Origin of the sequence: Microcoleus sp. N9_B4 (genome assembly GCF_036701635.1) — a bacterium.
Taxonomy (GTDB): Bacteria; Cyanobacteriota; Cyanobacteriia; order Cyanobacteriales; family Microcoleaceae; genus Microcoleus.
In genome coordinates this window covers 1-57671 of record NZ_JAUBRC010000004.1, presented here as the reverse complement: position 1 = coordinate 57671, position 57671 = coordinate 1, and the positions used below count along the sequence as shown (strand labels likewise).

At 46.7% G+C, this 57671-nt stretch carries 55 protein-coding genes; 28 read left to right on the top strand and 27 right to left on the bottom strand.

Annotation, left to right across the window (positions count from 1 at the left end; translation table 11 throughout):
* The first annotated feature begins 6 nt into the window (after positions 1 to 6).
* On the top strand, positions 7 to 525 hold the full coding sequence (locus QUA43_RS03715; RefSeq protein ID WP_333371135.1) for a transcriptional regulator: 519 nt from the start codon (positions 7 to 9) through the stop codon (positions 523 to 525).
* A gap of 119 nt (positions 526 to 644) precedes the next feature.
* Here QUA43_RS03715 and QUA43_RS03710 read toward each other — a convergent pair whose 3' ends face one another.
* Positions 645 to 2573, bottom strand: a complete 1929-nt coding sequence (locus tag QUA43_RS03710; protein ID WP_333371133.1) for a penicillin-binding protein 2 — start codon at positions 2571 to 2573, stop codon at positions 645 to 647.
* Positions 2574 to 2874: 301 nt separating this feature from the next.
* On the bottom strand, positions 2875 to 3450 hold the full coding sequence (locus tag QUA43_RS03705; RefSeq protein ID WP_333371131.1) for a hypothetical protein: 576 nt from the start codon (positions 3448 to 3450) through the stop codon (positions 2875 to 2877).
* Between the two features lie 337 nt (positions 3451 to 3787).
* Here QUA43_RS03705 and QUA43_RS03700 point away from each other — a divergent pair, with 337 nt between their 5' ends.
* The 4 genes from QUA43_RS03700 to glgB all read left to right on the top strand — a co-directional run bounded on the left by QUA43_RS03700 (position 3788) and on the right by glgB (position 7488).
* A complete protein-coding gene (locus QUA43_RS03700) occupies positions 3788 to 3988 on the top strand; it encodes a serine protease (RefSeq protein ID WP_333371129.1) in 201 nt (66 codons plus the stop codon).
* Positions 3989 to 4201: 213 nt separating this feature from the next.
* Positions 4202 to 4507: a hypothetical protein gene (locus QUA43_RS03695; protein ID WP_333371127.1), complete on the top strand. Its 306-nt coding sequence runs from the start codon at positions 4202 to 4204 to the stop codon at positions 4505 to 4507.
* 151 nt (positions 4508 to 4658) lie between these two features.
* On the top strand, positions 4659 to 4835 hold the full coding sequence (locus tag QUA43_RS03690) for a hypothetical protein (protein WP_333371126.1): 177 nt from the start codon (positions 4659 to 4661) through the stop codon (positions 4833 to 4835).
* A gap of 358 nt (positions 4836 to 5193) precedes the next feature.
* Positions 5194 to 7488 (top strand): 1,4-alpha-glucan branching enzyme, encoded by a 2295-nt coding sequence (gene glgB, locus QUA43_RS03685; protein ID WP_333371124.1) that lies wholly within the window; start codon positions 5194 to 5196, stop codon positions 7486 to 7488.
* A gap of 364 nt (positions 7489 to 7852) precedes the next feature.
* Here glgB and QUA43_RS03680 read toward each other — a convergent pair whose 3' ends face one another.
* From QUA43_RS03680 to QUA43_RS03670, 3 genes are all read right to left on the bottom strand, one after another.
* Positions 7853 to 8770 carry a glycosyltransferase family 2 protein gene (locus tag QUA43_RS03680; RefSeq protein ID WP_333371122.1) on the bottom strand — a complete coding sequence of 306 codons (918 nt, stop codon included), beginning with the start codon at positions 8768 to 8770 and terminating at the stop codon, positions 7853 to 7855.
* Positions 8771 to 8855: 85 nt separating this feature from the next.
* Positions 8856 to 9686 (bottom strand): hormogonium polysaccharide biosynthesis protein HpsJ, encoded by an 831-nt coding sequence (hpsJ-B, locus tag QUA43_RS03675; RefSeq protein ID WP_333371120.1) that lies wholly within the window; start codon positions 9684 to 9686, stop codon positions 8856 to 8858.
* A gap of 172 nt (positions 9687 to 9858) precedes the next feature.
* Positions 9859 to 9999, bottom strand: a complete 141-nt coding sequence (locus QUA43_RS03670; RefSeq protein WP_333371118.1) for a hypothetical protein — start codon at positions 9997 to 9999, stop codon at positions 9859 to 9861.
* 574 nt (positions 10000 to 10573) lie between these two features.
* On the opposite strand from QUA43_RS03670, the gene rfaE2 reads away from it, so the two are divergent.
* From rfaE2 to QUA43_RS03635, 7 genes are all read left to right on the top strand, one after another.
* Positions 10574 to 11077: a D-glycero-beta-D-manno-heptose 1-phosphate adenylyltransferase gene (gene rfaE2, locus QUA43_RS03665; RefSeq protein ID WP_333371116.1), complete on the top strand. Its 504-nt coding sequence runs from the start codon at positions 10574 to 10576 to the stop codon at positions 11075 to 11077.
* Positions 11078 to 11219: 142 nt separating this feature from the next.
* On the top strand, positions 11220 to 12089 hold the full coding sequence (locus QUA43_RS03660; protein WP_333371114.1) for an STAS domain-containing protein: 870 nt from the start codon (positions 11220 to 11222) through the stop codon (positions 12087 to 12089).
* Between the two features lie 56 nt (positions 12090 to 12145).
* Positions 12146 to 12523: an STAS domain-containing protein gene (locus QUA43_RS03655; protein ID WP_333239914.1), complete on the top strand. Its 378-nt coding sequence runs from the start codon at positions 12146 to 12148 to the stop codon at positions 12521 to 12523.
* 264 nt (positions 12524 to 12787) lie between these two features.
* Positions 12788 to 13186, top strand: a complete 399-nt coding sequence (locus QUA43_RS03650) for an anti-sigma regulatory factor (protein ID WP_333371112.1) — start codon at positions 12788 to 12790, stop codon at positions 13184 to 13186.
* A gap of 210 nt (positions 13187 to 13396) precedes the next feature.
* Positions 13397 to 14416, top strand: a complete 1020-nt coding sequence (locus QUA43_RS03645; RefSeq protein ID WP_333371110.1) for an ATP-binding SpoIIE family protein phosphatase — start codon at positions 13397 to 13399, stop codon at positions 14414 to 14416.
* On the top strand, positions 14413 to 15969 hold the full coding sequence (locus QUA43_RS03640; RefSeq protein WP_333371108.1) for an ATP-binding protein: 1557 nt from the start codon (positions 14413 to 14415) through the stop codon (positions 15967 to 15969). Before QUA43_RS03645 ends, QUA43_RS03640 begins: the two co-directional genes overlap by 4 nt.
* Positions 15970 to 16688: 719 nt before the next feature.
* Positions 16689 to 18161, top strand: a complete 1473-nt coding sequence (locus tag QUA43_RS03635) for an MBOAT family protein (RefSeq protein ID WP_333371107.1) — start codon at positions 16689 to 16691, stop codon at positions 18159 to 18161.
* 418 nt (positions 18162 to 18579) lie between these two features.
* On the opposite strand, the gene QUA43_RS03630 is transcribed toward QUA43_RS03635, so the two are convergent.
* Entirely contained in the window at positions 18580 to 19404 is an 825-nt protein-coding gene (locus QUA43_RS03630) for a sulfurtransferase (RefSeq protein ID WP_333371105.1), read from the bottom strand.
* Between the two features lie 25 nt (positions 19405 to 19429).
* Entirely contained in the window at positions 19430 to 20431 is a 1002-nt protein-coding gene (locus tag QUA43_RS03625; RefSeq protein WP_333371103.1) for a hypothetical protein, read from the bottom strand.
* 479 nt (positions 20432 to 20910) lie between these two features.
* Between QUA43_RS03625 and glmU the strand changes: the two genes are divergently transcribed.
* A complete protein-coding gene (gene glmU, locus QUA43_RS03620; protein ID WP_333371101.1) occupies positions 20911 to 22299 on the top strand; it encodes a bifunctional UDP-N-acetylglucosamine diphosphorylase/glucosamine-1-phosphate N-acetyltransferase GlmU in 1389 nt (462 codons plus the stop codon).
* Between the two features lie 322 nt (positions 22300 to 22621).
* Here the strand turns inward: glmU and QUA43_RS03615 are convergent, their stop codons facing one another.
* From QUA43_RS03615 to QUA43_RS03605, 3 genes are all read right to left on the bottom strand, one after another.
* Positions 22622 to 23365, bottom strand: coding sequence for a hypothetical protein (locus tag QUA43_RS03615; protein ID WP_333371099.1), 744 nt, complete (start codon positions 23363 to 23365; stop codon positions 22622 to 22624).
* 479 nt (positions 23366 to 23844) lie between these two features.
* Positions 23845 to 24333, bottom strand: a complete 489-nt coding sequence (locus tag QUA43_RS03610) for a hypothetical protein (RefSeq protein WP_333371097.1) — start codon at positions 24331 to 24333, stop codon at positions 23845 to 23847.
* Positions 24334 to 24406: 73 nt separating this feature from the next.
* The gene (locus tag QUA43_RS03605; RefSeq protein ID WP_333371096.1) at positions 24407 to 25027 is read right to left on the bottom strand and encodes a hypothetical protein; all 621 of its coding nucleotides are present in this window, start codon (positions 25025 to 25027) and stop codon (positions 24407 to 24409) included.
* Positions 25028 to 25224: 197 nt separating this feature from the next.
* Between QUA43_RS03605 and QUA43_RS03600 the strand changes: the two genes are divergently transcribed.
* Positions 25225 to 25446: a hypothetical protein gene (locus QUA43_RS03600; RefSeq protein WP_333371094.1), complete on the top strand. Its 222-nt coding sequence runs from the start codon at positions 25225 to 25227 to the stop codon at positions 25444 to 25446.
* 8 nt (positions 25447 to 25454) lie between these two features.
* Complete coding sequence (locus QUA43_RS03595; protein ID WP_333371092.1) at positions 25455 to 26471, top strand: WD40 repeat domain-containing protein; 1017 nt, start codon at positions 25455 to 25457, stop codon at positions 26469 to 26471.
* Positions 26472 to 26682: 211 nt separating this feature from the next.
* Here QUA43_RS03595 and QUA43_RS03590 read toward each other — a convergent pair whose 3' ends face one another.
* The gene (locus QUA43_RS03590) at positions 26683 to 27618 is read right to left on the bottom strand and encodes an isoaspartyl peptidase/L-asparaginase (RefSeq protein WP_333371090.1); all 936 of its coding nucleotides are present in this window, start codon (positions 27616 to 27618) and stop codon (positions 26683 to 26685) included.
* Between the two features lie 72 nt (positions 27619 to 27690).
* Positions 27691 to 27846 (bottom strand): DUF2256 domain-containing protein, encoded by a 156-nt coding sequence (locus QUA43_RS03585; protein WP_006631540.1) that lies wholly within the window; start codon positions 27844 to 27846, stop codon positions 27691 to 27693.
* 157 nt (positions 27847 to 28003) lie between these two features.
* Between QUA43_RS03585 and QUA43_RS03580 the strand changes: the two genes are divergently transcribed.
* The 4 genes from QUA43_RS03580 (at position 28004) to QUA43_RS03565 (ending at position 31842) form a co-directional block, all read left to right on the top strand.
* Positions 28004 to 29014 carry an RNA methyltransferase gene (locus QUA43_RS03580; RefSeq protein WP_333371088.1) on the top strand — a complete coding sequence of 337 codons (1011 nt, stop codon included), beginning with the start codon at positions 28004 to 28006 and terminating at the stop codon, positions 29012 to 29014.
* A gap of 262 nt (positions 29015 to 29276) precedes the next feature.
* A complete protein-coding gene (locus QUA43_RS03575) occupies positions 29277 to 30905 on the top strand; it encodes a serine hydrolase (protein WP_333371087.1) in 1629 nt (542 codons plus the stop codon).
* 65 nt (positions 30906 to 30970) lie between these two features.
* Positions 30971 to 31372 carry a hypothetical protein gene (locus QUA43_RS03570; protein ID WP_333371085.1) on the top strand — a complete coding sequence of 134 codons (402 nt, stop codon included), beginning with the start codon at positions 30971 to 30973 and terminating at the stop codon, positions 31370 to 31372.
* Positions 31369 to 31842 (top strand): hypothetical protein, encoded by a 474-nt coding sequence (locus tag QUA43_RS03565; RefSeq protein ID WP_333371083.1) that lies wholly within the window; start codon positions 31369 to 31371, stop codon positions 31840 to 31842. Before QUA43_RS03570 ends, QUA43_RS03565 begins: the two co-directional genes overlap by 4 nt.
* A 61-nt stretch (positions 31843 to 31903) precedes the next feature.
* Here QUA43_RS03565 and QUA43_RS03560 read toward each other — a convergent pair whose 3' ends face one another.
* The 6 genes from QUA43_RS03560 to QUA43_RS03535 form a co-directional block, all read right to left on the bottom strand.
* Positions 31904 to 33328, bottom strand: a complete 1425-nt coding sequence (locus QUA43_RS03560) for a M48 family metalloprotease (protein WP_333371082.1) — start codon at positions 33326 to 33328, stop codon at positions 31904 to 31906.
* Positions 33329 to 33336: 8 nt separating this feature from the next.
* Positions 33337 to 33840: a hypothetical protein gene (locus tag QUA43_RS03555; RefSeq protein ID WP_333371080.1), complete on the bottom strand. Its 504-nt coding sequence runs from the start codon at positions 33838 to 33840 to the stop codon at positions 33337 to 33339.
* Positions 33841 to 34314: 474 nt separating this feature from the next.
* Positions 34315 to 35355 (bottom strand): GTPase ObgE, encoded by a 1041-nt coding sequence (obgE, locus tag QUA43_RS03550; protein WP_333211907.1) that lies wholly within the window; start codon positions 35353 to 35355, stop codon positions 34315 to 34317.
* 582 nt (positions 35356 to 35937) lie between these two features.
* Entirely contained in the window at positions 35938 to 36834 is an 897-nt protein-coding gene (locus QUA43_RS03545; protein ID WP_333371078.1) for a Mo-dependent nitrogenase C-terminal domain-containing protein, read from the bottom strand.
* Positions 36835 to 37251: 417 nt separating this feature from the next.
* On the bottom strand, positions 37252 to 38325 hold the full coding sequence (locus QUA43_RS03540) for a class I SAM-dependent methyltransferase (protein ID WP_333371076.1): 1074 nt from the start codon (positions 38323 to 38325) through the stop codon (positions 37252 to 37254).
* Positions 38326 to 38920: 595 nt separating this feature from the next.
* Positions 38921 to 39232, bottom strand: coding sequence for a 30S ribosomal protein PSRP-3 (locus QUA43_RS03535; RefSeq protein WP_333037125.1), 312 nt, complete (start codon positions 39230 to 39232; stop codon positions 38921 to 38923).
* Between the two features lie 176 nt (positions 39233 to 39408).
* Between QUA43_RS03535 and QUA43_RS03530 the strand changes: the two genes are divergently transcribed.
* Together QUA43_RS03530 and QUA43_RS03525 are read left to right on the top strand one after the other, a co-directional pair.
* Positions 39409 to 40209, top strand: a complete 801-nt coding sequence (locus QUA43_RS03530; protein WP_333371074.1) for a TIGR01548 family HAD-type hydrolase — start codon at positions 39409 to 39411, stop codon at positions 40207 to 40209.
* 325 nt (positions 40210 to 40534) lie between these two features.
* Entirely contained in the window at positions 40535 to 40771 is a 237-nt protein-coding gene (locus QUA43_RS03525; protein ID WP_333371072.1) for a hypothetical protein, read from the top strand.
* A gap of 205 nt (positions 40772 to 40976) precedes the next feature.
* Here QUA43_RS03525 and QUA43_RS03520 read toward each other — a convergent pair whose 3' ends face one another.
* Positions 40977 to 41795 carry a tetratricopeptide repeat protein gene (locus QUA43_RS03520; RefSeq protein ID WP_333371070.1) on the bottom strand — a complete coding sequence of 273 codons (819 nt, stop codon included), beginning with the start codon at positions 41793 to 41795 and terminating at the stop codon, positions 40977 to 40979.
* Between the two features lie 227 nt (positions 41796 to 42022).
* Here QUA43_RS03520 and QUA43_RS03515 point away from each other — a divergent pair, with 227 nt between their 5' ends.
* Positions 42023 to 42811: a cobalt-precorrin-6A reductase gene (locus tag QUA43_RS03515; protein ID WP_333371068.1), complete on the top strand. Its 789-nt coding sequence runs from the start codon at positions 42023 to 42025 to the stop codon at positions 42809 to 42811.
* A gap of 304 nt (positions 42812 to 43115) precedes the next feature.
* On the opposite strand, the gene QUA43_RS03510 is transcribed toward QUA43_RS03515, so the two are convergent.
* From QUA43_RS03510 to hpsA, 4 genes are all read right to left on the bottom strand, one after another.
* Positions 43116 to 43763 (bottom strand): prepilin-type N-terminal cleavage/methylation domain-containing protein, encoded by a 648-nt coding sequence (locus tag QUA43_RS03510; RefSeq protein ID WP_333371066.1) that lies wholly within the window; start codon positions 43761 to 43763, stop codon positions 43116 to 43118.
* Between the two features lie 58 nt (positions 43764 to 43821).
* Positions 43822 to 44850, bottom strand: a complete 1029-nt coding sequence (gene hpsC, locus QUA43_RS03505; protein WP_333371064.1) for a hormogonium polysaccharide secretion pseudopilin HpsC — start codon at positions 44848 to 44850, stop codon at positions 43822 to 43824.
* Between the two features lie 79 nt (positions 44851 to 44929).
* Entirely contained in the window at positions 44930 to 45580 is a 651-nt protein-coding gene (hpsB, locus tag QUA43_RS03500) for a hormogonium polysaccharide secretion pseudopilin HpsB (protein ID WP_333371062.1), read from the bottom strand.
* A 40-nt stretch (positions 45581 to 45620) separates the two neighbouring features.
* Positions 45621 to 50621 (bottom strand): hormogonium polysaccharide biosynthesis protein HpsA, encoded by a 5001-nt coding sequence (gene hpsA / locus QUA43_RS03495; protein WP_333371060.1) that lies wholly within the window; start codon positions 50619 to 50621, stop codon positions 45621 to 45623.
* A gap of 255 nt (positions 50622 to 50876) precedes the next feature.
* Here hpsA and QUA43_RS03490 point away from each other — a divergent pair, with 255 nt between their 5' ends.
* The 3 genes from QUA43_RS03490 (at position 50877) to aroF (ending at position 53708) form a co-directional block, all read left to right on the top strand.
* Positions 50877 to 51113 carry a hypothetical protein gene (locus tag QUA43_RS03490; RefSeq protein WP_333371058.1) on the top strand — a complete coding sequence of 79 codons (237 nt, stop codon included), beginning with the start codon at positions 50877 to 50879 and terminating at the stop codon, positions 51111 to 51113.
* A 108-nt stretch (positions 51114 to 51221) separates the two neighbouring features.
* Complete coding sequence (locus QUA43_RS03485; protein WP_333371057.1) at positions 51222 to 51986, top strand: sulfotransferase domain-containing protein; 765 nt, start codon at positions 51222 to 51224, stop codon at positions 51984 to 51986.
* Between the two features lie 861 nt (positions 51987 to 52847).
* Positions 52848 to 53708 (top strand): 3-deoxy-7-phosphoheptulonate synthase, encoded by an 861-nt coding sequence (aroF, locus tag QUA43_RS03480; protein ID WP_333371055.1) that lies wholly within the window; start codon positions 52848 to 52850, stop codon positions 53706 to 53708.
* Positions 53709 to 53757: 49 nt separating this feature from the next.
* On the opposite strand, the gene QUA43_RS03475 is transcribed toward aroF, so the two are convergent.
* Complete coding sequence (locus QUA43_RS03475; RefSeq protein WP_333371053.1) at positions 53758 to 53910, bottom strand: hypothetical protein; 153 nt, start codon at positions 53908 to 53910, stop codon at positions 53758 to 53760.
* A 157-nt stretch (positions 53911 to 54067) separates the two neighbouring features.
* Here QUA43_RS03475 and QUA43_RS03470 point away from each other — a divergent pair, with 157 nt between their 5' ends.
* Positions 54068 to 54265 (top strand): heavy-metal-associated domain-containing protein, encoded by a 198-nt coding sequence (locus QUA43_RS03470; protein ID WP_333371051.1) that lies wholly within the window; start codon positions 54068 to 54070, stop codon positions 54263 to 54265.
* A 177-nt stretch (positions 54266 to 54442) separates the two neighbouring features.
* Here the strand turns inward: QUA43_RS03470 and QUA43_RS03465 are convergent, their stop codons facing one another.
* Positions 54443 to 54850 carry a metalloregulator ArsR/SmtB family transcription factor gene (locus QUA43_RS03465; protein ID WP_333371382.1) on the bottom strand — a complete coding sequence of 136 codons (408 nt, stop codon included), beginning with the start codon at positions 54848 to 54850 and terminating at the stop codon, positions 54443 to 54445.
* A gap of 148 nt (positions 54851 to 54998) precedes the next feature.
* On the opposite strand from QUA43_RS03465, the gene QUA43_RS03460 reads away from it, so the two are divergent.
* Together QUA43_RS03460 and QUA43_RS03455 are read left to right on the top strand one after the other, a co-directional pair.
* Positions 54999 to 55166 (top strand): metallothionein, encoded by a 168-nt coding sequence (locus QUA43_RS03460; RefSeq protein ID WP_333371050.1) that lies wholly within the window; start codon positions 54999 to 55001, stop codon positions 55164 to 55166.
* A gap of 288 nt (positions 55167 to 55454) precedes the next feature.
* Positions 55455 to 55715: a DUF7219 family protein gene (locus QUA43_RS03455; RefSeq protein WP_333371048.1), complete on the top strand. Its 261-nt coding sequence runs from the start codon at positions 55455 to 55457 to the stop codon at positions 55713 to 55715.
* Positions 55716 to 55728: 13 nt separating this feature from the next.
* On the opposite strand, the gene QUA43_RS03450 is transcribed toward QUA43_RS03455, so the two are convergent.
* Both QUA43_RS03450 and QUA43_RS03445 read right to left on the bottom strand, forming a co-directional pair.
* A complete protein-coding gene (locus QUA43_RS03450; RefSeq protein ID WP_333371380.1) occupies positions 55729 to 56517 on the bottom strand; it encodes a transposase in 789 nt (262 codons plus the stop codon).
* 126 nt (positions 56518 to 56643) lie between these two features.
* Positions 56644 to 57671, bottom strand: a 1028-nt coding sequence (locus tag QUA43_RS03445; protein WP_333371046.1) for a group II intron maturase-specific domain-containing protein, incomplete at its 5' end; no start/stop codon positions are given.

Sequence of the window (57671 nt, the reverse complement as noted above, 5' to 3'; positions counted from 1 at the left end):
TTTTGTGTGATCGTCGCCCCCTCTTGGCTAATGTTCATCAACAACCACCGTTTAAAGGTATCGCTCGATCGAGCTTATTGGGCAATGGAACTTGCACACAGCAACGCCAAACGATCCAAAATTTCATGGCAAGCCAGCTTCAAACAAGTAGGAGAAAATGTACAAATAGCCGTTCACCCAGCCGACATTCCCCCAGCCCAAATACCAGACAGTCAATGGAAAAACCTAGAACCGCAAATTCAAATAGATCCAGATGAAACAACAGTGCTCCAAGTAAATGAAAGCAACGATCAAAAAACAAACGGCACAATCCGGCGCGTCATGTTCAACCACAGAGGTTGCCCGGTATCTCGAAGCGACCACGACTGCACGCTAACGAGTATAAGGGCCAAAGGAACCCTAACACTATATCATCCCAACTTAAGAAACAGCCAACGCTGCATCATCATCTCCACTCTTTTAGGACATAAACGCACCTCCGAAAGACAATCAAAACCCAACGAAAACAAAAGATATTGTTACTGACAGGGCGATGAATTATTTTGGCGTAGGGAAAGAAACGGCATTGCCGTGTCATCAATAGCCCTGTTGTCGATCGTTATATTCGAGGTCAATTCCTGACGCCACATCTCAGATATAATCAACTACTTCTTACTCGGCGCAATCTTCTCAATAGAAATCAGCGCCTCCATCACCGACTCCACAATCGGCGCCGCCACCGTACCCCCCGAAGAACCCTGATTAGGCTCATCAATCACCGCCAGCACCACATACCGAGGAGCCTCCACAGGCATGATCCCCACAAAGCTAGTAATAATCGCCTTGTCAGAATAACCCCCACCAGCATTAGCTTTTTGAGCCGTACCCGTTTTTCCAGCAATCCGATACCCAGGAATTTGTGCAGCTTTCCCCGTACCACCATCAACCACAGTTTCCATCATTTCTAACACCTGCTTAGTAGTTTCCGGCGAAAAAACCTGCTTCGGAACCGCCCTCGGAAGCTTCCAATAAGCTTCACCGTCCCTATCAAAAAGTCCCCGCACAACGTGAGGAGTTACTAACTTGCCACCATTAGCCAAAGCGCCGTTAAGCTGCACCAACTGCATCGGAGTAATCGAAAAACCTTGCCCAAAGGCCGTAGTAGCAACTTCCACGGGAGAGTTAATAAATTGCTCTCGATTTTTAAGTTGACTGCTTACTTCAAAAGGCAAATCAGTTCCTGCAGTTTGTCCGAGTCCGAGTTTTTCTAAAGCTTGATAGTAAAGAGAAGGTTTCATGGTTCTCATGATGTGCACCATCCCCACATTACTAGAATGTTTCAAAATCTCAGTAACAGTCGAAGGGCCGCGCGCGCCTACGACTTTGTAATCGGAATTTTGGATGGTCCAGGGATTCATGTAAATCCGACCTTCATCGTTAAACACAGTATTAGGTTTCACCGCACCCGCTTCCAGAGCGATCGCCACATTAATCGCTTTAAAAGTCGAACCAGGCTCATAAACATCAGTTACGGCCCAATTTTTATAGCGCGACAAATCAAAATTAAAATATTGATTCGGGTCATAAGAAGGTTCCGCCACAACTGACAGCAATTCCCCGTTACGGGCATCCATCACAATCACTGTGCCCCGCTTCGCATCGTGTTGCTTCATTTTTTCCTTAAGGGCAATTCGGGCAGCCCGCTGCAAGCGACTGTCGATCGTCAATTGCAATTTCAAGTCATCAAGCTGCACAAATCCCGCCGTCAGCCGATCGGGAACCCAATTCCCATTGCTTGACCTGCTAAACTGAATCGACGGCATCGATCGTTCCAACAAATTCTGCTGGCTGTATTCCACCCCGGCTTGTCCCTTCCGTTCCCCGTCCACATAACCGAGGATATCCGCCGCCAACTCCTGCTGCGGGTAAAAACGCTGCTGCTGCCGCAGCAACTCCAAGCCATCGACCAGACTCTCTTTAATTTGCATCTGAGCGACGCGATCGGCAACCTCTTGAGGCAGAGACTCTGCAATTGTAATACCGCTTTCAGCAAGATTAAACCTGCGTATCAGTTCAGTTTCCGACGTAGTGCCCGGACTAAGTTCGATCGCCAGCATCGGAGCCAACTTAGCAGCAATTTCCGCCTTCGAGTGGTTAAACAACTTCGGGTGAGCGTAGAGCGTGTACACCTGTCTGTCGATCGCCAAAACATTACCTGCGCGGTCAATTATCGGGCGTCTCGGTACAAAGGGCTTCGTTTTGAGAGTTTGCTGCTGCTCGGCCTGTTTACGCAGCGCCGGAGCTCGCGTCACCTGCAAATAAAACAAATTCACAGCCAGCCCCAGCCCCCCCAGCATCAACACCGCCCACACGGCCCATAAACGGAACTTGCTGCGCTTTAAACGCTCCACCGGTCGCCCCCAAGATGCAGCCGTCTGTTGTGACGAGCGGCCGAAACTGCCGGAAGATCTAGGTTTGGCTGATTTTTCCCACCCAGTACGCGCGGCGAAGCTATCCCGTAGGGAATCGCCCGACGGTTTTGGGCGTTTGAAATTCGGCGATCTGTAGCGGTCAAAACGGGGGTCGTAGCTCATGGCATTAAAAATTCAATAGCAAGTTAGAGCGTTTTAGAATTTATAATTTAGAATTTATAATTTAGATTTTATAATATAAATTTCAAGACTTGGGAATGAGCAATCCCTATCAGGGTTTGGATCAGACCTACAGTTGCATTCTGTTTTTTGAAGTGGTCTTAATTATTTTTAATCTGTAACTTCCGGTTGGGAGCCGAAAATCGATCGCGACTTGCAAAAAAGTCAAAAAGGAAATTAGATCCTCCAATTCTCAGGCCCTCGGACACTCAGGCCCTCGGGCGCTCTTCGCTTTGACACAGGTTTAATAGCCCAGGGGTGTTTCCACACCGGCTCGATTCTGGAGAGCGGGCTCAGAATTTGGTGCCGCAACGGGCGATCGAGTTTCAGGGGCCGGCTGCAAGAAAATCGTGTCCCCAGGATTCTGCGGAGCCAAACCGGTTTCGGGATTTTGGGCTTCTTTAGCAAGTTGGTGTTTCAAGACTTCGCTAGAAGCACTCAATTGCTGTTCCCGGAGGCGCAGAGTTTCCAATTTTTGATACTCCTGACTCCAGCGCTGCTCGCCGTAAACTGTCAAGCCGTAGAGACTCAGAGCACCGCCCAAAAGCATAACTGCTACCACTGAGGAGGCGCGCTGTGTCCGCAGGAGCGATCGCAACCACACTGGCTGCTGCTGGCGAGCCGGCAAGACTTTCAGCACTGATGCGGACGATCGAGCAATCGCCTGTTCGTCGGCTGGCGAGTAGTTGGGCAATACCGGCCCTGTCTTCGCCCGCCTAGCTCGGGCAATAGAAGTAACTTTGCTTTTGGCTGTGCCAGCAGCGGGCTTGCGGGTCGATCGGGAGCGCGGAGAATCCGGGGATCTGATAGCAGCGGTCATAAAGTTCACCAATACGTAAAGTGGGGTAGCTTCAGCTTGATTGAGGTTAAGAGTTTTTTGTCTCCCAGATCGCCAGTGGTGGCCATCTGCGTTCGATCGGCTATCCTTACCAAGGATACCTCACAAGCCAACCAACCCATCCTACCACTGGTCTCTTTGACTTCAGGATTTGCCAAAAAAAAGAAATCTTTGCTGGTTAGCGATAATCTATGTGAAATTTATTAATAAATGCAGTATTGTAATCAACGAGCGAATCGTTGAGCTATTCGTGCCAGCATTGTTTCTCAAGTACACTATTCCCTTCCTTGCGATGGGTTTTCAATGTTAAGGAGTTTTTATGAACAAGGGATTAATTCGTTTGACTTTGGTAGTGGGCTTGGCAGCAGCCCTCGGCGCCTGCGGCGGTGATGCCACCAGCCCCAGCTCCCCTAGCCCCACTCCCGGTGGCACTACTACTACTACTCCTCCTGTTTCTTCTCCATCTCCAAAGGCCACTCCAACTACTAGCCCTGCCCCTGCTCCTAAAAAGACTCCCTAACTAGGGCTATCCCGGAGTTGGTTCCCAACGAGCCTAGCCTCGGGGTGAAAAATGGTTCGCTCCTCGCATTTTTTCATCTCATCGGTCTAGGTCTCAAGTTGGGTGTTAGTGATTGTCTGATACTTTTACTACTAAAGTTCAGTACGTCCCCTTACAGCAGCAAAGTCCGCTGATTCGCTGCGTTACAAAAACATTCCTTTTCAAGTATAAAATTTGACTCCCGGCCTGCACGTTTTGAAACTCAATCCTGTGACAGGATGTTTGAGGACATTGCCAGTGCTGCTGCCTCAACTGAATATCAACCGGAGGATCTCGCAGACTCGACGAAAATTTGGCACTCGATCGAGTCTCGTTTTCCTTCCCCGCCGCTGTTGCCTGCAGACGAGAGGAAAGCAAGCTGAGGCTTGGATACTCGAAAACTGGCGGGATGAAAGCATCGGCATTGCTACTCGATTTGTTGACTACGAGTTTCGCGCCGGTGCGGGCAAGCACCTCGACCGGTCTGTTTTGAGCCTTTAGTGATTCAATTGGCGCAGCGCCAGTTCGGTATTAACCCTGCCTCGGCAAAACTAACTCCTGTTAAGCATGAGTGCTGCTTTAAACCTATTGCACCGTCGCTGGTAAGATGGTGCTAGTTTTTTCGTAGGCGATTCCTTGAGGATGGCAGATATTGCTAGCTACTGTTGCCCTGCTGAGTGCTTTAGCTTTGATTCCTAAATACCGAGTTGAGCATCCTTCGCTGTTTGAGCGTATTGCCAAAATTCACCGACTTTGTGGGGAAACCCAGCCTCCGGGATGTGAAATTCTACCGATCGGGGGATCGTCCCTGCATGAAAATTCCAGGTAAACTATTAACTGCTGCCCAACACTTACAGGGTTGACCCTCCTGCCGCGGCAAATCGACAATAGTTTGAAAATTTTTCATATCACCTATTAAAAAATAAGTCAAGGATATTTTGGGAAAATATAAATTTTTCAATTTGTTTTAATATTTCTATACTTAGATGTTAGCAGCAAAACCCCAGCTCGGCCGCCGGCAAGGCAACAGCCTGCTGTGTGTGCAAGGGCGCGCGCTGGAGCTGCAGCAGGCAAGATCATGCTAATCAGTGGTAGGATCAGCGATCAAAAATGTATCGAAATGTAAAGTGCAGCACCGCTCTAGGTTTTGAAAGCCATTTAGTTAAAAGATTGAGGTAAGTAGTTTTATGCCCGCGACCGTCCCCTTTGAACAGATTGACCGCATTGTTTGGAATCAGCACCACGATCCATTTGAAGTGCTAGGCCCTCACGCGATCGAAGAAAATGGCAAAAAAGTCTGGGTCGTCCGAGCTTATCTGCCGAATGCGGATGCGGTATCCGTAGTTTTGCCGGAGGCCAGGGCCGAATACCCGATGAAATCAGAGCATCACCCTCACTTTTTTGAATGTACGATCGACACCCCAGAACTAGCAAACTATCAATTGCGGGTCAAAGAAGGGGAACACGAGCGCTTCATCTACGATCCCTACGCCTTTCGATCGCCAAAACTCACAGAATTCGACCAGCACCTATTCTCAGAAGGCAACCACCACCGGATTTATGAAAAATTGGGGGCGCACCTCACCGAAGTAGACGGCATCACAGGAGTATATTTTGCCGTTTGGGCTCCGAATGCTCGCAATGTCTCTGTCTTAGGGGATTTCAACTATTGGGACGGCCGCAAACATCAAATGCGGAAATCGCAAAACGGCATCTGGGAATTATTTATTCCGGGACTATCCGTGGGAACTTCCTACAAATACGAAGTGAAAAACCAAGACGGACATCCCTACGAAAAGTCCGATCCTTACGGTTTCCAGCAAGAAGTGCGGCCGAAAACAGCATCAATTGTCACCGACTTAGATACCTACACTTGGCACGATAGCGCTTGGATCGAAAAGCGGCGACACACAGACCAACTGACGCAGCCGGTTTCGGTTTACGAATGCCACATCGGTTCTTGGCTGCACGCCGCTACTGACGAACCCGCCGTGCTACCAAATGGGGAAATAGAACCACCAGTGCAGGTTTCGGAACTGAATCCCGGGGCGCGCTTTCTGACTTACCGGGAATTAGCCGATCGGCTGATACCCTACGTCAAAGATTTGGGATTCACCCACATCGAAATGCTGCCCATCGCCGAACATCCTTTCGACGGTTCTTGGGGCTATCAAGTCACCGGCTATTTCGCCCCAACTTCCCGCTACGGCAAACCTGAAGATTTCATGTATTTTGTTGACCAGTGCCACGCCAACGGCATTGGCGTACTGGTGGACTGGGTACCGGGACATTTCCCCAAAGACGGCCACGGCTTGGCTTTCTTTGATGGAACTCACTTGTACGAACACGCCGACTCCCGCAAGGGCGAACACAAAGAGTGGGGAACCCTAGTATTTAACTACGGCCGCAACGAAGTGCGGAATTTCCTAGTATCAAACGCTCTGTTCTGGTTTGACAAGTACCACATCGACGGGATTCGCGTAGATGCCGTAGCCTCGATGCTTTATTTGGATTACTGTCGCGAACCGGGAGAATGGCTGACCAACCAGTACGGGGGCCGGGAAAATATCGAGGCGGCGGATTTTCTGCGTCAGGCGAATCACGTCATTTTTAGCTATTTCCCAGGGGCTCTGTCGATCGCCGAAGAATCTACCTCTTGGCCGATGGTATCATGGCCGACCTATGTAGGGGGTTTGGGCTTCAACCTGAAGTGGAACATGGGTTGGATGCACGATATGCTCGACTATTACCACATGGACCCGTGGTTCCGCCAATTCCACCAGAACAACATAACTTTCAGTATGTGGTACAACCACAGCGAGAATTTCATGCTGGCTTTGTCCCACGATGAAGTAGTCCACGGCAAAGCCCACATCATCGGGAAAATGCCAGGAGACGAATGGCAAAAGTTTGCAAACGTGCGGTGTTTGTTTACTTTTATGTTTGCTCATCCCGGAAAGAAAACGATCTTTATGGGGATGGAGTTCGGCCAGTGGCAAGAGTGGAACGTTTGGGGGGATTTGGAGTGGCGTTTGCTGCAATTCGAGCCGCACCAAAAGTTGAAGCTGTTTTTTAAAGATTTGAACAATTTGTACCGCAGCGAAACGGCACTTTACAGTCAAGATTTTGCTGAGGATGGGTTTGAGTGGATTGATTGCAGCGACAATCGACACAGCGTCGTGGCATTTGTGCGCCGAGAGAAGGATGGCGACGAGTTTGTGGTGACGGTGTGCAATTTTACGCCCCAGCCGCACTCTCACTATCGCGTAGGAGTGCCGGAACCAGGTTTCTATACGGAGTTGTTTAACAGCGACGCGCGGGAGTACGGCGGCAGCAATATGGGGAATTTGGGCGGTAAGTGGACTGAGGAGTGGTGGTTCCACAACAGTGCTTATTCGATCGACTTGTGTTTGCCACCTTTGGGGGTGTTGATTTTAAAGCTCGATCGGGCAAAAACAACAGCAAAATCTCAAGAGTTTTAAGTTGTGAAAGGTGATAGTTTTGAGTGAAGAATCAAAACTTTATTAAACGTAGAACTTTGAGGGTATTCAGAAACCCGGTTTCTCCAAAAAACCGGGTTTTTTTCTGTTTTGTTGTGGCGAATATCCAGAACGGAACTTATACCATTTTAGATTTTAGAAGGGAATAATTGGGAATGACTGATGAAGATCCTCGTTTAGAGCTTGCCTCAAGTTGAATTATTTTTTTAAATTGGTATTAAGCTGTCCGGCAGCTTGCGTTATATTTTTCCGGCGGGACACCCCACAAGAATTTCATCACACTTGACTGTAAAATTTAGATGCGCCTGGGCTTAATTACCGATTACCAATTACCGCTTACCTATTTTTAATTCCGAGTATCGGAAGCGCCAAGATTATAAGAAACTTTAGACGGCTCAACTGTTACTACTTCCGAAAGAGACGGTTCCTCCACTCCGTCTAAAGTTGGCAGGGGCATATGCTTCATTTCCCAAACTTTCAGCAAAATTAGATATTCATAAAAAGCTTGTAGCGTGCACCAAGCCAATCCCGCTTGACCGTCAAGAAATCCGCCGAGTAAAATATACATATAGAAAAAGCGCACCACAGGCCGCAAAGGCAAGCGCAAAGAAAAATCTTTCAAAGCGCGACGCCTTTCCACCTCCGATGCGCCAAACAATAAATCCCACCAATTTACTTGACCTGCTTCTAATTGACGGAGAGTTTCAGCCGCCTCGTCAGTCGAGTAGCGGTTGTGCTTTTCAATCCAGCGGGAAAGACCTTTGCTGCAAGTATAATGAGGGTAGGTTTCCTTCAAAAAGTGAGTAGGCCCGTTGCAGACTTCCCGTTCAGTGTGACCGTAGTCAGTAAACCATACTTGGTCTTTGCGAAAGAGGCGCATTTGATAGCGGGGATATTGAGTGCTGCGGCGAATCCAGCGCTCCATAAATATTACTTTTTCAGCTACGTAATAGCCGATATACTCTTGACTTTCGATCGCCTTTAAGCATTCAGCAAACAGTGCAGGCGTCATCCGCTCGTCAGCTTCGAGGATATAAACCCATTCGTACTTGCACGGGACTTCTTGGAGCATCCAAGTCCGCTGGCGTCCATGAGTTTCAAAGCGGTGCTGCACTGTTTGCACGGCATAGTTCTGAACAATCTCAAGGGTTCGATCGGTGCTGAAAGAATCAACTACAATGATATCGTCACAAAGCAGTGCCGATTCAATGCAAGCGGCGATATCAATCTCTTCGTTGTAAGTCAGAATATAAATTGAGAACATTCCCAGCTTTCAGTAAGGGCAAACTATGGGTAAACAAACTATGTCTCAGGGATGTCTCGACCAGCGCGAACCCTGCCAGGGCCGATCAATTTTTGCGGCGGCCGAACCGCAGAATTCCCATACTTCTCAATCCCGTCCAACCAACAGTAATGTAGCCGATCGCTAACAGCAAACTGCTGATGCCCGTCTGCAAACTCGAATTTCTCGATCGAGTTCTTAACTCTTTCTCTTTTTGTTGCTTGCGGGTGCGAATCTCGTTGCGAGCTTGAGTGGGAAGTGATTGAGCTTGCTGTTCCAGGAACTTGTCGAGGGCTTTCGGGTCATTTTTCGACTCCTGAAGCACAGCTTTCAATTCCTTGGGAACGTCTGGACTCTTGAGTGCTTGTTGCAACTTCCCGTCGTCTTGCAGCAGCGCCCCTATCTGGCTGCGACGCTGGCTTTTGAGCTGTTCTACCTGAGCTTTAAATTGATCGCTTTTAAGTTGTGCCTCAAGTTGACCTTCCGCTTGTCCCGCTTCTTGATCGACTTGAGCCAGAGCATCCTTGAGTTCCAAACGAGTATTGTTGAGGTGAACGGGAACCAGAGATAGGTAAACTAAACCTAACAAGCTGGAAATCAACAGCGCCCAGAATCGCAAGTCCAGCCAAACCTTGCGTCGCTCAATAGAGACTCCACTGCTGCTGTCAACCCAAAAGCCAGTCATCAGGAGGGCGATACCGATCAAAGGAATAATGCCCCTGTCAACTATCTGAGTTGCTGCGGCCAACTGCCAGCCTCGATTGAGAAGGTCTGAAGTTTCTCCCGGCAGCGACAGAACAATGCAGTCAAGCAAAGCAGAGAGAATCAAGATAATCCCCACTACTTTTAGAGTTCGAGCAGCTACTGAAGAAAATTGACGGCTATTACTTGCTTTCATAATTCATGTTAGATAATTCTACACCGTTAGATTCAAAGGGGTAGTTGAGTGGATCTTGTGGAACGAGTTAAGCTATTTTCCACCAAAATAGCTGCTTCGGGTACCGACCTCGACTTTCCTTTGGGTGTTCACAGGCTGCGGTTGCGACCCAAAAGGTCGAGTTTATAGACAGCTATGCAGAGTTGGGCACAGGAGGCTGCGCGCTTCTGGTGTGGCTGTAAAGCTTGGTCAAGATAGCGCCCAGAAACTGCTGCAACCAACTGCTGCCGACAGCCTGAGTCTGACGAATGCAGGGTACAGATGAGTTCTGCACGCTTGGGTTCGGTGCTTTTAACTAGCTTTCGCTCGCGGCGGTGTCAGAAATAATAGACACAGGAGGATCGCGTTGTGTTGGGTTTCACCCCCTAGGGTTCCCACTACCCGATCGCCTGCCCGAGGCGGTGGAACTCTCATCCCCTGTCTTATAGTAATTGATATAAGAGAGGGCGGGAATAAATAATTGTTTCCCAACCTTTTTGACCTCCAATTACCAACAGCACGATGTGGCAGTCACAAATACACGAGTAGATGTTTTTTCCTTTTTCCTTCTGTTTAGCAGCTCGCGAAGCCGAAGGCCATTTGTGCTTCTTCCTTTTTGCTTAAGAGTGACCAGTTACTATAGCAATCCTTGCAGGAGTCGTATTTTTTTTACCGCACCCCAACCCTCCCCGAAGCCGCTCGCTCGGGAGTAAGAAATTCACAAATGATTTAGGATTGCTATAATTACCAATTACTAATGGCCAACTATTAATTATTGGCAGGTTGAGTGATAGATTGTTCAATGGCAAAGGTGTTCCGCTCTCACATTTTTTGGTAGGATAATTGATCGCTGTTCAAATTTGTTGGTAATGACTGCAAGGATTTCTGGTGTTTATACGTTGAGAGAACTCGAAGGAGCGATCGCATCCGATCCGGACAACTGGCGTCCGATCGTGTTTACTAACGGCTGCTTCGATATTCTGCACTGCGGCCACGTCCGCTATTTGCAGGCGGCAAAAAAATTGGGGCGATCCCTCGTGGTGGGCTTGAATAGCGACGCCAGCGTGGAAGCTATCAAACCGCAGCAGCCGGGATTGCCGCCCCGCCCGATCGTACCGGAAAATCAGCGAGCCGAAGTGTTAGCAGCCCTCAAACCAGTAGACGCCGTAGTAATTTTTTCCGAGATTACAGCAACTAAACTGATAAATATCCTGAAGCCTGATATATACGTTAAAGGAGGCGACTATCAAGTCGAAACTCTGCCGGAAGCACCGGCCGTTATCGCCGGAGGTGGCAAGATTTCCTTGATCGAAATAGAAGTTCCGAGTTCTACCAGTGCGATCGTCAAACGCATTTTGCAATTAGGTACTTAACCCTCGATCACAAACAGCAAACAGTGAGCTAAACTCAGAAGTTGCCCCATCAAAAAACACGCTTGGTCCGCGCGTGCGAAGCTATCCCGTAGGGAATCGCTCGTACAACTTCATTCCAATTGCTAAGCAGGAGATAATTTTAATGGAACTCACAAGCAATAACACGATCGCGGAAATCCTACAAAGACACAAAGCAGAGTTACTAGCAGACTGGCTCAAAGAACTGCAAAATACCGGGCTGCGGCGGGACGACTTGATGAGAGCCAAAGAATTGCGCTCCGAGTGTCAAGAGTTCCTGCAATTGCTCCACATTGCAGTCGGACAGGGTAACTTTAGCGACATCCAGACACCAGAATGGGAAAATATGCGGGTGCTGCTAGCAGAAGTTTCGCGATCGCGCGTTCAGAGAGGCTTTACTCCTTCAGAGATAGCCAGTTTCATTTTATGCTTCAAAAAGCCATTGTTCGATCGGCTTTGTCATGAACTGACACAAAACCGCGACGCACTTGTCGAACAACTTTGGCTTTCCACAAGTTTATTAGACCAGCTAGGCCTTTGGGTGACAGAAATTTTTCTCAAAGCTCGCGAAGAAGTCATCGAACGCCAGCAGCAAGAAATGCTCGAATTGTCAACACCCGTAGTCAAACTTTGGCAAGGCATTCTCGCTTTACCCATGATCGGGACTCTCGACAGTGCCCGCACTCAAATAGTCATGGAAACTCTGTTGCAGGAAATCATGGAAACCGGCTCCGAATTTGCGATTTTAGACATTACAGGCGTGCCGACAGTTGACACTTTAGTTGCTCAACATTTATTAAAAACTGTCGCTGCCGCCCGTTTAATGGGTACTGAGTGCATCATCAGCGGCATTCGCCCGCAAATAGCTCAAACCATAGTTCACTTGGGAGTTGACTTGCAGGATATTCTCACAAAAGCGACTTTAGCAGATGCTTTTAAAGTCGCTTTGCAGCGCCAAGGTTTAACTATTAGAAATATTCAAGAGGAAAAATAAAAAATATTGCCCTTTCGCCTAAAAACTTAAGTAAAAATTAAAATAGAGGTGGATTTGTGGAACGAATACCGATTCTTCAAATGGGAGAATTTCTGCTAGTAACAATTCAAGTAGATATGCACGACCGCTTAGCAATGACGCTGCAAGACGACCTGACAAACCGCATCGTCAAAACAGGCGTAAAAGGTGTTTTAATAGAAATCTCTTCTCTAGAAATAGTAGATTCTTTTATCGGTCGTATTATCAATAATATCGCTAGTATGTCGCGAATTTTAGATGCGGAGACAGTTGTGGTCGGGATGCAGCCAGCGGTTGCGATCACGCTCGTTGAGTTGGGGCTTTCCCTAACAGGAGTTCGCACAGCTTTAAGCGTTGAAAAGGGCATGATTTTGTTGCGAAAATCCTTGGGTTTTTCTCCTGGGGAGAATGCGTAAGCAGTCGATTAACTGTCCCATGACTGAGGCACAGGCAGTAAAGAAACCTAGTTTGTTTGTAGATACCTTGTTGACAAACTGAAGATTTCTGAGGACAGGGCTTACGCACTCAAGAGGGTTAAATCAAGGGTTTGAGATTGCTTCACTATGTTCTCTTTTGAGAGAAAATCGTAGTAAGTGCGTAAGTCCTATTAGGAGAAACTAAGTTGATAAGTATAAGTCCTATGTTTTGTGGAGAAGTTCTATTTTGGTACAGTAGCCGCCATGTCAAAACGTGAGACACTAGAAATCCGATCGTCATCCGATATAGTCCACGTCCGACAGCAAGTGCGAACTTGGGCTGTAGCAATTGGATTCGGTTTATTAGACCAAACGAAAATCGTTACCGCAGCCAGCGAACTCGCCCGCAATACTGTAGACTACGGCAAAGGGGGAACTGTAACTCTCGAAACGCTCCAATTAGGAACCCGCAAAGGGCTGCGGCTGATATTTGAAGACAAGGGCCCGGGAATTCCAGACATCGAATTGGCAATGACTGACGGTTATACTTCTAATCAGGGTTTGGGTTTGGGACTCAGTGGTTCTAAGCGGTTGATGCACGAATTTGAGATTGTTTCCAAAGTGGGTAAGGGGACTAAAATTTCGATCGTCCGCTGGCGGTGAGCAAGTAATAAGATTTGAGAGTAGAGATTTTAGATTACAGCATTGGGAATGAGTGAGGACGATCGGGGTTTGGAGCTTGCGTATAGTTGTATTATTTTTTTAATTGGTATAAATAGCAACCCGCACAGCCAAGAAGTGATTCTGGGAATCCCACACCATACCCGGAGAGGGTTGGCCTATGGAGGATTTCATGATTAGATCTGATAAAAAATGATAGATGCCCTAGCCCTGCCCGTAACAGAAGAAAGTCAAGTGGGAGAAGCGCGCCGAATCGCAGTCGCCCTCGCGACGGAAGTCGGATTTAACGAGACCGATCGCGGTAAAGTGGCAATTGTTACCACGGAAGCCGCAAAAAACCTGGTCAAGCACGCCCGCGAAGGAGAACTTTTGCTGCGAACATTCAAAACAGCGGCCGGATATAGCATTGAAATAGTAGCGCTAGACCGGGGCCAAGGAATGGCAAATGTCGCGCTGTGTATGCGGGACGGTTTTTCTACAGCGGGAAGCCCTGGAACTGGACTGGGGGCAATTAAACGCCTCTCTACTTTTTTTGATATTCATTCTGTACCAAAACTGGGGACAGCCTTATTAGCGCGGCTGGAACCGACCGAAAATAGCCGAGAAGCATCCCAAAACAGCAATTACTTGGAATTTGGGATCATCAACTTGCCAAAAGTAGGAGAGCAAATTTGCGGGGATTCGTGGGCGACGGAAAATCACCTTGACAAAAACCTGATCTTAGTTGCAGACGGGCTCGGCTACGGGGATTTGGCCCAGGAAGCTTCTGGCGAAGCAGTGCGGGTATTTGAGGAAAACGCCAAACTCGGCCCGAAAGCAATTTTAGAGAAGGCGCACGCTGCTTTAAAAAATACCAGAGGAGCGGCTGCGGCGATCGCCCAAATTGATCATACTCAACAAACAATTTGTTTTGCCGGAATTGGCAACATCAGCGGTGTAGTTGTCACAGATAACCAAAGCCGCAGCATGGTTTCCTACAACGGCACAGTTGGACATATGATGCGAAAAGTAGCAGAATTTGTCTATCCTTGGTCGCAGCAGTCCCTACTCATCATGCACTCCGACGGTTTGGCGGCGCAGTGGAATTTAAACCGCTACCCGGGCTTAGCCTCCAGACATCCTGCTTTAATCGCAGCCGTGCTCTACCGGGACTTCAAACGCACTCGCGATGACATGACAGTTATAGTAGCCAAGATGAGAGAAGCAGCGTGAGTTACCCAATCCTGACGACGGAAGTCCGCTTTGAACAAGACATCGTACAAGTACGCCAAAGAGCTCGCCAAATTGCTAAAGGGCTGGGATTCGATTCCCAAGTACAAACCCGCATCGCCACAGCAGTTTCCGAAATTGCCCGCAATGCTTTCAAATATGCAGGCGGCGGCAAAGTAGAATTCATTGTAGAGGGAGAATCGCCCCAAATTTTTCGGACTCGGATTTCTGACACCGGGCCGGGAATTGCTGATTTATCGGCTGTGTTAAGCCCCAATTTTCGATCGCAAACCGGCGCGGGACTCGGTTTAGCAGCAGCGAAACGGTTGATGGACGAAGTGAAAATCGACTCTGGGCCCGATCGCGGAACGGCTGTACAATTAATTAAACAGTTTTCCAAAAATATGCCGACGCTGAGTGCGATCGAACTAAATCAATTAGTTGACAAACTAGCGCGCCAAATTCCCGAAGATCCCTATGCCGAAATTCAGCAGCAAAATCAAGAATTACTACGCACTTTAGACGAACTCCGCCAGCGTCAAGAAGAGCTCGTACAATTAAATCAACAACTAGAAGATACCAATCGCGGAGTCCTGGCACTTTACGCTGAATTGAACGACAAAGCCGAATCTCTCCGCCGCGCCAGCGAACTCAAAACCAGCTTTCTCTCCAATATGAGCCACGAGTTTCGCACTCCGCTAACGGCAATTCTGAGCCTTTCCGAAATATTGTTACATCGCCTCGACGGAGAACTTTCCGCCGAACAGGAAAAGCAAGTAAATTACATTCATAAATCTGCCGAGTCTCTCGCAGAACTTGTCAACGACTCGTTAGATTTAGCCAAAGTGGAGGCCGGAAAACTAACTGTTCGCGTGGCTGATTTTGAAGTCGAAGATTTGTTCAGCGCCCTGCGAGGAATGATGCGCCCCCTGCTTCCCCAAAACTCTGCCGTTTCTATAATTTTTGAAGATCCTCTCGAACTTCCAATCCTCACCACCGACGAGGGCAAAGTTTCTCAGATTTTGCGAAATCTGATTTCTAATGCCCTCAAATTTACCGAAGCAGGTGAAGTTCGAGTTGCTGCGGAAATGGGAGAGGAGGGAACAGTTACTTTTTCAGTAGCAGATACGGGCATCGGCATTCCCCCAGCCGATCAAAGGCAGATTTTTGAAGAATTTGTCCAACTCGAAAACCCCTTGCAGAAGCGCGTCAAAGGCACGGGATTGGGATTGTCTCTGTGCAAAAAACTGGCGGAATTTCTAGGAGGAAGCATTGAAATCACAAGTTCACCCGGAGTGGGTTCGACTTTTTTTGTCACACTGCCGATTCTGTATCCTGGAGAGGAAGAAAACCCTTTGGAAATATCTGCTGCTAAGGCAGATGAAATATCGCTGGCGATCGCAAATTCTCGTAGCTTGAGGGGTTCCGGGCCATCGCCAGCGCCGGATTCAGCAGCCAAAGTTTTGATTGGGGAGGATGAAGATAGTTTTTCGGTATTTGCTGAAAAACTTGCCACCAATTCATTGTACTGCGATATAGGTCGCCAACGGTGGTGAAGGTTGGGTGCGGCTGCTCTTTGAGCAAGCGCCAGCAATTTTTATCGACATTATGATACCGGATCTGACCGAATTTGAGGTTTGGGAAGGGTTCAAATGCGATCGAACTACTTGCCAAATACCTGCTATCGTGATGAATTCAAAACATTTTGGGTTACATCACTTTTTTGCTGTGCGGGATGCTAGGACTTCAGGATCAAAAATATTATTCCGATGGGAAGGGAAACGATATCAGGAATTGTAGCTTTTGAGAACTGAAGTCCGATGCTGCAAACCTAATTATATTTTTTCCCAGAATTTTATATGCTTCGTAAGAGAGTTAATTTAGAGCAGGCAAGATTTATTTAATTTGCAACAGAATTTAACCTTTGTGCTGTAAAATGTAGCAGTTCTCAGTTGCCGACTATATAGTAGGGACTTACCGAGGGTCTATTTGCGTGTCGGCGATCGGCTAAAATCCATGATAAATCCCGTTCTTAGCAAAGTCTCGCTTAATAGACCTCTTGCAAAAATAATTAGGACGGGCAAGATGCCCATCCCACAAGAGTTATTTTTTCTTGTGGGATGGGCATCTTGCCCGTCCCATCAATTGAGGAAAAGGATTTTTGCAAGAGGTCTAATAAAAATAATGCAACAGTAGGGCGGTAATCCAAACCCATACAAAATAAGCCATTCCCAATTCTAAAATCTAAAATCTAACATCTAAAATCGACAATGGTATGACTTTCATCTCCCTTCAATATGGCCTGTTTCTATTAGTTTTGTTCGCGGCTTACTGGTCAGTTCCGGCGCGGTGGTGGCGGCTGTTCATCATGTTGGCGGGTAGTTTGATTTTTTACGCTTCGCTGCAAATTTGGTACATTCCTCTGCTGTTAGTCGGTGCTTTGTTTAATTACTGCTTGGCGATGGCGATTGGGGAACCTCTGGATTGGCGGATTGCTAATGAATCTTGGAACCGCCGCCGTTTGTTGCTGCTGTGGATAGGAATCTGCCTGAATGTGTTGCTGCTTCTGGGCTTTAAGTATGTGCCTTTTTTCTTGAGTTCGATCGGCACTTTGTTCAATTGGCCTGTAGCTATCGACGGGGCTGACTGGGTGAAAAGTCACGTCATCGCACCCCTGGGATTAAGTTTCTTTTGCTTTGAGTGCATTGCTTATTTGATTGACGTGTACCGAGGCGCGCCTGCTGCTACTTCGCTGCTGCACTTTGCTGCTTACAAGTTGTTTTTTCCCAAACTGATTTCCGGCCCGATTACTCGGTATCACAACTTGATCTATCAACTGAAAACTCAGGAATTTCCGACGCCCGATCGCATTTCTGAGGGACTTTGGACGATCGCCTTTGGTGCAGTAAAAAAAGGTCTTTTCGCAGATAACTTGGGAATTTATGTCGATTTAAGTTTTACCAACTTGCAGCGGGCGGGTAGCGAGGATTTGTGGCTGGCGATTTTTGCTTACGGGCTGCAACTTTATCTCGATTTTAGCGGCTATGTTGACATGGCGCGCGGTACTGCTTTGCTGCTGGGTTGGTATTTGCCGCCAAATTTTGATTTTCCTTATTTTAGTGCCAGCATAGCTGATTTTTGGCGGCGCTGGCACATGACTTTAGGGGATTGGTTGCGGAATTATTTGTATTTTCCTTTGGGCGGTTCGCGAGTCGGTTTGTGGCGCACTTGTCTGAATTTGTCGATCGTCATGTTAATTGCGGGAATTTGGCACGGGGCGGCTTGGGGATTTATTGTGTGGGGGGGTTTACACGGTTTAGCTTTGGCGGTTCACAGGCTGACTGATGTGCTGTTTAAGCGGTTGCGGATCGAGTTTTTGTGGGAAAATCCGATCGGGATTGCGATCGGTTGGCTGTTGACTCAGGCGATGGTTTTTGGTAGTTGGATATTTTTCCGCCTTCCAGATTTAAAGGATTCTGGATGGGCGATTTCGCATTTGTGGGGACACACTGCTGACGTGCAGTTTGCTGAGAAAGTTTATGGCGAAGTTTTGGGTTTGGAAAGAGTGGATTTAACTTGGATGTTGGCGGCTTTGGCTGTGGCGATGCTGGGGAATTATGCGTTGAGTCGGGGTTTGAAATTGGAGTTAAATTGGCCGATGAAATTGGTGTTAGTGCCGCTTTGTTTGTATGCCGTTTGGGTGTTGGCTCCCGAAGGGGGTTTGCCTTATATTTATTTTGATTTTTAGGGTATTGTTAATTCGCCTTCTGAACAGGCTTTTCGGCCTGTTCCACAAGAAAATCTACTCTTTGTGGAACAGGCCGAAAAGCCTGTTCTTGACAAGGGTGCAAGATGTCAGTCGAAATAATTACCCGCTACCTATTGGTGTCAACTTAAGCTTTTAGTCCGCCAGTCCTCCCGCTCACCCAACAGTCCGCCAGGGAATGAATTCCCTGTCTCATAGCTAAAGTCCTCTCAAAGAGGACTGAAGAACTAATTAGTCTTCATAGCGAGGAATTTCGCTTTGAGGCTCTTGTTTCAACAGCTTCCGGACTGAGGGTTGAACGTTAAGTTGACATCAATTCCCGCTACCCTAGAACTCACAGTCAAGAGTCAACAATCAACAATCAACAGTCAACAGTCAACAATCATCTCGCTCCTGCACCCTACAACTGATAAGAACACCAGTCACTCCAGCTACCGACATAAAGTTTAGCATCGGGAATTCCGGCGATTTCTAAAGACAGTAAATTAACGCAAGCCGTCACCCCGGAACCGCAATAAACAATAATTTCTTCGGCTTTTTCTAATTCCGTCCAGCGCTGTTTTTGTTCGGATGCCGATCGCACTTTTCCAGTTTCATCCGTCACCCCTTGCCAAGGATAGTTAACCGCACCCGGAATGTGACCTGCAATGGGGTCGATCGGCTCCCGCAAACCTTCATATCTCTCGCTTTCTCGCGAATCAACCAAAACCTTTCCCGGCAAGTCTTTACGCTCTTTTACCGCCTCAATATCTACCGCCAAATCCTGCTGCAATTGAGCAACAAATTTACCCTCGCGGGGTTCTGGCAAAATATTTGTTACCGGATAGCTCGCCGCTTTCCATGCGCTGAAACCGCCGTCTAACAAAGCGACTTTGCTGTGTCCCATATATCGCAGCAGCCACCACAAACGAGCGGCAAAAGCCAGCCGCGAATCGTCATAGGCGACGACTAAAGTTTCAGGTGAATTAATGCCGATTGTACTCAATTTCTCAGCTAATTCTTCAATATTTGGCAGCGGATGTCTGCCGCCGTGTTTGCCCACTGAACTCGCGAGGTCGCGGTTTAAATCTAAATAGAAAGCTCCGGGAATGTGGCTTTCTTGATATTGTTTTTGTCCCAATTCAGGGTCGGCAAGGGAAAAACGACAGTCAATGATTACAACTTGCGGATTGTCAGTATTGGTGGCTAACCATTCAGGAGAAACGATTAAAGTGTTGTCAGTCATAATTATTCAAATCTCTATTTTAACATTATCTAGAAGGAGATTTTTTCTCTGGTTCGGCTTTGTCGGAAGGAGATTTCTTAGGAGTTGCTTTCTCTGAAGCTCTCTTTTCAGAAGTGGATTTTTTAGGAGTTGCTTTTCCCGAAGTTTCTTTGGGCGAATTGGATTTTTTAGGAGTTGCTTTTTCCGAAGGTAATTTTTCGGCTGGTGCGGGAGTTGGAGTTGGTAGAGGGGGAGTTACTGCTGCTTCTTGAGCGTAAAGCAGATATTTCTGATACTCGATTACTTTTGCTTGAGCTAGTTGATGGTTGGGGCTAGACACTGGTACTCTTCTCATTAATGAGACCGCTTCTTGCCAACGATCGGTAACTGTAGTCCAATCTTCCTTGGTTTTTGCAGATCGCCCCAATTCTGCTGCTTTGAGTGCGCTGTTAACGGCTTCTCGAAAAGTATCTGGTGCAGTTGCTAAATCTACTGTTTCATCGGAATTATTCCCCGCAGTTGCTGTCGGCTCGTTTAAAATCTTACCGACAAACGCCACCACCGCGATCGCCAACATACCCGTCACCAGCCCAACTACAATGAAAGTCGATCGCAGCCGATTCTCAAATGCAGCAAGTTCCGGCGGTTTTTCGTCCTCAAAATTGTTCTCCATCTCTGTGCGATCGTCCATATTAAAAACAGCAGTATTTGGTACAGCTTCTCCTACAAAGCTCTGTGGCTCAAAAGTGCTGTTCTCCAAACTAAACTCTTGACTCCAAGCAGCAGCAATCTGACCCCTTTCTCGACCCTCAACCTTCACTTTGCGAATCGAATCAGGCTGCAAATTCGTCAGCTCGGTGCGAACAAAATCAACTAATGTATTTTCTATGGGTACCCGCTCGGCCTCAAGAATTACATCCAAACAGTCGCCGTCGAGATTCGCGGAGGCTGTGATGCCTTCAGATTGCAACTGGCTGTTTAGCCAAGATGCGATCGCAGTGGCGAGATTTCCCTGCTTGGCAAGTTCCTGAAAATTAAGCTCTGTCATAGCTGGACACCTGATAATGCAGAAGGTAGAAGGTAGAAGGAATGAAAAAGTCAGAAATAGTTTTTTTAAAGTTGAAAACACCCTAACTGAAATTCAACAAATAGTATAATGTATCGTGGCAAATCCCAGCCCAAAGACGCAAATTATCACTCTCGCTCTCCCTCTCAGCCCTTGAGAAAAGACTCGCAGTCTGCACTCCCAAACGAACTCAGGTTTGTAGTGAGGAATGCAAGTCGTCTTGCTCAGCCGCCCAATACTGCTGCTGCAAACAGGTTTTTGATACCGGGCGCGCCAGTCCAGATATTGCAAGCATCGCCCCTAAAACCAGCATCCGCCTGGAAAAATACTCGATCGCGCGGATGCGAGATGGGAAATTTTAGATGAAAAATTTGTGCGATCGCAGTGCCATCGACGGACAGCGAGTGATATCATCATTTAGTCAATATTCAAGTTTTTATAGCAAATAACTCGATCGCACAATGGTAGCAATAGCAATTTTAGCGGCTGGACGCGGCACGCGCATGAAATCTGACTTGCCTAAAGTTCTACACGAATTAGGCGGTCGATCGCTAGTGGAGCGAGTCCTGCAAAGTTGTCAAGAAATTCAAATTACCAGGCGACTTGTCATCGTCGGTTATCGAGGGGAACTCGTTAAAGAATCCCTGATTCGAGGTCAAAAAATATCAGAGAAAAATCCTCAATCTCCTCCCCTAGAATTTGTCGAACAAACCGAACAATTGGGAACAGGTCATGCCATTCAACAATTGCTGCCTCACTTAGAGGGATTTCAAGGAGACTTGCTGGTCTTAAATGGGGATGTACCTTTGCTGAGGGCAGAAACTCTCAAACAATTGATGGTAATTCACAAACAGCACCAAAACTCTGCTACTTTATTGACAGCTAATTTGCCGAATCCCCAAGGGTACGGCCGAGTATTTACCGACAGTCAAAACTTAGTCCAGCAAATTGTCGAAGACCGCGACTGCACACAAGCTCAAAAGCAAAATCACCGAATTAATGCAGGTGTTTACTGCTTTCACTGGCCGGATTTAGAGAAAATTTTGCCAGACTTGAAGGCAGACAATGACCAAAAAGAATATTACCTAACTGATACGGTAAATTTCCTCAATCCGGTAATGGCGGTGGATGTGGAAGATTATCAAGAAATATTAGGAATTAACGATCGCAAACATTTAGCCACAGCTTGCGATATTTTGCAAACGCGGATAAAGGACAAGTGGATGACGGCGGGAGTGACGCTGCTAGATCCCAACAGCATTACGATCGACGATACCGTAGAGTTGCAGCCGGATGTGGTAATTGAACCGCAAACTCACTTGCGGGGAAATACTTCGATCGCCTCTGGGAGTCGCATCGGCCCCGGCAGTTTGATCGAAAACAGTCAGATTGCAGAAAATGTGACTGTGCTTTATTCGGTGGTTTCTGACAGTATGGTTGCTGAAAATTCGCGCGTTGGCCCTTACGCCCACTTGCGGGGACACGCAGAAATTGGGGCGAACTGCCGCGTCGGCAATTTTGTAGAATTGAAAAATACTCAAATAGGCGATCGAACTAATGTCGCTCACTTGTCTTATTTAGGCGACGCAACTTTGGGAGAAAAAGTCAACATCGGTGCTGGGACAATTACGGCAAATTATGACGGAAAAAACAAGCACAAAACTCAAATAGGCGATCGGAGTAAAACGGGTTCTAACAGCGTGCTGGTTGCACCGATAACTTTGGGGGAAGATGTTACTGTAGCAGCGGGTTCTGTGGTGACAGAAGATGTACCGAATGAATGTTTAGTAGTTGCCCGTTCCCGGCAAGTTGTCAAACCAGGTTGGAAGTTGAAAGAACCTAAAAAGTGAACGATTGTTCACTTTTTAGAGGATGAGTTTCCACCCGATCGCGAGTTTCGCACTCGATACCAAAGAAACCGGGTTTTTATAACGGAAGCGATGGCGCACTCGCGTGAAATTTGGGTGGAAAACTCGGTTTCTGCGTAATATCAGGTTCGATGGAGTAATATCATGTTCGATGGAGTGATTAAAAGGGCGGGTTTTTGAGATTGTCAATTATTGGCAGATATTTTTTGTGAACCCGCCCCTACCGTATTAGGGGTAATCAACCGGACATGATATAAGTCGGCAAGCTTGAGAAATCGGGTTGATCGCGATCGGCTATTTTGTCTTATTTTTGCGCGTTCAGATAGTTGTTAATCGCTTTGGCAATTTTTTCTTGCTGGTAGAGGTTCATAGTGTTGGGCAGGGATATGCGAGATCCTCCACCAACTAACAGTCTGACTTCGTACCACGTGTCATTTTGCCGATCTTTGGTTCGATCGACTTCCACGCCATAAATCTCGCACAGAGAGTATTCAATTACTTTACGTGCCAACAAACCCCGCTGTTTAACAGTCAAGGTGTTTAAATTTCCATCGAAGCTGTAGATTTCATTATTTCTCAAGACGATCGCTGCGGCTGCTGCGAGCAAAAATATGCCTCCTGTCCATCCCAACCAGCGATCGTCTTGGCTTAAGCGCAGCAATCGATCTTTGGCATTTTTAACAAAAAAATTGATGTCAGAAGCAACAGCGTCTTGGGTTCCCCAATTAGTGGAGTTAGCAGTGAAAGGAACATTGCCAACAGAAGTCAAAAGTACAACTCTGGTTTTATAGCCGCATCTTTGAACTTTAGCTCCCTGCAAAGAAGCAAGCTCAATTTCTTGGATTTTTGAACCCAGTAAATTCGATCGCACCAACTGGCAACTGCCTTGTTTTGCCTGCAATCGCTGGCAGCTCAGGGTTGCTTTATGATAATCAAAAGCCAGCCCGAAAAGTCCAAAAGCCATTAATAAACAACTAGGCAACCAAAAATCAAATATGCTTTGAGTCTGAATTATTAATTCACTTGCTGTTTGCTTGATTATTTTCATTTATCTCACCTTTTGATTCCAAAAATGAGGCTACAGATCGACTTCCTGATCCGGATGAGCCGAATTGTTAACTTATATATTATTTGAAGTCGTCCTTTGCCATGACCCCTTTTATTTTGCTAATAGATTAGCACTAAAATTTCTAACCGACAACAAATGTCGCGAGTTTACCTGCTGCTGGGTTTAAGATAGCTTTCCATGATTTAAAATAGATGAGTCTTAAAAATATATTAATTATGTTATGGGCAATAAAACTTTAGCTTCGCGCTCCGTAGAAAAGTAATCACCCAGGTGAGTAAAGGTTTACATTTTGTTACATTATCAGGTTTATTTGCGTCTACTTATAGCGTTTCTTTAGCTGAGCGGGTACAACCAATCCTTATCCATTAAGGGTTTTAGCTCTAAAAATGTACCTCACTTGACTGAGAAAGGCTATAATTATCGTTAGTTATTAATTTGGGCGATTCCCTACAGGATAGCTACGATTCACGGACTTGCAGGGCAAATACATTGCTAAGAGTGCGATTATCCCTAATCGAGATATAGCTGCGAATCAAGTCAGCCATTTTGTATTGTTCTGTTAGTGAATAGCTTCTTAAACTGATGATATCGCCCCCAAACATCCACAAATCAACATAATAGCTACGATTTCCCTCGCTATCTCCTATTTCCTCTAATTCCACCGCAGAAATCTCGCGAGTTGAGCATTCGGTAACATCATGAAGCCATACACCCCGTCGTTTAATGGTTATTTTGCTAAGAGTTTTATCAAAAATGTATGTTTCATCTATCGCCCCGTCCAACAAAGACAGCGAGAACAACAAAAATATGCCTCCACCTATCCAATTTGATGCTAAAATAATCTGCAATAGTCCAATGAAGATGAAGGGAAAAATTAATAGCAAACCATCCCAGGCGCTCGCCGTTTGAATTGTTAGTTTAGTCGGTGTTTGCTTGAGAATTTTCATCAGTTTATTTTTGGATATTAAAAACAAGGTGAATTACTGCTCTTTCCGCTGTCCGAAAATTTTCAGGCACGGCTTATTTGATAATGCTTTGGACGATCGCACTTTTAGTGTTCTCAACAGCCTTGACAGCATAAGCATCGCCCGGACGTATCTGTAAAGCTCTGTTAAAATTGATTAAAGCGGTTTGATAGTCTCCCTGTCCGTAGTAGATATAACCGAGTTTCATCGATTGTTTGAAGTCAGAATTTTGAGCGGCAACACGAGCAGAATTAGGATTAGTTACAGGTGCAGCAGAAGTAAGAAATGGCTCGGCAGCAGATGGCTCTTGATAGAATGAGGGATAAGTATTGAAATCAGAAGAAAAAAAAGATAGAGATTGCTCGTTTGACCCTTGATCTACATTAGGCACAGAACCATCGGTTTTTAGAAGACCTATTATAGGCAATAATGCAACAATAATGCCTAACAATAAATACATGAGTAATCCCGCAACTTGAAGAAAAAATGGTTCTCTAACTTTTTGATTGCTCCAGTTTTTAATATGAAATACCCAGGAAGCAAAGGGAACAAAAAAGTAAACCAATCCCCACACAGATTCTTGTTCAATAGCTTGAGATAATCCCCAGATATAACCAACCAAAATTAAAATAAAGCCCAGACCGCCAAAAAAGAAGACGATCGCAATAATAGACATTTTCTGTTGATCCCGTTGGTGTAAAGTTATTTGACAAACTGTAAAGGTAAGGATTGAGGCACATTTTCAACCTGAAACTCTTTACCCTGTTTGCTGTGTTAAAAATAGATTAGCGGTGACAACAGTTCGATCGCGCACAGCGAATGTTAGGATTTTGGTTAGGAATTTGACTAGGAACTCGATCGCGACTGCCGCAAATGACACCCTCTACCCTCGATCGACCAGAAGAACCATTTGCACGGGCAAGCAACGACTGGGATATCCACAAGCTTTACAGCGACTTGGCAAATGCCAAACAAGAATTCGCCCCCCACACCAGAAGAGGGCTGACACCTGTAGAAAAGCGGCACCTCTGTGGCTTGCTGTGCGGCTACAGCCCAGCCGAAATTGCGGTATTTCTCAACAAATCAAAGGTGTAGAAGTTGATTTGTCAAAAACTTTGTACCGATACATAGAATTATTGACAAATCGGCCCCGAAATGCTCTCAAAAATTGGAGAGATGCGATCGACTGGCTGGAAATAGCCGGCTATAAAACGCAGCCAAAAACCTCATCCGGCGCAATCTTAAAAGCCACCCTCCACCATTCAGACAGGATTTTGTCTGCAGCTATCAGTCCCGACGGACAATTCCTCGCAACGGGTTCTGAGGACAGTACAGTGAAAATTTGGAGTTTGCACAGCGGGGAACTGCTGCAGACGATTTTCGGACATTCAACAGCCGTGTTGCTAGTTGCTTTCAGCCCCGCCAGCAAAACGCTGCTGACACGATCGCGCGCGGGCACAGTCAAACTCTGGAACCTGCAAAACGGCGAACTGCTGAAGCGTTTGGCAGACGTACACCGTCACGAATCTGTCGCCGTGAGTCCCGACTGGCAAATTTTGGCGATCGGCACGACCCGAGGCACAATCAAGCTTCTGCACCTCAACAGCGGCCAACTGCTGCAAGTTTTGGAAGGCTATCAAGGCGATGACATAAGTGCGATCGCCCTGAGTCCCAACGGCAAAATGCTAGTAGCCAGCGGACTCAATGCAGCCAGCGGTTTCTGTCGCGCCACAGTCACTTTGTGGGAATTGCCGGGAGGCGAAGTGAGACGAACATTTGGCAGCGAAAATTATGTAGCGATTTCTTCCGATAGCCAAATTATTGTCAGTCATGGCGGCCAAACTATCAAACTCTGGAATTTGCAAACAGGCGAATTATTGCATTCGGTGCAAACAGGAATTCGCATCACTTCCGCCGCCACAATTAGCCCTGACGGGAAATACTTTGCAGTGGGGTGTTTTGACGGTACTGTGAGACTTTGGAATCTTCGCGGCGAATTACTGCACACTTTAGATGGACATTCTAGCCCTGTGTCTGCGGTGGCGATCGGGCTTTCAGGCGAAACTCTGGTCAGCGGCGGGGAGAATGGTAGTGTTAAACTTTGGCAACTGGGGATTTAAGAATATCGATTCCGGTTGCACCGTCCGTGCTTGTTGACTGATGACTGTTGACTGATGACTAATGACTAATGACTGATGACTGATGACTGATGACTAATGACTAATGACTGATGACTGTCGGATTTGATATAAAACTAACGCCGATCGAGATACCCGAATTCTTCAAAAAGTCGGGTATCTGAACCGCAGACTGACAATTTATATCGGCATTTTAAGCAATAAAAATCAGCGTTCCCTTGCTCATTTCCAAAGTATCGCCCATTTGCATACCGTTGTGAAAAGCACCCAAAATCACCTCGCTAGTTTTGCCCAAAGCGATCGCCCCGCTAGCATCAATTCCAATTGCGCCAAAATCCCGTTGACGTTCGTCAGCTTCAGTAAAAGACCGCTCAAAAGCAGCTTTCAAAGTCAAACCATCCGTTACCCGAATCACAATTCGCGCGGCCAAACACTCGTCCATAATGTGCTCGCCAATCCCCGTACAGCTTACCGCCGCACTTTGGGCCGCGTAATTTCCCGCCGGCATCGCCGAGTCGCTAACCCGCCCAATCCGCTCAAAACCCTTGCCACCAGTCGAAGTCCCAGCAGCCAAGCGTCCGTGAACATCCAAAGCTACAACTCCGATCGTACCCACACCTGCCGGTTCGGCAACCACGTCAGCCATTGCTTTGCTAAAATTGCCTTGGCGTTCCTGCATCCACTCGTGCAAACGCAAATCGGTCATCGGATCGTAAATCGGCAATTGAAGTTCTCGCAGCAATTCCGCCGAACCAAAATCAGAGAGAACTCGATCGTCCGAATGCTGCAAAAATTGAGCAAGTTCGATCGGATGTTGAACGCGAGAAACATTAATCGCCCCGCTGAAACGCTGCATCAAACCATCCATCAGCGAAGCACTCATCCGAATTTGACCGTCCGACTGCACCACAGAACCAGTACCGGCATTGAATCGCGGGTCATCTTCCAACAATTGGCAGCCCCGCACCACTGCATCTACGGCACTTGCACCGTCTTTCAGCAGCGGATAAACTTCCTCCAAAACATCGTAAAGCGATTTCCGCACCGCCTCAATTCCGCCTTTACTGTGTAGAGAACTGCCGGCACCGCCGTGAATAACTAGCTTTGGTTGCACTTGTTGCGATGCCATAATTTATAACCTAATAACCTAAAATTTTTCCTTTGCAATCTTAGCTTTGATCGAGCAACTTGCCCTACATTCTTAATCTTGAGCCGCCAAACGGCGGCGACGACAACGTTCGGAGCAGTATTTGACCTCATCCCAGCAGTCCGCCCATTTTTTGCGCCAAGTAAAAGGTCGATCGCACACTGGGCACATTTTTGTCGGTAAATCAGATTTCGATCGCTGCTTAGCCATGCTAATTTTGACAATAGATTAACTAATTCACATCTTGTACCATTTTTATGAACAGGCAAGATGCCTGTTCCACAAGAGTTAAATTTGATTGTGAACAGGCATCTTGCCTGTTGCTAAGGAAACAACCTAATTTCTGCCAAACACCTCCCCAAATTAAATGCTCTCAACGGCCGGCGCCAACATCCGAATAGTCTTAGTCGAACCCGCAGGGCCCTTGAATGTCGGTTCTGTTGCCCGCGTCATGAAAAATATGGGTTTGCACCAATTAGTTTTGGTAAATCCCCAATGCGATTATTTAGGGGAAGAAGCCCGACTGATGGCAGTTCGCGCCGCCGACATATTGGAAACTGCCAAAGTAGTCGAGAGTTTGCCCGCTGCTTTGGTTGGGTGTGTCAGAGCGATCGCAACTACAGGGGATGATTGTCGATCGTTGCCAACACAACTAGAAGAACCCGCAGATGCCTTGCCTTGGCTCCTAGAAGCCCCCAGCGCCCTCATTTTCGGCCGAGAAGACTGCGGCTTGACCAATGCCGAATTAAACCGCGCTCAACGCCTGATCCGCATTCCCAGCAGCGATGCTTACACTTCCCTAAATCTCGCCCAAGCCGTCGCTATCTGCTGTTACGAACTATACCGGGAAGAAGGAAGAAGGAAGAAGGAAGAAGGAAGTTCGGCAACGGATTCTGTAACGGATGTAACGGATGTAACGGATGTAACGGATGTCAGGAAGAGGAAAGAAGGAAGAGGGAAGAGGGAAGAAGAAGCCTCGTTCCCAGGCTCAGCCGGGGAACGCATATCCAGAGGCTCTGCCTCTTCAATACCCGATGCCACAGATAATTTATCAACTTGTTACCAAGAACAATTTGCCACCAGCCAGACAGAAAATCCCTCAATTCCCCTCGCCAGTGCTCCCTTGGAAAATTTAGAGGGATATTACCAGCAACTAGAAACGCTGTTACTCAAAATAGGATATTTGCAGCAGCACACAGCAGCAAGCCGGATGGAAAAATTTCGGCGTTTGTACAACAGGGCTTATCCGACAGTGGATGAAGTCGCCATGCTGCGGGGCGTCCTCCGCCAAACAGAATGGGCAATCAAAAGTTACCCACGAGAGGCAAATTCTGATACTCTGGATGGGGCGTTGCCGGAAAATCCAACGGATAGCTAGGAGAAATGCTGATAATTGGGGATGTGATATTGAGGATTTTTTTCACAGAGAACTTTTCTTCACCCACTTGTCACTTTCATAACAGGGTTTCTTGACTAAAAACCAAAGCTTTGCGATAATTTGCGAGCAATAAACCAGGTTGCTGATACCATGCAGCGTCTGGGATAAATCTAAAATCTAAAATCTAAAATCTAAAATTGATTGGCTGGCAAGCTGAAAAATCTTAAACTTGAACTTTACATTAGTGATGAAGGAGTAAGACGTGGCAGAGCGGTTTCCCAAAGGATCGATATTATCGGTGATATCCTCGTCGATATCCTCTCCCAACTCCGGCTCAAAGCAGCCTAAGTCCGGCAAAGCAAGTCAGTCTGGCAAATCGGGCCGCCGCCGCCCTCCGCAACCGCAAAACGGCAACCCAGAAATTCGATCGCCCGAACCTGCAACTTTGCCACCGCAACAGGGCCGCGGCAGCAGAAGTGGAGCCAATTCTCCCACATCTTCGGAAGAATTTACTACACAAGACTTTTTATCCGATCCTCGATCGGCCATTAACCCCAGAAAACCCAGAACCAGCAAAACTACTCCGCAGTCGAAGACTCGCCAACCGCGCAAAAAAGGCCTCGCTGCTGTCGATATGTTCGAGTTTCCAGACCCGAATCTGGAGCGAGAAAATGTGAGTTCGATCGCCAGCAATCCCAACACCAAGCTCCCAACAGCCACTCCCCCTGCAACCCGTGGAAGTCTTCCCAGTTCGCCCCCTGTTCGCATTTCAGACACGGTAATCCCCCCAGATACCAAAAAAACCCCCGTGCCTAAACCGCGCCCACAAGCGAGTCAGAGACCGGGTAAACGCTCTGCACCTCGGAGCGTCCCGCCGTTCGTGTATGCTACTCGCTTGCTGATTTTGGGAGTTGGGATAGCGGTGATTTGCGGTACGCTGCTGTCGGTGGTAAATGCGGTGAGTCGAGCATCCACTGTAGCGCCAGAAGAACAAACCACCGCAGGGCAGCAAAACCCAGCCGATAGCGCATCTGCGGCACCTGCAGCCCCAGAAGTGCTGCAACTGAATCAAGAATTAGAAGCTTTGAAAACGCAAGTTCAGGTTTTAGCAACAGAAAATCCTAGTTTGACAGCCGGAATATTTCTAGTCGATTTAGATACTGGAAGCTACCTAAATTTTAATGGCGATACTGCTTTTGCTTCAGCTAGCACGATTAAAGTGCCAATTTTAGTAGCTTTTTTCCAAGCAGTAGATGAGGGAACAGTGCAGTTAGACCAGATGCTGACGCTGAAGTCCGAACACATTGTCGGCGGTTCTGGGGAGATGCAAGACGACTCTCCGGGTAAGAAGTATTCGGCTTTGGAAGTTGCCCAAAAGATGATTGTTGTCAGCGACAATACGGCGACAAATATGATGATTGAGTTGTTGGGAGGTGCTGAGGTGTTGAATCAGCATTTTGCCAATTGGGGTTTGAGGGCGACGGTTCTCCGCAATAATTTGCCTGATCTGGAGGGAACTAATACTACCAGTCCGCAGGATTTGATTAATATCATAGCCCAGATCGATCGGGGTAATTTGGTATCGGTGAAATCGCGCGATCGCATTTTGCAAATCATGCGCCAAACTAGAAATGATTCTTTGCTGCCGAAAGGTTTAGGCGAAGGTTCAGTTATTGCTCACAAAACCGGCAACATTGATACAATGCTTGCGGATGCGGGGATGGTGGATTTGCCGAACGGTAAGCGTTATTTGGTGGCGGTGATGGTGAAGCATCCGCCGGAAACCGAGAAGCCAGCTCAAACATTGATTCGGGAGATTTCTCGAATGAGTTACCGCTATTTGTACGGTGGGGAAACGCCAGCCGATTCACAAGTGAAAATTAAAAATTGAAAATTCAACCGGGTTTTTTCGGGCAAGTGTTGTAGACTTTATCAAACTATAAATCAGTTTGTATTATGAAACTAAACATCCGCCTTGCTTGTCTAGTAGCGCTCTCAACTTTAGCGGTTGGAGTCTTCCCTACCTTGAGTAATGCTAATCCTGCTCCTGAATCTGAGACGGACGGCGTGAGAGTGATCAACAATAATATCGAACTCAATCGGGCAAAAAACTTAGCCCGTCAAGCAGCAGAAATTGCTAATGGGGGTTTAGGCAACTATCGAGCTGAAGCTTCTATGCACGGTACTTCTAAGGAATCGCCGTTTGTTGACAATGGTGATGGAACTTGGACTTTTACTTTTAAGGGTTCCAAGCCGGGTTCGTCTGTCTATACTGTAGAAACGGTTGTTACGGTTTCCCAAGATGGGAGGGTGAGAGTCGATTACAACGGGCAAATTCGCCAGTTATCTCCATTGTGAACAACTGTGCAAATATCGGGCTATGCAGTTTCAATCCTCGATCGGGATTTAAGTTAACGGCATTTTTTCCCTTTGTTACAATCAAGGGAATTCCCCTCCTCACATCAGCACTAATGCAAATTATTCTAGAAGTTCCTGATATCCTTGGCGAAAAACTGCAACAATTGGGCGATCGTCTCCCGGAAGCCCTGGATCGCGCACTTCGGGAACTCGCCCCCGCAGAAACCATCTCCTACCAAGACGATCGCCAAATCGTCGAACTGCTAGCGAGTCAACCCAGCCCAGAAGAAATCCTCGCAATCCGCCCCACACCTGCGTTGCAAGCCCGTATGAGCCAACTGCTCGATCGCAATAAATCCGGCACTCTTTCGGGCAGAGAGGAAGTCGAACTCGATCGCTATTTGCTATTAGAACATTGGGTGCGTTTAGCCAAAGCTCACGCCTACAAACGCTTACAGACAGCAGCATGAGTTATGTACCAGCCTCTGTGCGTCGGCTAGTGACCCAACGCGCCCGAGAGCAATGCGAGTATTAATGAACGAACCATGAACAGCTATAACCTATAGCAGCCAAGCAACCAAGAACAACAGCACTCACAAAATACTCTTTATAGAAAGGTGGATTAATGGTATCGTTTTCTTGACAGAAAAGTTTCTCCCAAGCCACACCAATTTTAGGATAGAGAAGCAAGATAACACCTGCTCCCAACCACACAGGTGCGGCTGTCTGCAAACCTAAAGCTGTATAGTAAACTGACCTCTGCAAAACCTCCCCTACACCATACATCCCCAACAAAGCGACATCTGCACGAATGAGCAGGAAGAGCAGTTGGGCAATATAAGATAAGGGGAACAAAAGGAATAAAAAAAGCAATTGTTTAGGCATCATAGAACGACAAGCCATCCACCGACGAAGCTTATTCGGAGGATGGGATAGTCGAGATAAAAGCCATTTCCAGCGTGATGTAGACGGCGAAAGTTTATCTAGTCCGAATAGTAAATTATCTGGAGACTGCTGAATGGCTATTACAAACTGATCTGCATTAAACTCGGCACACCAAGTAGCCATTAAAGGTGCTGCTATGACAACAGGTGTAAGAAAGATTAACGAAACTACCATTGAAATAGTTCCAGGTAATGCGACTGAGAAAAACTGCTTAATCTGGAACCACAGCCAAGCAAGAAACCAATTGCCACTTTCTGGCATTTGTATCTTCAGTTCCCTAAGTTGACTATTCATTTGGCTAAATTGTTGATGCAGATCCCAATGTTCCTGTAAAGAATTAATCAGACTCCATCCGTAAACTAAAATCAGGGGAATCACAAAAAATAAGGCTAGAAGATGGAACCAATAATTTAATAAATCCTCAAAGAAGCTACCTACTCCAATCATTAATACATCACCATGACGACAATGCCCCAACTCATGAAGAAGCATTGCCTTCGCTGCTTTTTTATCCGAACGCCAAAGCTTAACTAAACCGGCAAATATTGCGATTGCAGATGTTCGATATCCAGTGGGATAGACAAACGCAAACATATCGCCGCGAAGCAGGTTAGTTTTAATCTCAACTCCAGGTGCGTAGATCTGTACAATCTCTAGGATTTCCTTGAGTGCAGGTGTAATGGTTTTTGGTTGCGTGAGTTTGTAACACTTTTCAACACGCATCTTCCTAAGCTGAGGAAAGAGTATACTGAGAACCCCCAAAAACAACATTACTAGGGGTATAATTTCATGAATACTGGGTAACGAAAGCAGTAAAGCGATTGAATTACCACCTAAATGCTCTGGTAATGGCTGCGGAGATAAAACAGGCTTGATGTTCCCTTCCCACAGGAACTGAATTAAGCCAGGAAGTTTTAGGATGTATATCACTAACCAAAACCACAACCAGGGCGGTAGTATACCAGCTTGGTGTAAATTGTTAGAACCAGGTTTTACATGATCTATAGCCATTATGCACCTCATCCAAGCGCTTTAATGAATACAGTAGATTGAGCGGGATTATCGAGTAAGGCTCGAAGAACTCGATACGTGATCAAATCACATTTATCTTGAGGTAAGCCTGAAGATTTAAGTTCGGTTGAAATCGTATTAATTACAGTTTTGATGGGTTGATACGGATTGTCTTGTAATAAGTTTATTTTGTTTTCGTGAGAAAATCTTTCTCGAAGGTCTAGAACATCGTTGATGACTGATACAAGATCGGCTACATCAGTTGTCAGCAGTTTGTAAAGGAATGGAGCACTTTCAACTAAACCATTGAGAATCAGAGGGAAAATCGTAATAAATTCACCTGTTCCAAAACCTCCAGTCTGGCTTCTTTCCTCCCGTTTAAAAAGTTCTTCTCTCTCCTTCCCTCCTTGGATAAAGGCTTGAGCCATGATTGGAGCGAGATCGACTTCATCTGGAACCGCCTCTTCTGCAATTTTTAAAGCTATTTCATCAATAACTTCAGAATTATTCATTGCACTTACTCCTAGAGGAAAAACGTTACTTTCACTTAAAATAATTTTACTTAACAAGAAGCTACAGAAACTAGCTCCTGACATAATTCGATAAAATTTGATAAGTATTGAAATAGACGGAATTGGCTGTCTTGTGACCATGACGGGTGACAAGCAACTTGAAAACCTTACTAGAAAATGGTTTAAGCCGATCGAACTCAAAAAAGATAGAGTTCGGCAGCTACTTTTTCAGATTTCGACAATAGATAGGGAGGCTTGAGGGTGATTGCTGCTCAATGTAGTTGCCAATGTAGCTGTGGCAGTCGTGATTCATCGAACGCTGCTTTGCCGATCGCCCTTTCCCCATGTAGACGTGAACCTCTTTCCCCGCCATAGAGGTTCAAACCCTTGCTGCACAAGCCATACAGCCGAAAGATTTGACCCCCTCAAAAAAACACCTACCCATTCACGGAAATTCCAAGAACCGGAAAGCGATTAAACACTCGCGACTGCTAACTGTTCCGCGGCCTCTTTTTCGTTCATCTCGTCGAGTTTCTGCCAAACTTGCTGCATCAATTCATCCAATCCAAGTCTACTAACGGCGGAAATCAACAAAACAGGAGCGCCACTAATTTCTTTAAGTCGGCTGATTAAATTACCGATTTCTTCGCTTTCGAGGTCGATCGCATCTACCTTATTAAAAGCCAAAATCTGCGGTCGATCGGCTAAACCACGCCTGTAAGCCTTTAATTCCTCCTGAATTGTGACATAATTGGCGATCGGATCTTCATCGGTAATATCGATCAAATGCAGCAGCAAACGAGTTCGTTCGATGTGCCGCAAAAACTCATAACCCAAACCCGCGCCTTCGTGAGCTCCCTCAATCAATCCCGGAATGTCTGCAAACACCGTACCGTCGCCGCTGGGTTTTCTGACTACGCCCAAATTCGGGACTAAAGTTGTAAACGGATAATCTGCTATCTTGGGGCGAGCCGCAGACAAAGCAGAAATTAAGGTGGATTTGCCAGCATTTGGCATCCCCAGAATTCCGACTTCAGCTAATAGCTTCAATTCCAAACGCAAAAATTTGTGTTCTCCTTCTTTTCCCGGCATCGCATAATCTGGAGCGCGGTTGGAATTGGTCAGAAAACACTTGTTTCCTAAACCGCCTTTGCCGCCTTTGGCTACGCAAAAAGTCTGTCCGGGCGTCACCAAATCTGCCAAGATTGCCTGAGTTTCCGCGTCGTAAACAACTGTACCGCAGGGAACTTCGATCGTGCGATCGTCCCCACCGGCACCGGTCATATTTTTCGGCGCGCCCCGCTTCCCGTCATCGGCTTTAAAAATCCGGTTGTACTGAAAATCTAGCAGCGTTTGCAGGCTTTCCACCGCCACCATATACACGGAACCGCCTTTGCCGCCCGTCCCGCCAGAGGGGCCGCCCGCCGGTACATACTTTTCTCTGCGAAAAGCTACCATACCGTCGCCGCCTTTGCCGGCTGCGACTTGAATATCTGCTCGATCGATAAATTGCATAATTTAGTCAGTAGTCAATAGTCAATAGTCAATTGTCAGTTGTCAATTGTCAGTTGTCAATTGTCATTGGTCAATTGTCATTGGTCAGTAGTTATTATGATACCAGATCCAAGTACCATATTTCTCTTTTTCTTTAGTCCGAGTCTGCGGACGACAGCCAAGTTTAGTCGCGATTTACAGTTGCCGGAAAATTATAATTATACCAATTTGAAAAAGTAGTTCAGAGCCAGAGATTGTACGCGAGCATTTGTAGGGAAACGGCAATGCCGTTTCCGGCTCCTAAATCGGCGAGTTTTAATAATTTGTATAAGCTTGAGGATTGTACTAAAACTTTTGTTGAATTAGTATTATCAAAGCAGATTTGATATTAGCAGGACTCACGCACAAAAACTGAATAAACCTGGTTTTTCTACTGGGGCGGATGGGTGTAATGATGTTTTTTGGTAGAAAAACCAGGTTTTTGCGTTCAGGACTAATAGTAGTCATTGGTTAATAGTTACAATCATTAATCCAAAATTTCACAAGAATGACTAATGACTAATGACTAATGACTAATGACTACTGACTAATGACTACTAACTACTAACAATATGACGATACATCTTCCTTACATTCATCTGCCAAATAGCAGAGAGCTCGAAAGCGCATCCCGACTAACTGTTCGTAAAGCGGGTTAATCTGGCACATCGCCGGAATGTGGACGATTTTGTGACCAAATAACACCACATCTCGCTCAAACGGACACTGGGGCGGAATAATTTTACAGACAAAGTGTGCCAATTTTGGGTCGTGAATTTCCCAGCCGTCAAGCCAGTCTTTGACGGGTTGTAGGACATCTTTGTGGTGAGGTTGAGGTAGCCGAGATGAAAGGGGTGTTCCGGCGACGGGGGCGACATTCGCATCAAAAACTATTTGGCTGCTGGGCCCCTGCGGCTCATCGCACTTGCTGTCTTCGATGGTGTGTCGCAGAGCTTCGAGCGCCTCTACATTGTGCCCCAAAGCTGTGCAAAAGTTGTGGATTACCTCGTCTTCGCTGAGCGAGTAGGTACCGTCTGCCAAAGCTACCATGACTGCTGTCCTCAAAAAATCCTCGCCTTTGGCGGTGTCTTTCCCTAACACAGCGACTAATTCCTCTGGGGCAATAGGTTCAAAACTCGTTTCAAAAGATACCGGGTGTAGTTCATCCTGAGTTAGATTTGCAATCATTTTTTGCTCGTCTTCGTCAAAGTTGCCGTCTGCCCAAGCAATTGTCAGCAATCCCCGCAGCCAAGCAGTAATCTCTTCATTGGTGCAGGAAGATTTAGCGTTACTCATTAGCATTTCCACTTGGATGTACCAGTCAATTTGTTCGTTTACAGCGGACTCAATATTCCCCTCCCAATAATTTTTACTGGTTTTGTGGTCGATGGATGATCTATTTGTGGAAGGTTTGTGCCCGAAGATTGCTCCAAACGCTTGTAGTGGACGTGTTAAAAGCATATTTGTTTCTCAGCAGCATCGCTAACTAGCGAGCTAATCTATTGGTTAATCCTATTCCCTAAAACGTCATCTATCGGGAGGAATAGGTTTCTTTGCTTGATCTTAACTTTAAGTTGCACCCATCAAGATGACGATCGAATTTTATGCAAGCCCGATTGCCACTAGCCACCCAATTTTTCGCAATAAATAAAAGGTTGGCAAGCGTGGGATCTAATCAGAAACTGGGTTTGTCACCCAGGGGCGATCGAACTTCGCTCTTTTTATATCTTAATATATATTTTTGTAAATTTTTGTGTATGGGCAGCGTCATATTAACAGCTAGCCGGATTTAAGCTGTTGAAATAAAAATATCTGAGGCAACTGTTACTGCCTGTTAACAGTTGTGATTGCTGTGTCCGCCTAAAAATGAGAAAATTTTTAACTTCGGCGACACAAAATCCAGCGCAATTCCATTGGCGGGCGTGCGTTTGCCATTGGGAAGACATCTCGACCGGTGGCCCAACTGGGAAACCAGGGCGTCGGGGGCCAGGCTCCTTCCGGCAGGTGGTGGCGTTCATATTCAAACACCAATTCGTCGGATATTTGAACTAAGGGCAACCCTTCCATGGCGGTGGCGAGTTCTTGGGGGGTAAATAAAGTAGACCAGGAGAGTTGGGCAACTTGTCGCACGAGGGCATCCGGCTGGTAGTCGCCAACGGTTAAAAACGTGCTGAACAGCAACAGGCCTCCGGGACAAAGGGAATCGCACATTTTAGCGAGGAAAAGCCGTACTTGATCGCTGTCTCGAAAATGTGAGATGACTTCGGCGGCAACTGCCAACTGGTAGCGGGCCGGTTTCATCCGCATTAAGGGGTCGAGCACATCGCCTTCAGTCACTGTCACGGGCAGGTTTTCGGCTGTTACTGCTGCTTTCAATTGTTCTGCAAAAGCGGGAGTTAGTTCGATCGCATCTACAGAATAGCCCAATCTCGCCAGCGGCAAGGTATTGCGACCGGTACCAGCCCCCACGTCCAAAATCCGCACTCGATCGGGTGTGCCCAATTTAGCCGCCGTTGTCATCAATTTTGCATCGGGATGAGAACCGAAAAGTGGAGGTTCTCTGGTGTCTACCCAGCTTTTATACTGTTCTCCAACTGTTGAGGTAGTAACAATCACTTTGCAAGCTAAACCGGTTTGTGGCGGCTGTACTGATTCGTATTGCAGGATCAGCATCGATGCTGTGGAGGTGCGGTAGCCTTGTTCTAACTTGGTGGCTAAAAGCTTGCTGAGTTCGTCTCTGCGGTCTTCGGGCAGGGGTCTGTCGAGGGTGCTAAATAGCTTTTCTATGGACTTGAGATAGTGGCTTAGCATTCCCGGTATGCAGGGGAAAACTAATTCTCCGCGAGCGTTTATGCGAGTATTAATTTTGTAGAGGATTGCTTGCTGGAGAATGTCGGGATTTACTACCAGCGGTAGCTGTTCGGTCTGGTTGATTGTACTTTCGGCGCCCATAAATTCCGCGAAGAGGTGATTAGCTGTTAGCTGTTAGCTGTTAGTTGTTAGTTATTTGTTATTTGTTATTTGTTATAACTTACATCTTGCAGCAATATCAATAAGAGGATTTTTCGTGGGGTCGGGCGGGTTTATAGAACCTATTTGCAAGCTTTAAGGCTGTTGGCGAACCCGCCCCTACGGCTAATTGAGAATGGTGCAATATCTCAGTTATAACTTACATCTTGCACCCTTTTCAATAACAGGGAAGATGCCTGTTCCACAAAGAGGGAATTTTATTGTGGAACGGGCATCTTGCCTGTTCATAAAAAGCTATAAGCAGCGCGTCAAACCACTTTTCGCGTAAGTATTAATTGTCAAAAAAACGCCGATCTTAGAGCTTTATTTTCAATAAATCTCAAATTGATCGACCACGCCCAAAACCCGATTAGGTCTGAAAATCGGAGTTAGTATCAATAATAAGCTGTAGCGAATTCAAATTTTATCTTTCACGGCGAGGTGGAAAAAGCGTCAAATCCTCTCGCCTTCTCCCCTCTCTCCTTCCCCTTGTCAGCCATAACAGGCAATTTATATGGATAGCAACTAAAAGCGGGGCTTAGTTGCTGCCGGTAAAAGTCACTAGGGGGAATCTTGACTGAGCTTCAGTCATCGGGCGCCGTCTGCCTTCCTCTTGCCAGTAGTTGATGACTTCTGTGGCTTGGTTGAGGATTTCGACGCGATCGTTGTCAGCAATCCAGTGTTTGGCTTCGAGTTCGTTTTTGAGGTCTTCCCACGCATCTTTGCGGGGCCAGAAAAAGTAGGATGTCAGCGGGCTAGTTCCTTTACCTACAACTTGGTCAACGGCGAGGGCAACATTCTCTTCTAGCCAGAGAACTTTTAAGATGAACTTGGACAAGCAAACCTCCAGGGTTCCGATCGAACTTGTTAAAAATTTCTACAATCGCTAAGCGTAGCACACTTGTTCGATAATTGGTCATCGGCCATGAAAAGTTTTGTGGCGCGGCTGCTTTTAGCGCCACTCAGGGGCTGGGAACAGATAAAATTTGGGTTCTCACGCGCCCTAGGTACAAGGATGGTTAAGTTGTGAACAGAGTTATTGTAGTTTTTGACATTGACGGTGTGGTGCGGGATGTGTCGGGTTCCTACCGGCGGGCGATCGCCGATGCGGTGGAACATTTCACGGCGGGTGCTTTTCGCCCAAATTCTCTCGATATCGACTCTCTGAAGTCTGAGGGAGTGTGGAATAATGACTGGCAGGCGTCTTTCGAGTTAGTTTGCCGTTATTTTGAGGGGATTGGGCGATCGAGAAATGAACTCGCTCTCAACTATGACGAATTAGTGGCTTTTTTCCAAAGTCGCTATCGGGGGCCCGATGAGAAAAATTGGACTGGTTACATTTGTACCGAACCGCTGCTGTTAAGTCCGGCTTACCTGGAAAATTTAACGGTTGGGGGCATTGTTTGGGGCTTTTTTAGCGGGGCGATGCGGGATGAAGCTGCTTATGTTTTGTCTGGGAAACTGAGTTTAAATTCCCCGGTGTTGGTGGCGATGGAAGATGCACCGGGAAAACCCGATCCGGCTGGACTTTTCGCGGCAATTGAACAGTTGGAAACTCTGCACGGTTTAGAAAAAAATTTGCCCGTGATTTACGCGGGAGATACTGTTGCGGATATTTACACGGTTGTGAAGGCGCGGGAAGTGCAACCAAATCGGGTTTGGCTGGGAATCGGAATTTTGCCGCCTCATGTTTTGGATGATGCTATGCGCTGCGAGGCTTATGCTGCAGGGCTGGAAAATGCGGGTGCTGCAGCGGTTTTCAGGAATGTCGAGGAGTTGACGGCTGCGCGGATTCGGGAATTAGTTCTGTTGACGGTTGACTGTTGACTGTTGGCTGTTGACTGTTGACTGTTGACTGTTGACTGTTGACTGTTGAGTGTTGAGTGTTGAATCGGGGTCAAAAGAATGAAAATTGCCCGCTATATTTGTTGGCAGCTTGATTCGACTTTACGCTTGACGATGAAGCGCGGATTTGACACCGATATTATTGACAAACAAATGTAATTTTGTTAAATAATTTTGCACTTTATTCTATTGACAAGTAAATGTAGTTTTGTTACATTCATTTGTCAATTTTTGCATCTTTGAGTTGACAATATCTGCTGCTGCGGCTTAGTACAGAGTAGAGGTCAATCTCTAGGAGAGTGCCACTATGTTAGTTTCACGATCGAGTGATAAACAACCTACGCCGGAAGAAACTCGGCAACTAGAAAAGCTCCAAGTCAAAATCGAGCGAGCTGTTGCTGACGGCAAGATATCTAAGCATGAAATGGAAGACATCAAGAGAGCGATTTGGGCTGACGGAAAAGTTACTGTTGAAGAACTGGAACTATACAGAACATTTGTGACAGATAGGATTGTTTCTGGAGATGTGGAATACGAGTTTTGAGAATAAAGAAGTTTAGCAACGAGCGGTGTACTGGTGAATATTGAGGAAATAAAGAAGAAAGAAGGAGGAAGAATTATGATTGTTCTTCAAGAGTTTATTTCCTGCTAGCTTTGGGTGACATTTGACAATTATTTGGAGCATCCCTTTGAGGAATTATACCCCACAATTATCGGGATGCTCGCAATTTTTCATTGGCGTTGTGAGATTATTTTAAGTGCAAGAATTTGTCTAGGGCGCTGACTGCAAGTGGTGGCCAGCGGCGGGTATTGGCAACCCAATCGAGGTCTTTGTAGCGGGAGTCAAGGCCGATGGCTGCTACCCAATTGCTCTCAGCTTCGCCGCGATTTCCTGCTTCCCAAAGACAGGCGGTGAGGGCGGCTCTCATGTCGGCAAATTGGGGGTATCTGCGGACGATGTTTTTCATGTTGCGAATTGCTTCTTTGGTTTGCCCGTTTTGATAAAGTGCGAGGGCGTGGTTGGCGCGGGCAAAGGCGTATTCGGGGGCTAATTCAAAGGCTTTGTTGTAGTCGGCAATTGCTTGTTCCCATTGTCCTAAACCTGCTTCGGCGTTGCCTCGGTTGTTGTAGGCGGCTGGATCTTGGGAGTCTAATTCTAGTACATGATTGTAGTCGGCGATCGCATCTTGCCAGCGTCCTAAACCTTCTAGGGCGGTGCCGCGGTTGAGGTAGGGATCGGGGGCGTCGGGTGCTAGCTCGATCGCTCTTTCGTAGTCTAAAATAGCTGCTTGTAGTTTGTTTTGGCTGACTCTAGAGTTGCCTCGGTTACTCCAAGCGGCGGCTTGTGAGGGAAATTTGTCAATGATTTGAGTCCAAAAAGTTTCTGCGGCGGGAAATTTGCCTTCATTTGTAGCTTCAAAAGCTTTTTGAACGAGTTCTCCTAATTCCTGTTGGGGATCGGCGATATCTGTTGGTTGTACTTGTGCGGCAACGGGGGCGATATTTCCCAACCATACTAACCCGGTTACAATTAATACTGTAAAAAATGTCAAAAGTGAGCGAATCATTGTTGTTGGCGGTTTAAACTTTATTAAACATATTATTAACCGAATTTGCGGGCGTTGCTTGGATAAGTTATACCAATTTTTTATGAGGTTGCATAGAATCCGATCCCCCCTAGCCCCCCTTAATAAGGGGGGGACAAGATTCTTCTCAAAGTCCCCCTTCTTAAGGGGGATTTAGGGGGATCGAGATATGTGCAACTTCACATTAAATTGGTATTAGGGATAATTTTATGAAAAAACGGTTGCTAATTTTGGGGGGGACGGGGGATGCTGCGGAATTGGCGGTAAGAGCGTCTCAAATTGCGGAAATTGAGGTGGTTTCTTCGCTAGCAGGACGCACTCAACAGCCTTTTACCCCAAAAACGGGTACGGTGCGAATTGGGGGGTTTGGTGGGGCGGCTGGGCTGGCGGAGTTTTTGCTCGATCGCGCAGCCCGCCCCTACGGGGGCTACGCCAACGGAGACGATCGCCCGATCGACTTTTTAATCGATGCGACTCATCCGTTTGCGGCTCGGATTTCTGCTAATGCTGCTGTTGCTGCTGCTGAATGTAATGTACCTTTTTTGATGCTGGTGCGTCCTGCTTGGGAGAGGGTGGAGGGCGATCTCTGGATTGATGTTGCGGGCCACTCGGAGGCTGCAAAGGCTTTATTAGGGCAGTCTCAGCGGGTGTTTCTCACGATTGGTAGGCAGGAGTTGGCTGCTTTTGCTGGTTTGGATGCTATTTGGTTTTTGATGCGGGCGATCGATCCTCCGGCACTAAATTCTCCTATTCCTCATGGTAAGTTGTTATTAGCAAGGGGGCCTTTTTCTTTGGAAGAGGAGCGCCAATTACTATTAGAATATCAGATTGATACTATTGTTAGTAAAAACAGCGGGGGCGCTGCTACTTATGCGAAAATTGTGGCGGCTAGGGAACTGGGAATTCCGGTGGTGATGGTGCAGCGGCCGCGGATTCCCGATGTTGAGCAGGTTGCTGATGTTGCAGGGGCGATCGCTTGGTTGGTTAAGCAGTTATGATATCAAATTCGTTAGCATCGGAATAGTAAATTCGAGTTCACTGTTGACGGTTCACTGTTCACTGTCAACAGTCAACCGTCAACTTCATTCCGGTGTAACCGGCAATGATATTAGTAGGGTTTCAAACATCGGCCAGGTTATGTCTTTGAGTAATAGTTGATTTCCTGGCTGGATGATTATTTGTTTTAGTTCTAGCTGCATATTTTGACTGTTTTAATAGGATTTGAAATATAAAATAATTTAAGTTAAGAGATTTTAGCAATTCACAACTTATGCGGAATTGCTGTTAGAGATTGAAAAATATCTAGGGTATTACTGGACAACCCTGTCCTGTTACAGCATTGAATTCCCCTTCATCAGTTCTCATTGCTCCTAGGATAGTTTCAACAATCACACATTGTTTCGCACCGCCACTAAAAGGAGCAACTGTGACTATAAAACGGTCAGTGCTTTGTGGTGGCGTGCTAGTCTCTATTGATGGGCTTGTGATGTTTCCTTGGTAGTTAAAAGTGATTGAGGCTGTATTATTGATTAAGGGTTTATTAATTGAAAGTTTAATAGTGTCTGGTTTGATTTCGCCTCCAGCGTCGAAAATCACTGTTTGTAGCGGAGGGTTTTGGGCTGGATCTGTATTAATTGTAGCTGTTGGTGGGTCAACCAATGGATTTAATGTAACTACTCTATCGCTCTTAGTTCGTTTTGCTTCGCTTTGTGCAGTTCGCAAGGTTTGCAAAACGCGATCATTCACAGTGCGAACTCTTTGCCTGTTGATGAATGCCAGCCAGCTTGGAGCGGCGATCGAACTTAATATACCTACGATTAACGCTATCACCAGCACTTCTAGAAGCGTGAATCCTCCATCGCCCTTTCTGGATGCAGTTTTGTGGAAATTAGGGCTGGGCTTGGCAGCCGAGTTATGCAAAAGTTTTAATAATATTGGTGGGGTTTTCATGCTACTATCCTATTGTTTATCGGTCGGCTGCGATTCAGAAATGTGCCTCAGAAATCAGTTACTTTCCTCGCGCGCCTAGACCTTGTACTTGAACGGTTGCTGTTGGGAAATATGCCGAACTGGTTGTTTTGAACTCAGCATCGTTTGGTTGAAGGCGACGCAGGCTATTTCCTCTGATCGTAACTCGGGCTATGTTTTTAGCTGTATCTACACAAGCGTAGAAGCTATTGGTTGAGCCGTCGGCTGTTAATAAATCTCCTTGAGTTAATGCTGGTGCTGGTGCTGGTAGGTCTGTGACGCCAAGAGTAGTTTTGCACTGTGGTGGAACTGGAACGTTGGCTGTACTGTGGTCGATGTAATTAACCAGAACTTCCGGATTTTTTGCTGCCTGTCCCACAACAGTCACATTTTCTGTTGGCTTGCTGAGGTCGAACAGTGAGTTAAAAGCTGGATCTTTCTTTTGAGCATCTGTTGTCTCAGTGTCAGGGTAATAAGCCAAAGTTGACGGGTCTTTTACTCCATCCCTAATTTCATAGCGGGCAATACGGGTAGGACAAGGACCTCCTGAAGGCTGACACCAAGTAACGTCGTTGTCTTTAAACTGGTAGTACGCAACTAATGAAAGTACGTAGGTATCGTTGCATTCATTAGGCCTAGTAGCGCAGGTGTTTGGTTTTGCAGTAACAGTCGGGTTAATAGGAACTGAATTTTTCATCTGTTGCCGCTTCCAAAATACGAGTATCGGAGTTCCGTTAGCAGGAGCAGGTAATTTTCCACTCGTAGGAAGAGTGCTATTATTAATAGCATTGATTCCTTTCTGATCGTAAATATAAATAGCTTGACTCAAATCTTGGGCGATGAAATCAGCGGCGGCCTGAAGGTCTTGCTCGGTATTTGATTTGACTTGTTCTCTCCTGTCGGTATTCAGCATATCGACTACAAAACCGAGCATCGGCGTGATGATTAAAAACGCCATAATTGCTCCGACCAATAGCTCGACTAGAGTCATGCCCTTTTCTGTTTGAGCTTGCTTAGAGCGGTTTTGCCGATGCTGATTTTTCAGAAGCAACCTGAGTAAAGTTTTCATTTTGACTCTTTCCTTAGCCGAGTGGTTGGGAGGGATTTTAATCTACTAACACTTACTGTAATTATGGGCATACAGTAGTTTACGGTGTTGTTTTTTTGAGGCGATCCAAGATTGACTTATACGAAGGATTTCCGGTAGCAGGAATCTCTGTAGACATTTCTACTACTGGCCTTGTCCTATCGCCCAAACCAGAACCCACAACAGATTGCTTCGCAGTCTTTGGGGTCGGATTCAAAGTTATACCCGAAGCAAAGGAATCAGCCCTGTAAACCCGGACTAAGAGCTGATAGCCTTTTAATGTGGGATCGTTATTAGTAATAGATGGATCGGGATTTAGCCAAGCGCCCTGAACGTAAAAGTCTTTGGTGCTAATCGTCTCACAAGATCCCGTTCCATCCATGTCAACGCAGTATAAATCGGCGTTATTTCCCGGAACTGGTGCGTTAGCCAAATCTTCCTGATTTGTCGTTGTGTATCTAGCGGGAAACCCTTTTATTGTGCCACCAAACTTAATTGACTGCGATCGCAAACCGTTAATGTAAGCTTTCGCCGCCTGCGTTGCCAGTTCTGTCCGCCGCGCTTGGACGCGAGTCGCTACTGAGAAGGCCATCACGGGGGCGATCGCGATCATCAGCACCGAAACTACAATCATCGCTACCAATGACTCGATAATCGTGTAGCCACCATCTCGCGGCTGGGATAAATTTTGGTGTTGTTTTTGCTTAGTCATAAATAGGACTCCAATAATTGCGCGGCGGATAGTTAGAGGGTTAGAGGCAGTCGGCAGTTGTGATGGTTTCGGTGGCTTTCTTGGTGGTATCTGCTTCTAGAACTCCGCACATCAAAGTTTTTACCCAGTCGTCATTGCGAGGTACTTCCCGGAAATACTCAGCCGGGGTGGGTATGGAGGGAGGAGTCGTGAACTTTCGGGTAAACAAGTCGGGTGGCTGAGATAGCAGACCCACGTCAAAACCCCAATCCCGCAGGGGCGGGGTGAAGAAGGGAAGGCGACCTACCGTAGTGCCACTAATGGTGACGCTGGCGTTACTGGTTCTGTAATAAGGCAATGGAGCGCCGCCAGTGTAAGTGATAGTAGTTGAGGGTGGGTTGGGCGATGAATCGAAAAGACTCCGTAATTTAGTAAGTGGAGCAGTCTGCTGCGGGGCCACCGGATTCAGAATCGGGATATAGGGCGCGGTGCTGTAGGCACTCCGGTTGAACTGGATAAAGGAACCCTGGATTACTGATCCCATCCCACTCCAGCTTTCCAAGAATCGGGTCAAATTTTGCACACCGCCGTTAGAGTCACCGACGCCATTACCGATCGCTCGGGAAGGAGTATCATTCGAGCCTACGACCATATTAGATGTTGTCTTTACAGCCTTCGGTATCCACCCGGTGTCGGCCACGACACCTGTACCTGCTGGCAAGCTGGTCGGTGGAGGAGTCGGCGCCGCCGTCACAGTTTGGATCTGCAAAACGGGCATTAGTAGCGGCTGCGAGCCTTTACCTACGGCTGTTACAGCAGCTAATTCTGGCAGTTGAGCACCGCTCCCGTCCTTCCTAGCCTGGTTAAACACAAAGGGAAATTTTTCTGAACCGTAAGTCACCGCATTAGCGCCTGATGTAGCAGTCGTGGCAAACCACAGAGAATTAGCTGTTAGATTTGTGCTAGGCCCAGCAGGAGCAACGGTGGTGCCACTAATCCCTAATGGCACAGGATCATTAGCATTTGTTGGTAGATCCAGTTGGTCACTGGAACGAGAAGGTCCCCCTCTCTGAAAGGCAACACGGCGGGGGAAGCGTTGCAATTCTGGCGCTGGCGCCCTAGCAGTTGTTCCGGCTCCGGCGGTATATTGTGCAGCGGTGATGCTAGCACTTGCCTTCAAAGAACCCACCGGATTTACAAACCAGTCCTCATCCTTACAGTCAGAAACGGGGATTTTGTTACAAACTTCCATTAAATACTCGGGGAAAGTCCCGCGCCGCTGCACTGGGGTAACAAAGTTGTTGAAGTAAGAACTGTTAACAGGATTGCTGTTGTTTGCGTAGTTTTCGTCTGTAACTGCTGTGCCTCCTGTGTTAACTAAAGTGCCATTCGTAGCTTTGAATGCCCCGCTGGAAAGTCCGTTTGTGACAAAGTTGTTGCTGTAAAATCCTTGCTGTTTGCGAGGCATTACAGCCGCCGCACCAGCATTATTTCTGAGGTCAAAATCTCCCTCGTTGCGGAAGCCAAAACGGTAATTTTGTGAAAGCAGAGTGACTGCATCTGATAGTACGTTTGCGGGACGCCAAGTATCGCCTGTTGTACAATTACCAGCTAATCGGGGGTCCTTTGGGCGACAGGCAAAGTTCTTATCAAGGTTTGTACGATCGTAAAAGCTAGCCAAATCACCGGGCGGATCAAACTCTTGCTTGGAGTGAAGGTTAAAATCACCTTGGATATAAACCGGCAAATTAGATGCCAAAGTCAGCCCCTTTTCTATGACTACATCTGGCACAGTAGGAGGATTGGGGCTGGGAACTCTGCCTAGCTCCCGACCATTAACAAGTAAAATTCCGTTGGGCTTGCGAGTAGGATCTAGTAGGGAATCTGTGGGGCTGACTGTTTCGCTCCTACTTTCATCTATGCCGCCGGCAGCAAGAGCTGGGCGAAAACTTCGATCAGGCAGCGCATCATCGCGACTGGCATAAATAATCCCGCTGTTTGGCAGTAAAAACTCCCCGGTTCCAAATGTAGTTGTTCGCAGTTGTTGGAGGTCTATCCGAGTGGCGCGAATTTCTAGGGGTTCCCGTTCTTCTAAAGGCAGATTGTAGTTCCCTGTTAATTTGGCTGCTTGGGCAACTGTGGTGGGGCTGCTCAGCGTAAAGGCTTCGTTAACGTTGGTTGTCCAGTCATCGCGATCGATCGCCTTGATTTCTCGGCCGTTCAAAAATGCTACTTCTCTGATTGCCCCGTGAGGAATCTTAGGGTTAGGATCGGGTGTGCTGCCAGTGGCGAGAATGCTCAAAGCGCAAAGAGTAGAGTCAATAGCAGCTTTTTGTGCCAAAGTGCGATCGTCGGGAGCTTCCTGAAGAGCATCTCTCAAAGGCTTGTTGGCAAACCGACCGTCCGGGAATACTAAATTGGCTTGCGCGTCCAACCTAGGATCGCCACTACCGCTCAATAACCCATTAGGCGCGACTGTGGCCTGGGTACCCGGTCTCGCTGCCACTCCTGGGGAGCGGTAGGTAATGCCATTATTAGAGCCAACTTCAGTACCGGGAAACCCTAGTGAAGGATCGCCACTGACATCTTGGGCAAGTCCGCTTAAATTTCTTGCTGTCGAAGCCGTGCTGGGGTCGTAATAGCTGCTGACGCAGGCCAGAGGTTTGTCATTGAACTCTCCTGGAGCCGTGGTACCATCTGCATAGTGATAAACTACTGTCGCCCGCATCCGCAAATCGCCCTTGGCATACTGGGGAGTGTTGGGGTCTATCGAGCCTGTGACGGCCGATGGCAGCCCCTGTGGCGGTAGCCCTCCAGGAGGTTGAGGAGGAGTTGTTGGCAGCACGGTTCCGGGCCAATTTATCCAATTTGCCGCATTAAAAGGGCCGCCAGCACTATTGTTGTAAACTTTAGATCCTTGTCCTAGCGGCGACATCGGCATGGAGTCCGGCCATACGACGGGGAACTTCTCCTCCACAGTAGTAGTTGGGTCGTCGTAAGTAGCCGTGTCCCCAGTTAAGGTTGCGCCATCTGCAGGATTTATCCAACTGGGGGGTGGTAGGAAAGAATTTTTGCGCTCGTAAACCCCTGCACCAGTAATGACGCGCAAGCCGCCATTGCCGTCTAATGGATTTTCCGGGTATCTCGCCGCTTCTCCTTCCCAGAAACCGTCGCGATCGATCGCTCCCACATCAGCGAGCTTCGTCACCTGTGGCGATCGTTCGCGCGTAGTGCCGGCGTCGCCCGGATTCCACTTCGCTGCTACTGTTTCCGGCGTGTTGATAAATTTGGCGCCGTCCCATCTGAGGGCTGGCAAGTTGTTGCCTGCCACAACGCGATCGCCCAGAAATTCTTCTTCAGTAGGAGGTTCTGGTAGGGGGTTTGTTGCTGGTAGCTTATCCAGCTTTAGGTTAATTTTGGTGTCGGCAGGGTTTGGAAGGCTCCATTTGTCTACAGGTCTTAGGGTGTCTTGGGTGCCTAGAATGGGTGGGGTTCCGGCCGGTGTTGCCCATGAAAGACCGTACCCTGCCGTTGCGTCTCCTCCAACAAGAGGCACTTCCGCAAAAGGAACCTTCCGGGTGAGCTGTTTAAAATATTCTGTCAGCGCTTGTTTGCGATCTTGGGTATCCGGCCGCTGCTGCACTAACAACGGATCGTTAGTCTCGGGGTTGGTGCCGTTTTCTCCCATCTGCGCTTCTACTAGCAAATCTAGGCGCTTTGTATAGGCTTCGTTGTTGTAAAGAACGTCTAAGGTTGGATTGCTAGCTGATTCCTCACTGGTCTTAATTTCTAATTTTTTCGTCACCGCCATGAATGTGGTTCTTGTACCGGCCGCAGGCAGGCTAGCTTTTTTGTAAAGGTGTACGTCCACTACCTTTTTGGTGTCGTTGTCAGTTGACACACCATTTACTACATTGCCTGCCACAACAATTTTGCTATTTTCTTGATCGTAGAAACAAGACTCTGGGCTGCTGACCTGATACAGTTTGATGCTGTTAGCGTCAGCAGCCCCTGATACCAGCAAATTACTGTTTGTAAATAGTCGCCCGTTTAGATTCAGCGGAGGTCCCGGCGATATTTCTAAATCGTCTTCATAAACCACCGCGTTGTTGGCGATAGGAATGCGGATTTGGTCTTGCTGATATTCCAAGGCTGAAATGCTGGAAGTGCCTGTGAATTTTTGATAATTAGTAGTACCCAATGCGGTCGCTTCGGTATCTGTTATGGGTACGTTAACTGTATAAACAAAAAAACTTTTTTTAAGTTTGCCGTCTAGCCTGTACCAGCCTGAGTCACCTGCTAAACTAGCAGCAGTACCTCCACCCTGCAAGCACTTAGGATTAAGTCCTGCCACTGACATCGGCGGCGTTCTTGCTTCCAGCGGTTTTCTTGGTCTTAAGAACTCGCCCAGAGTAGGGTTGTTTTTATCGTCATCCCTTGGGGGGGTGCGGAAGAATATGCCGTAGAGCGTAAAAGTGTCAAATTTTCCGTCGTTGTTCGTATCGACGGGATATCTCCAAGCAGTGTTTATAGATTCATTGGTTTCGAGATTAAAATTAGGATCATTAACGCGAAGATCGGGAGTTATGCCGCCGGTACCGTCTAGGTTATACTGAAGTTTCAGGCGTTCCTCGTCCCCAAAGGTATAACGATCACTTGCACTTCCACCTGTAAGGGGGTTGGCTATCAGCAGGTACAAATCTTCATCAGAAGGAGTACCCCGATTCTGGGTTTGCTCCAGCAAGAACTGAATTTTTGCTTTCGCCCGATCGAGCGCGGGAGTGGCGGCCGCCAGCACCTGCTGGTTCACGCGCACGTTACGCGCCGTATTAGCCCGATCGAACGATCGCAGGGTAATCGCCACAGTCAACAAAATCACTACCAGCAACACCATCGTCACCGTCGGCAGCACAAACCCCGCCACCGGCAGTCTCGCCCTCCGGCCCATAGCCATCAGGGTTTGCAGCATTGCTCTCATCAGCCGCTTCGCCCCGGATCTGGTAACACCAGCAATCCGCCGCAGCAGGGATACGATAACTTTGGATAATTTGCTCTTAAACATTGACGCCTTCCTGAATAATTTCAGAGATGGTATTGCAGGTAGTTACTGCTCGACAGTACAATCCCATCTTTATTGTTCCCATTTTTTGCCAGTTGCATATCAGCCTCTTGCACAAATTTAAATCTGTACTTTCGCTGAAAAATAAAACCCACAAACCCCCAAGCAAAATCGCCGCCGATAATATATTTTTCAGCGAAAGATTTGCCCCGCAGGGATTAGATATTCCTAACTCCACTCTAATCTAGTTAAATTGAAATGTCAGCGGTCAGAGCGAGAGTGAATTCGATCGCCCAAAAACAGCGATCGCGATCGTCTTCGATGTATTTCCCAGCCCGCCCCGGCAGGCATTGTTTGTCTAGGATCAGTTTCAACCACCGGAATCTAGAATGTAGAGAGGGCGATCGAATTGTGGTTAAGCCTGTCAGTGCGATCGAATCTAAATTGGGCGATCGAATTGCCGTAATCCCCCCAAGTGCGATCGAATTGCCGTAATCCCCCCAAGTGCGATCGAATTTTCGTTTGCCCCCCGGCGGACTATCGGTACAAATGCCAAATCCGAAACACTGTCAGTACAAGTGCAAAATATAAAACATACAACCCATGAAACAACCCTCCAAACCCCCCGACTTCATCATCATCGGTGCCCAAAAAGGCGGCACAACATCTCTGTACAATTACCTAATCCAACATCCCCAAATCGCCCCCGCCGCCCAAAAAGAAATCCATTACTTCGACTTCAACTTCGACAAAAGCCCAGACTGGTACTGTTCCCAATTTCCCCAGCCCCAAACAGGCGAAAATCTAGTAACCGGAGAAGCCAGCCCCTACTACATCTGTCACCCCCAAGTTCCCCAGCGAATTTATGATTTATGTCCGAAAGTTAAAATAATCGCCCTGCTGAGAAACCCCGTAGAACGCGCAATTTCCCACTATTATTACTATATCAAAATAGGCTACGAATCCCTATCATTAGAAAGTGCGATCGCCGCCGAACCCGAAAGACTCAAAGGCGAAATAGAAAAACTCCAAACCAACCCAAACTACTACAGTTACGAACACCAACACCACAGTTATCTAACCCGCGGCATTTACGCCGATCAACTCCCAGCCTGGATGAAACTTTTTCCCAAATCACAACTTTTAATTCTCAAAAGCGAAGACTTGTATACCAATCCCTTCGGCACATACAACAGCGTCTTAGACTTTCTAGAACTGCCGCCGCACCAACTACAAACCTACGAAAAATACAACGCCACCCAATATCCCCCCATCAACGAGACAATATACGAGCAATTGAGAGCATATTTTCGATCGCACAACCAAAGACTAGCCGAATTGTGCGATCGAGACTTCGGCTGGGATTAATCAATATCTCTCCCTTGCATCAAAGTATCGTTCCCCCTCGCATCCGAAAGCTCCCTCTTGTCCCCCCCTTAATAAGGGGGGTTAGGGGGGATCTAAACTGCGCTACAAACGAGAAATACATGAGGACTTTAAATACTCATGCCCCCCTTAATAAGAGGATCACGGGTTAAATTTGAGTGCTTCTTGTTCCCCCCTTATTAAGGGGGGTTAGGGGGGATCTAAACTGCGCTATAAACGAGAAATACATGAGGACTTTAAATACTCATGCCCCCCTTAATAAGAGGCGTTAGGGACTATCGAAACGAATGTATAAACGAGACATATTCCTGATTAAGGGGCGAAAAGAGCGATCGAACTCCACGTTACTACTTAGCCCCTCGATCCCCCCTAGCCCCCCTTAATAAGGGGGGGACAAGAGCGGCCACTCTACAAAACTTTTGCAAAAAATAACTTGACATCCCCCTCTCCCTGTGCTAGCTTGTGCAATAGTATTGTGTTTAATCCACAAATCGCAGCACTTCAACTATGTTCACAGCCAAGTTCACAGCCAACAGCTATTTTTATTTTTGGTGCAGCCAAGTTCGCCCGGAGTGAATTGGTAATTCACTGTGAACATCCGGGCGAACCGCAGATTAACACCTGCGGTTTTGTTTTTTCTACTTCTTTTCCCAACCACCAATCGAGTACAAGCAAAAACAGCAATGACATTATTCAGTAACTGGTACAACAGCTTTTATTTTTGGCCCAACCAAAGTTCTGGGTAAATTGTCGCGCTGTCTTTTCGCACCAACCCGGAACTCCTAAAAGTTCCGGGTTTTTTGTTTTCAACCACCCACTTAAATTCCCCAGGAAAATTCCCTCATGTTAGAAGCCAAACTCGTCACTAAATCTCATCCCGAACACCAAACAATTGTCAAACTCTCAGAAACAGTCTCAGTCGGCGGCACAGAATTATTAATCATCGGTGGCCCCTGTACCGTCGAAAATTCCGCACAAATGGAAACAGTCGCCCGCCAACTATCCGCCGCCTCCGTGCAAGCTTTGCGAGGCGGAGTCTACAAACCTCGCACTTCTCCCTATGCTTTCCAAGGGATGGGAATTGAGGGACTCGAAATTTTAGCCGATGTCAGCCGGCGTTACGGTTTACCCGTGGTGACAGAAGTAATGTCGATCGCCCAAATCGAGCCAGTTGTCACCTATGCTGATATGCTGCAACTAGGCAGTCGGAATATGCAAAACTTCGAGTTACTAAAGGCGATCGGTCAAGCCGGAAAACCAGTCCTGCTAAAACGCGGCTTATCAGCCACCATCGAAGAATTTGTGATGGCCGCCGAATACATTCTCAGTCACGGAAATCCTCATGTAGTTCTCTGCGAAAGAGGCATCCGCAGCTTCGACAATTACACCCGGAATGTATTAGATTTAGGTGCAGTCGTAGCGCTGAAACAGTTAACTCATTTGCCAGTAATAGTAGACCCTTCTCACGCAGTCGGCAAGCGAGAATTAGTCGCACCACTAGCCAAAGCAGCGGTTGCTTGCGGTGCAGACGGATTAATTATTGAGTGTCACCCGCAACCGGAAAAATCGGTTTCTGACGCGCGGCAAGCTCTTTCTTTACCAGATATGGTAGATTTAGTTGCGAGTTTGCGCCCTGTAGCCGCCGCCGTTGGGCGGTGCATACCGGAGATTAATGTGCCTTCACAGGTATTAAGTTTGAAGTGATATTAGTGGGCAATAATCTATAACTTTTAACGTCCAACTCTACAGTCGGTTAAAACTGATATCTTGCACCATTCTCAGCAACAGGCAAGATGCCTGTTCCACAATAAAATTTATCTTTTGTGGAACAGGCGTCAGCAACAGGCAAGATGCCTGTTCCACAATAAAATTTATCTTTTCTGGAACAGGCATCTTGGCTGTTCATAAAAGGTTAATTGAGAATGGTGCAAGATGTCAGTTTTAACCGAATTGAGCTTTGAGGCAGGGGTTTAAACCCCTGCCGGAATCGGGAAAAGCGCGTGTTTCAGGAATTTAGATTAAAATAAAAAATAATACTGTCATCTACGAAAATTTGCTTAATTATGGCAATACTACTTAAAGTTCCCTCGATCGTCTGCTCCGGCTGCGCTGATACAATTACCAAAGCCATCAAAACTGTTGACTCCGATGCTACTGTCAATGTGGATGTCGCAGCTAAGACTGTTACAGTTGAATCTCAAGCTTCTGAAGAGTCAATTACACAGGCAGTTGTTGCTACGGGCCACACCGTCGAAGATTGATATCGAGTTTGGTGAGGGCGGGTTTACGAGATTATTGGTCTTAAACCGAAATTATTGGTAAAAGCCGCCCCTACAAAATTTTAAATCGATTAGCAATGCCCAATGCCCACTGCCCACTGCCCAATGCCCAATGCCCAATGCCCAATGCCCACTGCCCAACGCCCAACGCCCAAAAGATTATTCTTCGTCTAAGTGTTCGGCGACTGCTTGGTAAAGTTCCAAAACGTGGCGATCGAGTAAACTATAAAAAACTTGTCTCCCAACCTTGCGGTAACTTACCAACCGCATCGCCCGCAATGCCCGCAACTGGTGCGATACTGCTGACTCGCTCATACTCAACGCCGCAGCCAAGTCACACACGCACAGTTCTTGTTTTGCCAACACCGACAGCAGCCGCAGGCGATTCGCATCTCCCAAAAGACTGAAAAACTCAGCCATCCGCTGCGCTTTTGCGGTGTTGAGAACTTGTGTTTGGATGTCCCCGGCCCGTACACTGTCAACTAAGTGCGGTCGATCGCACGTTGGTGTATCGTTTTCTTGGTGAGTCTGACTTATCGCTCCATTAACAGCAGAGTTGGGTGACATCTTTTCCCGGCTAGTTTTAATTCTCATTTTTATTTTAGTGCGATCGGTCAACCTTTTGTAACAAAATTTTTACATTCCCTTGACTAATATCTGAATATGTGTTCAGATATTAGTAGATACACACAACCCCACCAGGAGAATCTAAAGTATGACTACCGCCACCCAAACAAAATGTGCCTGTCCTTCATGTTCGTGCGTTGTCAGCCCTAGCGAAGCCATTGAAAAAGACGGCAAAACATACTGTTCCACTGCTTGCGCTGAGGGCCACCCCAACGGCCAAGGCTGCGGCCACACTGGCTGCGAGTGCCACAAGTAAATATCCACCTTCACAAAAGGTTAATCAACACTTTAAAATCTAGCTAAAGGGAGATGCGAAAAGCGCATTTCCTAATTTTTTTGCTTTTAGGTTAAAGAAAAGTTAAAATAAAGCTAACTTAAGGTTAAGACTGCATTAATAGACTAAATACAGAGCGAAAAAGCACAATTGCTACTTGCGGAATACAATAGAAGCAAGTTAGCGCCGCGATACTGAGTACAAATAGTGCTATTAACAGCAGAGACCGAACCAAAAGTTGAATACCAAAAGTTAAATTAGGAGGGGGCAATGAAAGAGCGGGAAGATTTTTTACATCCTCGCAATCGCTACTACGGTGATTTCACGCCAGAAAACTTGGCGTTTAATGCCAACTTGCAGGAGTTTGCTCAAAAAATAACTTATATTTGCTCGCTGGAAACTGGGGGGAAAATTAGTGCTGAGAAAGCCTATAAAGATATTAAGGCGCTTTGGAAAGACTTAAAATCCTCTAAGAAGCAATTGGGAATTGGCCAAACCCCCCCCAGTACCGAGGAGCAAAATTCACCGTGAACTAACCTGACGGTCAACTGAGTACAGTTAGACCGCAGGCTTTTTTTTCCTTTTTTTCAAAGGCTTTTTTGAGTGACGGAGTTCCCCCGCCACTTTCGTAACTCAATCCAATCTTCTTTATAAGTTTGGCTGAATTTTCATCTCGATCCAAGGATTCTCCACACTGACAAGAATGCCACCGATGTGATAATTCTTTCGGAACTTTGTTGAGGCAATCCCAGCAATGTTGAGAAGTTCCTTTGGGGTCAACAAATAGAACAGTTTTACCTAACTTCCAAGCAACATATTTGAGAACGCTGGCGAATTGTCCGTGAGCAGCATCAAGCATGGATTTGTTCAAGCCACTTTTTGCTGACTGGCCGTTCGGCAAATAAACCAAATTGCCATTCTCAATGTCAGTTTTAGGCTGGGCGCGTCTAGTTAGATGTTTAACACTCAAGTCTTCAACAACTAAAACTTCACACTTGCTAAGTAACTCATGTGCAGTTTTGAATTGAAAATCTAATCTAGCTCTAGCTACGAACTGATGGAGTTTGGAAATCTTGTCCTTGATAACTTTCCCAGGCTTAGAACCCTTAACTCTATTAGCTAACTTCGCTTGAAGTCTTGCTAATTTCTCAGCCGACTTCCTTAAAAACCTAGGATTCTCAACCCTTTCGCCATTGGATAGGTAAACGTAATTGGTTATTCCCAAATCAATACCAACAGTATTTTCTTCAGTCGGTTGAATTTCTGCAACCGTTACGGGAACCGTTTTATCTTCTAGCGTCAGGGAAATATACCACCCATCCGCTTCTCTGATAACTGGTTAGAGTCGATAGGAGCGTTACCACTCCTAACTCTCCTTCAGAACGGAACGTGATACTTTCGCATCATTCCGCTCCTTGATAATTCCACCTTTGTTATAGGTATGATTCAAGACCAACTATCAGGTTTTAACACTTCCTTCAGAGCGCATTGACCCGTCTGTTGCTGTCTTTGTGTCGTGGCAGTGTTTATGCAGAAGTTGTAGGTTGTCGTAGGTATCCTTTCCACCTAACGATGTTGGTTTGATATGGTCAACTTCTACAATGTCTGTACTGGTAAAGTACAGACCGCAGTGAGAACAAATACCCTTTTGACGCTTGATTAATGATGCAACCCTGTTAGGAGTTTCTGGGTATTCACCTCTACGCTTGCTCCAATAAGTCCAGTTTCCATCAAACGGACTAGCAACACCCTTTACTTTGATATGCCTTACGATTGGCGTATCTGAATGTCGTTTTAATTCCAACCCATTTTCTGTACTGAAACACCAATTTCGGTCGCCTACTGTTCTCCAGTATTTGTCCTTGTTGATGCCCCCTTTTCCCCTCGTTCTTGCCCAGGCTCTCAACTTGTTGTAAGTTAGGTTGTCAACCTTTGAGAAGATTTCTTTGCTAACGACTGTTGAGTAGTAGTTTGACCATCCCTTAATGATTGGATTCAGCTTACTAATTAAAGCAGCTTGTGGGGCGGTTTTATGGGTGTCTATTGTCTCAGCAATTTTAGCTAGATGCACTTTAACCTTGGCTTTTGAGGGTGTTATTAGTGTTTTAAAACCTAGCGGTGTTCCATTTGTTCTATTGGCACATCGATATGCACCCGATTTGAATTGTTGTACATGGAAACCCAGGAACTCAAACCCAACATTACCATCAATCTCAATGAGGGTGTGGGTTAATTTTGTCTTATTCGGTTTTAACTCCAATCCCATATCACTTAACCACTCAGCTATTATCTCTCGACATTTCTTGACTACGTTCAAATCCTCATGGATAATCACGAAGTCGTCAGCATAACGGATTAGGCTAAGGGCGTTCCGGTTGTCCCGTTTGTTTCCTTTTAGTGTTTCCGCGTACTGTTTGACTCTTTCTTCCATACCGTGTAAAGCAATGTTCGCAAGTAAAGGTGAAATCACCCCTCCCTGTGGTGTAC

Excerpts from the sequence above, each read along its gene's own strand:
- hpsJ-B (WP_333371120.1), bottom strand. The coding sequence starts at position 9,686 with ATGAAAGCAAGTAATAGCCGTCAATTTTCTTCAGTAGCTGCTCGAACT.
- QUA43_RS03460 (WP_333371050.1), top strand. The coding sequence starts at position 54,999 with ATGACTACCGCCACCCAAACAAAATGTGCCTGTCCTTCATGTTCGTGC.
- QUA43_RS03705 (WP_333371131.1), bottom strand. The coding sequence starts at position 3,450 with ATGACCGCTGCTATCAGATCCCCGGATTCTCCGCGCTCCCGATCGACC.
- QUA43_RS03680 (WP_333371122.1), bottom strand. The coding sequence starts at position 8,770 with ATGTTCTCAATTTATATTCTGACTTACAACGAAGAGATTGATATCGCC.
- QUA43_RS03580 (WP_333371088.1), top strand. The coding sequence starts at position 28,004 with ATGCTCTCAACGGCCGGCGCCAACATCCGAATAGTCTTAGTCGAACCC.
- QUA43_RS03490 (WP_333371058.1), top strand. The coding sequence starts at position 50,877 with ATGTCAGCGGTCAGAGCGAGAGTGAATTCGATCGCCCAAAAACAGCGA.
- QUA43_RS03650 (WP_333371112.1), top strand. The coding sequence starts at position 12,788 with ATGTCAAAACGTGAGACACTAGAAATCCGATCGTCATCCGATATAGTC.
- QUA43_RS03610 (WP_333371097.1), bottom strand. The coding sequence starts at position 24,333 with ATGAAAATTCTCAAGCAAACACCGACTAAACTAACAATTCAAACGGCG.
- QUA43_RS03710 (WP_333371133.1), bottom strand. The coding sequence starts at position 2,573 with ATGAGCTACGACCCCCGTTTTGACCGCTACAGATCGCCGAATTTCAAA.
- QUA43_RS03485 (WP_333371057.1), top strand. The coding sequence starts at position 51,222 with ATGAAACAACCCTCCAAACCCCCCGACTTCATCATCATCGGTGCCCAA.
- QUA43_RS03475 (WP_333371053.1), bottom strand. The coding sequence starts at position 53,910 with ATGAACAGCCAAGATGCCTGTTCCAGAAAAGATAAATTTTATTGTGGA.
- QUA43_RS03525 (WP_333371072.1), top strand. The coding sequence starts at position 40,535 with ATGTTAGTTTCACGATCGAGTGATAAACAACCTACGCCGGAAGAAACT.
- QUA43_RS03605 (WP_333371096.1), bottom strand. The coding sequence starts at position 25,027 with ATGTCTATTATTGCGATCGTCTTCTTTTTTGGCGGTCTGGGCTTTATT.
- rfaE2 (WP_333371116.1), top strand. The coding sequence starts at position 10,574 with ATGACTGCAAGGATTTCTGGTGTTTATACGTTGAGAGAACTCGAAGGA.
- QUA43_RS03700 (WP_333371129.1), top strand. The coding sequence starts at position 3,788 with ATGAACAAGGGATTAATTCGTTTGACTTTGGTAGTGGGCTTGGCAGCA.
- hpsC (WP_333371064.1), bottom strand. The coding sequence starts at position 44,850 with ATGAAAACTTTACTCAGGTTGCTTCTGAAAAATCAGCATCGGCAAAAC.
- glmU (WP_333371101.1), top strand. The coding sequence starts at position 20,911 with ATGGTAGCAATAGCAATTTTAGCGGCTGGACGCGGCACGCGCATGAAA.
- QUA43_RS03645 (WP_333371110.1), top strand. The coding sequence starts at position 13,397 with ATGATAGATGCCCTAGCCCTGCCCGTAACAGAAGAAAGTCAAGTGGGA.
- QUA43_RS03465 (WP_333371382.1), bottom strand. The coding sequence starts at position 54,850 with ATGTCACCCAACTCTGCTGTTAATGGAGCGATAAGTCAGACTCACCAA.
- QUA43_RS03455 (WP_333371048.1), top strand. The coding sequence starts at position 55,455 with ATGAAAGAGCGGGAAGATTTTTTACATCCTCGCAATCGCTACTACGGT.
- QUA43_RS03590 (WP_333371090.1), bottom strand. The coding sequence starts at position 27,618 with ATGGCATCGCAACAAGTGCAACCAAAGCTAGTTATTCACGGCGGTGCC.
- obgE (WP_333211907.1), bottom strand. The coding sequence starts at position 35,355 with ATGCAATTTATCGATCGAGCAGATATTCAAGTCGCAGCCGGCAAAGGC.
- QUA43_RS03660 (WP_333371114.1), top strand. The coding sequence starts at position 11,220 with ATGGAACTCACAAGCAATAACACGATCGCGGAAATCCTACAAAGACAC.
- QUA43_RS03600 (WP_333371094.1), top strand. The coding sequence starts at position 25,225 with ATGACACCCTCTACCCTCGATCGACCAGAAGAACCATTTGCACGGGCA.
- QUA43_RS03510 (WP_333371066.1), bottom strand. The coding sequence starts at position 43,763 with ATGAAAACCCCACCAATATTATTAAAACTTTTGCATAACTCGGCTGCC.
- QUA43_RS03570 (WP_333371085.1), top strand. The coding sequence starts at position 30,971 with ATGAAACTAAACATCCGCCTTGCTTGTCTAGTAGCGCTCTCAACTTTA.
- QUA43_RS03520 (WP_333371070.1), bottom strand. The coding sequence starts at position 41,795 with ATGATTCGCTCACTTTTGACATTTTTTACAGTATTAATTGTAACCGGG.
- QUA43_RS03615 (WP_333371099.1), bottom strand. The coding sequence starts at position 23,365 with ATGAAAATAATCAAGCAAACAGCAAGTGAATTAATAATTCAGACTCAA.
- QUA43_RS03470 (WP_333371051.1), top strand. The coding sequence starts at position 54,068 with ATGGCAATACTACTTAAAGTTCCCTCGATCGTCTGCTCCGGCTGCGCT.
- QUA43_RS03515 (WP_333371068.1), top strand. The coding sequence starts at position 42,023 with ATGAAAAAACGGTTGCTAATTTTGGGGGGGACGGGGGATGCTGCGGAA.
- QUA43_RS03555 (WP_333371080.1), bottom strand. The coding sequence starts at position 33,840 with ATGAATAATTCTGAAGTTATTGATGAAATAGCTTTAAAAATTGCAGAA.
- QUA43_RS03635 (WP_333371107.1), top strand. The coding sequence starts at position 16,689 with ATGACTTTCATCTCCCTTCAATATGGCCTGTTTCTATTAGTTTTGTTC.
- aroF (WP_333371055.1), top strand. The coding sequence starts at position 52,848 with ATGTTAGAAGCCAAACTCGTCACTAAATCTCATCCCGAACACCAAACA.
- QUA43_RS03545 (WP_333371078.1), bottom strand. The coding sequence starts at position 36,834 with ATGCTTTTAACACGTCCACTACAAGCGTTTGGAGCAATCTTCGGGCAC.
- QUA43_RS03540 (WP_333371076.1), bottom strand. The coding sequence starts at position 38,325 with ATGGGCGCCGAAAGTACAATCAACCAGACCGAACAGCTACCGCTGGTA.
- QUA43_RS03585 (WP_006631540.1), bottom strand. The coding sequence starts at position 27,846 with ATGGCTAAGCAGCGATCGAAATCTGATTTACCGACAAAAATGTGCCCA.
- hpsA (WP_333371060.1), bottom strand. The coding sequence starts at position 50,621 with ATGTTTAAGAGCAAATTATCCAAAGTTATCGTATCCCTGCTGCGGCGG.
- glgB (WP_333371124.1), top strand. The coding sequence starts at position 5,194 with ATGCCCGCGACCGTCCCCTTTGAACAGATTGACCGCATTGTTTGGAAT.
- QUA43_RS03560 (WP_333371082.1), bottom strand. The coding sequence starts at position 33,328 with ATGGCTATAGATCATGTAAAACCTGGTTCTAACAATTTACACCAAGCT.
- QUA43_RS03625 (WP_333371103.1), bottom strand. The coding sequence starts at position 20,431 with ATGACAGAGCTTAATTTTCAGGAACTTGCCAAGCAGGGAAATCTCGCC.
- QUA43_RS03630 (WP_333371105.1), bottom strand. The coding sequence starts at position 19,404 with ATGACTGACAACACTTTAATCGTTTCTCCTGAATGGTTAGCCACCAAT.
- hpsB (WP_333371062.1), bottom strand. The coding sequence starts at position 45,580 with ATGACTAAGCAAAAACAACACCAAAATTTATCCCAGCCGCGAGATGGT.